We start from the raw sequence: 55,813 nt of genomic DNA, 5'->3' as shown, positions 1-55,813 counted from the left end.
ATGCCGGTCAGGCGCACCACCAGCGGCACGTCGACCAGGCGCACCAGTTCGTCCTTGAGCACGACGGCGTCGGCCTGCTTCACGTTCTCCTGCCCCAGCCAGCGCAGGCACCAGTAGCGCTCCATGTTCTGCTGGAAGTCGTTATACGCCGAATAGGCCGCGTCGAAGCTCGAGACGATCGCGAACAGGGTCGCATCGCGGTGTTTAAAGGGAGCCACCAGCGGCGCCGTCACGCCGTGCTCGGCGGCGGCCAGGATCTGCCACTGGTTGACCAGGTCGGTGTAGCGGCGCAGCGGCGAGGTGCTCCAGGCATACTGGTCCACGCCCAGGCCCTGGTGCGGCGCCGCGTGCGTGACCATGCGCACCTGCATCTTGGCGGCCCAGCCGCCGGCGCCCGGCGTCTGCGAACGGTAGATGCCGGGCACGCCCGAGTCGTGCAGCAGCTTGCCCCAGGTGCTGTTGGCGAAGATCATCAGCTCGGCCACGATCTTGTCCAGCGGTGCGCCGCGCTTGCGGCGCACGATCGAGACCACGTCGTCCTCGACGTAGAAATTGAAGTCGACCCGGTTCGCCTGTTCCGGCTTGAGGCCGAAGGCTTCGCGCTTCTTCATGCGGCCCGCTTCCAGCTGCAGCGCCCACTTCCACAGCAGGCCCAGTTCGTCCTTGTGCGGATAGTCGCCCGCGCCGCTCTCGAGCGTCTCTTCATTGACCACGTGATCGAGGTCGTTGTGGCGCAGGTTGTTCTTGATCGGCACGCGCTCGGCGCGGGTCGTGGTCGACTTGAGGCTCCAGTCGCTCGGATCGAGCACGGCGTACAGCGACAAGGCCGGGCAATCGTTGCCTTCCGCGAGGGTGAAGGCGTTGACCACCTCGTCCGGCAGCATGGTGATCTTGTCGCCCGGCATATACACGGTCGACATGCGCGCGCGCGCGATCTTGTCGATCGCGTCGTCCGGGCGGATGCCCAGGCCCGGCGCGGCGATGTGGATGCCGACCTGCACGCTCCCGTCATCCAGGCGCACGACCGAGAAGGCGTCGTCGATCTCGGTGGTGGTGACGTCGTCGATCGAGAAGGCGGCAACATTGGCCAGCGGCAGGTCGCCCGGCGCCTTCGGGATCTCCACCGGCGCGAAACCTGCGCCGCGCGGGAAGTGCTCGAACAGGAAGCGGCCCATGTGCAGCTCTTTCGGCGAAGCCAGGCCGCCGACGTCCAGCATCAGGCGCGGCGCGCTGGTCTGCAGTTCGCCGGCCGCCGTCTCGAAAGCCTTGTATTCGATGGTGTTCTTGTCGGGCTTGAACAGCAGCTGGTGCACGATCTGCTGCATCGAAGCGGGTAGCTTGCCCGCCTTCAGCTCTTCCACATAGCCGGCCTGGACGATGGCCTGCTGCTTTTTCTTTTCGATGCCGGCCAGCGCGGCCTTGAGCGACTGTTCCGGCGCCGCCTTGTAGCGGCCACGGCCCTTCTTGTAGAAATAGATGGGGGAGCCATGCAGGGCCAGCACCAGGCCGGCGGCTTCGTGCGGCAGCGGCGCGTGGCCGAAGTATTCGGCGCCCAGCTCGGCGAAGCCGAATTCTTCCTGTCCCGCGACTTCCCACAGGAAGTCGAGATCGACATCAAGAACGATCGCCTTGGCCGCATCCAGCAAGGCTTGGGGCTCGGGCTTGTCGAACTGCAGCAGCACGTCGCGCGTCTTGACCTTGGTGCGCTTACCGCTCGGCATCTCCACCTGGTAGGCCTCGCCCGCTTGCGACAGGATGGCGCCGACCTTGAAGTCGCCCGATTCCTCGAAAAATACGTTCATATTAAGTAATGTTCTTCATGGTTGCAGCCGCTCCCAGGTCCAATACCGCGGGCAAGAATACCTCGGTGACCAGGAGCAGGCCTTGACGGCGGCGATAGACGCAGCGCCGCGCGTAATAAATAGTCGTGTCGGCGCCGCCTTGCCTGCCGAGCGCCGCGTGCGCGCGGCGCACCAGCGGATGGTCGGCAGACAGGCGCGCGAATTCCAGTTGTCCACGCCGTACCAGCGGATCGTAGAACAAGGTCGTGCCCAGCGAGCGCTCGCCCAGCGCCGAGAACAGCGGCCAATCGGCGGCATCGCAATCCATCGGCACCACCGTGTGGGCGAACACCACCGGCGCGCCGTCGCACTCCAGCAGCACTTCGCGTTCCCAGGCCCGCCGTGGATGCGCCAGGCCGATCGCCTGCGCCTCGTCCGCCAGGCAGGTGGCGCTGCGCTGGTGCAGGCGGCGCACCCGGAACGCGGCGCTGCTGGCCACCAGGCGCGCCGTCAGCGAACCTGGCGTGACCAGCCAGTCGTGCATGCCTTCCGGCGCGCGCACCGCGCGCGCATGCGGCTGCCATGCAGCCAGGCGTAACGATTTGCCCCTCACTGCGCCGCGTCCACCGGCGCAAAACCGCAAAACGCCAGCACCTCGTCCACATACTGCGGGAACTCCGGGATCGCATGGTCGCTGCCCTCGATCACGTGCTGGCGCGCTCCCGCATAGTGGGCCACCATGTCGCGGTAGTCCAGCACTTCGTCGCCGGTCGCGGCCAGCAGGAAGTACCGCTCCGGACGGGTGATATTCGCCACGCGCAGCGCCTGCAGCTCGCCGATGTACTCCTGGCGGAATTCGAACGGCTCGTCGGAATGCCAGGCGGTGGTCACGCCGACATGCTTTTCCAGGTTGCGCGTCGGGTCGACCGCAGGATTGATGACGACCGCGCGCACGCCCAGGCGCTCGGCCAGCCAGCATGCATAAAAGCCGCCCAGCGAAGAGCCGACGATGGCGAGGTCGTGAGGCGCGTGGCGCTCGGCCAGCTCCAGTGCAAGATCCATCGCCGCCTTCGGCGAGGCCGGCAGCTGCGGGCAGATCAGGCGCTCCTTCATGCCGGCCTGCGCGAGCTTGTCCTGCACCACGCGCGCCTTGAACGAACGCGGCGAGGAGCGAAAACCGTGCAGATACAGCAGATAGGGATTGGCCGTCATGGCGCCAGCGCGTCCAGCAGTTTCTGGTGCACGCCGCCAAAGCCGCCATTGCTCATCACGAGGATGTGGTCGCCCGGCTGCGCTTGCTGCACGATGGCCTGCACCATATAGTCGATCTGGTCGAAGCTGTGCGCAATCTTGCCCAGCGGAGTCAAGGCGTCGGCCAGCGACCAGCCCAGCGCCTGCTGGCTGCCGAAGCCGAACACCAGGTCGGCATCCTTCAGGCTGCCCGGCAGCGCATCCTTCATGGCGCCCAGCTTCATCGTGTTCGAACGCGGCTCGAGCACGGCCAGGATGCGGCCGCCCGTTCCCAGCTTCTGGCGCAGGCCGCCGACCGTCGTGGCGATCGCCGTCGGATGGTGGGCGAAATCGTCGTACACCGTAATATCGTTGACGACGCCGCGCACTTCCATGCGCCGCTTGACGTTCTGGAAACGCGCCAGCGACGCGATCGCCTGGGCGGTCGGCACGCCGACGTGGCGCGCGGCGGCGATCGCGGCCAGCGCGTTCGAGCGGTTGTGCTTGCCCGTCAGGTCCCAACCCACGGTGCCCTGAAATTCTCCCTTGAACAGGACGTCGAAACTGGCGCCGCCCGGATGCTCGACCATGGCCCAGTCGACGCCGTCGGCCGAACCGAAGCTTTCCTTGTCGCTCCAGCAACCGCGTTTCAGCACGCGGCCGAGCGACGCTTCATCGCCATTCACGACCAGCCGGCCCACGCCCGGCACGGTGCGCACCAGGTGGTGGAACTGGGTTTCGATGGCGCCGATGTCGGGGAAGATGTCGGCGTGGTCGTATTCCAGGTTGTTCAGCACCGCGGTCTTGGCATGGTAGTGCACGAACTTGCTGCGCTTGTCGAAGAAGGCGGTGTCGTATTCGTCGGCCTCGATCACGAAGAAGTCGCTTGGCTGGTCGCCGTGCAGGCGCGCCGACACGCCGAAGTTCATCGGCACGCCGCCGATCAGGAAGCCCGGCGCGTAACCCGCGTCTTCCAGGATCCAGGCCAGCATCGACGTGGTCGTGGTCTTGCCGTGCGTGCCGGCCACGGCCAGCACCCATTTTTCGCGCAGAATATGTTCGCCGATCCACTGCGGGCCCGAGACGTAGGGCAGGCCGCGGTTCAGGATCTCTTCGATCAGCGGATTGCCGCGCGTCATGACATTCCCGATCACATACAGGTCGGGGTTCAGCGCCACCTGCTCCGGGCCATAGCCCTGGATCAGTTCGATCCCCTGGGCTTCCAGCTGGGTGCTCATCGGAGGATAGACGTTGGCGTCGCAACCGGTCACGCGGTGACCCGCCTCCTTGGCCAGGACGGCCAGGCCGCCCATGAAGGTGCCGCAGATGCCGAGGATATGAATGTGCATGGAAAGTTCTAGCCAGGAATGAATGGACGAATACGCGATTCTACCCGAGCCGCTGTCATTTTCCGTTCAAGAGTATGATCCCAGGCATGATGCCGAATCTGAATACCGATCTCCTCCAGTTGCGTAACGAGATCGCCCTGCTGGCTGCGCGCCTGGTCGCGCAGGACGGCGCCGATCTCGATACCGCCCGCCGCAAGGCCGCCCGCCAGGTGCTGGGCGTCACCCCTTTGAAACCGAATATGCTGCCCGACGACGGCCAAATCGAGGACGAGGTGCGCAAGTACCTGGCCCTGTTCGGTGGCGCTGCCCACACCGAGCGCCTGGCCCACCTGCGCGCGACCGCGCTGCAGGTGATGGAAGCGCTGGCCGACTTCAATCCCTATCTCACCGGCGCCGTCCTCAACGGCACCGCAGGCGCGCACGACGACATCCACCTGCAGCTGTTCGCCGACAGCGCCAAGGAGGTGGAAATCTACTTGCTCAACCGTAATGTTAATATCGACATTTCGGAAACCCCGCATTTCAAGGGGGGCCGCCATGCCCCGGTCGAAACCGTGTCCTTCCCATGGATGAAGGAAACGGTGCATGCCGAACTGTATGAATACCAGGACCTGCGCGGCGCGCTCAAGCCGCGCGCCGACGGTCGGGCGCAGCGCATCGACATGGCCGGCCTGCGCGCACTGATCGCCGCTGGCGAGCAAAACGGAAACTGAGTGGAAGCTGACGAATGAACAAGAAACATCTGGCCGCCTACGCGGCAGTCGCCGCGCTGTTCGGCGTGATGGGCGCCCTGGTGGCGGTCTACAAGAAACCGGCCCCGGCAACGCCGACCACCGTCGCCCGCGACGGCCAGGTCACCAACCCCGCCGTCAACCTGTATGCACAGTCGCTCAACGACCTCGAGGGCAAGCCGCAGCCGCTGGCCCAGTGGAAGGGCAAGCCCTTGCTGGTCAATTTCTGGGCCACCTGGTGCGGTCCCTGCGTGCGCGAGATGCCCGAACTGGCGCACCTGGCGAGCGAGGACGGCGGCAAGCGCTTCAACGTGATCGGCATCGGCATCGATTCGCCCACCAATATGAGTGAATTCGCCGCCAAGATGAACGTCACCTATCCGCTGTACGTCGGCGGCATGGGCGGCACCGAACTGTCGCGCGGATTCGGCAATACGAATGGCGGCTTGCCGTATACCGTGCTGATCGGCGCCGATGGGCAAGTGATCAAGACTTATCTGGGCGAACTGAAGTTCGATGAATTGCGCGCCGACCTCGCCAAACTCGACTCCTGATCCGGAAAATTACGAACGATCGTACGATTGATAATGCCGCCAACTTCTCCTATCGACTGGCAATTTTACTGCTTGCCAATAGCTGAGCTAGGCGGCACAATGCCTGACTTTCGGGCAACCAGACTCTCACCATGGCGAAAAAGCTACTGCTGCTGAACGGCCCCAACCTCAATCTATTGGGGACGCGGGAACCGGCGGTGTACGGCACGACTACCCTGGCCGACATCGAACAAGCTGCAGTCGCACAGGCCAGCCAGGCCGGCGCGGCTCTGGAATATTTCCAGAGTAACCATGAGGGAGCGTTGATCGACCGCATCCATGCCGCGCGTAGCGAAGGCGTGGATTTCATCGTCATCAACCCTGGCGGCCTGACCCATACCAGCGTAGCCCTGCGCGATGCGTTCGCCTCGGTGGCCATTCCCTTCGTGGAGGTGCATATTTCGAATATCCACCAACGCGAGTCCTTCCGGCACCACTCTTATTTGTCTGGAATCGCGCGCGGCGTGATCTGCGGACTGGGGGCGGACGGATATCGGTTTGCCATCGACTTCGCACTTAAATAGCGTTAATCTACGTCAACTTCATGTAACAGCGGCCGCGCGACCCATTTCCGACGCTGCGGCCTGCTCTCTAAAACGAATAATTCCAAGGGGTTTCACATGGATCTACGAAAACTCAAGACTTTGATCGACCTGGTCGCTGAATCGGACATCGCCGAACTGGAAGTGACCGAAGGCGAAAGCAAGGTTCGCATCGTCAAGTCGTCCGCAATCCCGCAGAACCAGATGGTCATGCTGCCGCACCAAGGCGTGCAGCAATACTCGGCGCCTGCCGCTGCCCCTGCTGCCGCGCCTGCGCCGGCAGCCGCGCCGGCCGTCGCCGCCGAACCGACCGGCCACGTGGTCAAGTCGCCGATGGTCGGCACCTTCTACCGCTCGTCCGCGCCTGGCGCCGCCGCCTTCGTCGAAGTCGGCCAGAGCATCAAGGAAGGCGATACCCTGTGCATCATCGAAGCGATGAAGCTCCTGAACGAAATCGATGCCGACGTCTCCGGCACCGTCACCAAGATTCTCGTTGAAAACGGCCAGCCGGTCGAATTCGGCCAGCCACTGTTCGTGATCGGCTGATCTGCTTCTCCAAGCCGGCCCGCGCCCACGACGCGCGCCGCCGGCTCACCCATGACGTGTCCGGCGCCGCCTGTTCTCTCAGCCGCGCCGGTTTTCACTGAATACCGGACCTACCATGTTTGAAAAAATCCTCATCGCCAACCGTGGTGAAATCGCGCTGCGTATCCAGCGCGCCTGCCGCGAGCTGGGCATCAAGACGGTCGTCGTCCACTCCGAGGCCGACAAGGACGCCAAGTACGTGAAACTGGCGGACGAATCGGTCTGCATCGGACCGGCGCAATCGACCCTCAGCTACCTGAACATGCCCGCGATCATCAGCGCGGCCGAAGTGACCGACGCCGAAGCGATCCACCCGGGCTATGGCTTCCTGTCCGAGAACGCCGACTTCGCCGAGCGCGTCGAAAAGTCCGGCTTCGTCTTCATCGGCCCGCGTTCCGACTCGATCCGCCTGATGGGCGACAAGGTCTCGGCCAAGCAGGCGATGATCCGCGCCGGTGTGCCGTGCGTGCCGGGTTCGGACGGCGCCCTGCCGGACGATCCGAAGGAAATCGTGCAGACCGCGCGCCGCATCGGCTACCCGGTCATCATCAAGGCCGCCGGCGGCGGCGGTGGCCGCGGCATGCGCGTGGTGCATACCGAAGCCGCGCTGCTCAATGCCGTGCAGATGACCAAGACCGAAGCCGGCACCGCCTTCGGCAATCCGGAAGTCTATATGGAGAAGTACCTGGAGAATCCGCGCCACGTGGAGATCCAGATCCTGGCCGACGAACACAAGAACGCCGTCTGGCTGGGCGAACGCGACTGCTCGATGCAGCGCCGCCACCAGAAGGTGATCGAGGAAGCGCCAGCGCCGGGCATCCCGCGTAAACTCATCGAGAAGATCGGCGACCGCTGCGCCGAAGCCTGCCGCAAGATCGGCTACCGCGGCGCCGGCACCTTCGAATTCCTGTACGAGAACGGCGAGTTCTACTTCATCGAGATGAACACCCGCGTCCAGGTCGAGCACCCGGTCACCGAGATGATCACCGGGATCGACATCGTGCAGGAGCAGATCCGCATCGCCTGCGGCGAGAAGCTGCGTTTCCGCCAGCGCGACATCATGCTGTCGGGTCACTCGATCGAGTGCCGCATCAATGCCGAGGATCCGTTCAAGTTTACCCCGTCGCCAGGCCGCATCACCGGCTGGCATCCGCCGGGCGGCCCTGGCATCCGTGTCGATTCGCACTCGTATGCGGGATACTATGTTCCACCTCACTACGACTCGATGATCGGCAAGGTAATTTCGTACGGTGCGACCCGTGAGCAAGCGATCCGCCGCATGCAAATCGCGCTCTCCGAAATGGTGGTCGAAGGTATCCTCACCAATATTCCGCTGCATCGCGAACTGATGGCCGACGCCCGCTTCATCGAAGGCGGCACCAATATCCACTACCTGGAGCAGAAACTGGCCGCCAAGCCCGACCTGCCGAAGGAAACGGCGCTCGGCGCCAAATCGGAAGCCAAGGTACAAGAATGAGCTGGACTGAAGTCGTCATCGAGATCGCCCGCGACCACGCGGAAGCGCTGTCCGACGCCCTGATGGAAGCCGGCGCGCTGTCGGTGTCCGTCGAGGACGCCGACGAAGGCACCGAAGACGAAAAACCCCTGTTCGGCGAGCCGGGCATGGAGCCGACCCAGGCCGCCTGGGACCACAGCCGCGTCGTCGCCCTGCTGGAGGCCGACGCCGACCAGCTGGCGATCGTCACCGAGGCCGCGCAGGCGGTCAGGCTGGCCGTCGTGCCGGCCTTCACCACCCGCAAGGTCGAAGACGCCGACTGGGTGCGCCTGACGCAATCGCAGTTCGAGCCTATCCACATCGGCAAGAACATCTGGGTCGTGCCGAGCTGGCACGAGGCGCCCGATCCATCCGGCCTGATCCTCGAACTCGATCCGGGCCTGGCCTTCGGCACCGGCAGCCATCCAACCACCCGCCTGTGCATGGAGTGGCTCGAGGCCCATCCGGCGCCGGGCAAGTCGGTGCTGGACTACGGCTGCGGCTCGGGCATCCTGGCGATGGTGGCCAAGAAGCTGGGCGCGCAAGACGTCGCCGGCGTCGACATCGATCCGCAGGCGATCGAGTCGGCGCGCGCCAACGCCGAGCGCAACGGCGTCGAGATCGACTACTACCTGCCCGACACCTTCGCCGCGTCCGGCAACGAGCGTCATGCGGGCGGCAAGTTCGACATCGTGGTGGCCAACATCCTGTCGAGCCCACTGAAGCTGATGGCGCCGATGCTGGCCGGCCGCGTGGCCGACGGCGGCAACCTGATCCTGTCGGGCGTGCTGGCGCGCCAGGCCGAAGAAGTCGCCGCCGCCTACGCACCTTTCATCAAGCTGGGCGTCTGGGCCGAGCAGGACGGCTGGGTCGCCCTTCACGGGACGCTCGGCCAGGACAGCGCGCCGCCGCCCCGCACTGGCGGCTAGGCAGGCATGGCGCTCGCCACCCAATGCCCCCACTGCGGCACGCTGTTCCGCGTCGCCGCGGACCAGCTCAAGCTGCGTGGGGGCATCGTGCGCTGCGGCGCCTGCCAGCAGGTCTTTGACGGCAATACGGGGCTGGTCGACCTGAACGCCCCGCCGTCTTCCCCTCCTTCTCCGCCAGTCGCCGAACCGGCCATCGCGCCAGACGTTCCCGCGACCGACGACACCGAACAACCGATCTACACGCTCGAATTCGACCGTGCGCTGTCGCCGTTCGGGATCCTGCCGCATGCCACGAACGAGGATCAAGCCACGGTCGAACCAGACACGGATGCCGCCGTGGCCGAGCTACCGGTCGATGAAGAGATCGTGGCCGCCCCGCCGCCGGACGAGGGTCTCGACCGGCACGAACCCGCCCCCGAATCCGCACCCGAACCCGCCGCGCGCCAGCCGGCGCCCGACGCCCCGCCGCTGCTGCTGCGCGAATCGGCCGGCGGCTCGCCGCCGATCGTCTCGCCTGCGCCGGCGCTGCCGCCGTTGCCGCCCAAGTCCCCGCGCGCACGCGCCGCTGACGCCCGTTCGCGTCGTTCCAAGCTGACCCCGACCCGGATCGAAGAAACGCCCAAGCTGCGCGTGCCCGAGATCGACGAACCCGAGTTCGTGCGCCGCGGCCGCCAGCGCGAGCAGTCGAGCAAGGCGGTGCGCATCGCGATGGTCGCCGGCAGCATCCTGCTGCTGCTGGCGCTCGCCGTGCAAGCCATGGTGAGCTTCCGCGACGTATTGGCGGCGCGCTACCCGGCGCTGCGTCCGGCCCTGGTCTCGACCTGCGCGCTGTTCGGCTGCCAGGTCGGCCTGCCGGCGCGGCCCGACGCGCTGGTGATCGAGACCGGAGAATTGATCACCCTGGGCGGCAACGCCTATACCTTGAACACCGTGCTGCGCAACGGCGGCGACCTGGCGCTGGCCTGGCCCAGCATCGAGCTGACCCTGAACGATGCCGACGACAAGCCGCTGGTGCGGCGCGTGTTCGGTCCGCGCGACTACGCGCCCCGGATGGCCAACGCTTCCGCCGACAACTTCGCCGGCTTCGGCGCGCGCGCCGAGCAGCCGGTCAAGATCCATTTCAGGCTGGAAGGACTCGAACCTTCCGGCTACCACATTGCCGTTTTCTACCCCTGAAGGCTGAACCATGACCAAAACCGCCCTGATCTGCGGCTCGCTCGCATTCGACAAGATCATGCAATACCACGGCCGCTTCGGCGACACCCTGCTGGCCGACCAGCTGCACCGCGTGAACGTGTCGTTCCTGGTGCCGACCCTGCGCACCGAGTACGGCGGCTGCTCGGCCAATATCGCCTACAACCTCAAGCTGCTGGGCGGCGAACCGCTGATCATGGGCACCCTGGGCCAGGACGGCGGCGACTACCTCAAGCGCATGGAAGCGCAAGGACAGCAGACGCGCGGCATCCGCACCATCGCCGACGCGTACACCGCGCAATGCTTCGTCACCGCCGACGAGGACAACAACCAGATCAACGCCTTCCACCCGGGCGCCATGCAGTTCTCGCACGAGAACAACGTGGCCGACCAGGGCCCGCTGGCGGTGGCGATCATTTCGCCGGACGGCCGCGACGGCATGATCAAGCATGCGCGCGACTGCGCCGAGCTGAAGGTGCCGTTCATGTTCGATCCGGGCCAGCAGCTGCCGATGTTCTCGGGCGACGAGCTGATCACCTTCATCGGCCAGGCCAGCTACCTGGCGTGCAACGACTACGAATTCGAGATGGTGATGGACCGCACCGGCTTGAGCCAGGCCGATATCGCGGCGCGCCTGGATGCGCTGATCATCACGCGCGGCGCCGAAGGTTCCGACATCCATGCCGGCGGCGAGCACCATCGCATCCCGGCGGTGCAGGCGGCGAACGTGGTCGACCCCACCGGCTGCGGCGACGCCTACCGCGCCGGCCTGCTGTTCGGGATCACCAATGGCCTGGACTGGGCCACCAGCGGCCGCATCGCCAGCCTGCTGGGCGCGATCAAGATCGCCTCCCAGGGCGGCCAGAACCACAGCTTCACGCCGCAAGAGTTCGACCAGCAGTTCGAGGCCGCCTTCGGCTTCACCTTCCGCTGATGACGCCTGGCGTCACCGGATAAAAAATGGCCTTGCAATGCAAGGCCATTTTGTTTCCAGCTCGTCTGGAGGGCAGCGGCGGCGCTCAGAAGCCGAACACCTGCCTCAGCACGAACAGCAGGATCTGGATCAGCACCAGCGCCACCAGCACCGACAGGTCGATGCCGCCGATCGGCGGGACCACGCGCCGGATCGGGCGCAGCAGCGGCTGGTTCAGGGCGTGCACGAACGGCGCCAGCGGCGCGTTCGGGTTCACCCAGCTGAAGATCGCCTCGATGATCAGGAGCGCCATGAAGCCGTACAGGATCCAGTTCAGGAAGCGGTGCAGCGCATACAGCAGCACCATCTCGCCGCTGCCGCCCTGCAGCAGCAGGAGCGTGCTGGCCACCAGCACCACCAGGAAGGCGCCGATCAGGCTCGCCCAGTCGTAGCCCCGGGTGCCCGGCACCACGCGCCGCAGCGGCATCACCAGCCAGTCGGTGATGGTGTGCACGAACTGGCGGATCTGGTCGGGCAAGCGCACGCGGATGGCGTTCGTCCAGAAGCGCAGCAGCAGCACTCCACCCAGCAAGCCTGCGATGATATCGACGATAAACTGAAGAATGGACAGCACGGACTCTCCTCAAAAAAAAACCGCTGTGCGAACAATCACACAGCGGCATTGTGCCTGAAGCAGCCCCGACTTGCCATGCGCACATGGCGCGTGGCAGGTTGGGCGAGGTCCGGTATTAAGGACGGCTGCTGGTCGGGAACGGCCATGCGGTCGGCGCCAGCACGGTCTTGGCAGGAGCGGCGCTTGGCGCTGCCGGAGCGGCGCTTGGTGCGGCTGCCGGTTGCGCGGCGGTGGTCGCTGCCGGCTTGGCGGCCGGTTTCTTGGCGGCCGGTTTTTTCGCTTCCGGCTTGGCTTCGGCCTTGGCGTCGGTCTTCACTTCCGGCTTGGTATCGGCCTTGGTGTCGACTTTGGCTTCCGGCTTGGCGTCGGCCTTGGCCACTGCTGCTGGCTTGGCTTCTGGCTTGGCGGCAACGGTCTTGGTGGCTGCAGCTTTCACTGGAGCAGCTTTTTTGGCGGCTGGAGCAGCCTTGGTTGCAGCCGGCGCAGCTTTATTAGCGGCCGGCGAGGCTTTTTTTGCTGCGGGCGACGCTTTCTTCACTGCTGGTTTTGCGTCGGTTTTGGTGGCGGTCGCTTTTTTCGCTGCCGGTTTGGCGGCGGTTTTGGTCGCGGTCGCTTTCTTCGCTACCGGTTTTGCGGCGGTTTTGGTGGCGGTCGCTTTCTTTGCTGCCGGTTTGGCGGCGGTTTTGCTTGCGGTCGCTTTCTTTGCTGCCGGTTTGGCGGCGGTTTTGGTCGCGGTCGCTTTTTTCGCTGCCGGTTTGGCGGCTGCCTTGGTGGCGGTCGCTTTCTTCGCTACCGGTTTAGCGGCGGCCTTGCTTGCAGTCGCTTTTTTGGCTGCAGGTTTAGCGGCGGCTTTGGTCGCGGTTTTAGCGGTCGACTTGGCGGCTGGTTTAGCGGCGGCCTTTTTCGCTGCCGGCTTGGCTGCTGGTTTAGCAGCGGCTTTCTTTGCTGCCGGCTTGGTGGCCGACTTAGTTGCCGACTTAGTTGCCGACTTAGCTGCCGGTTTAGCGGCGGCCTTCTTTGCTGCCGGCTTGGTTGCCGACTTGGCTGCCGGTTTAGCGACGGCTTTCTTCGCTGCCGGCTTAGTTGCCGACTTGGCTGCCGGTTTAGCAGCGGCTTTCTTCGCTGCTGGCTTGGTTGCCGACTTGGCTGCCGGTTTTGCAGCGGCTTTCTTCACTGCAGGCTTTGCTGCCGGCTTGGCTGCCGATTTGGTCGCGGTTTTGGCCGTTGCCTTGGTAGCAGCGGTTTTGGTCGCGGCGGTCTTGGTTGCAGTAGCTTTCTTTGCAACAGGTTTAGCAGCGGTTTTTGCCGCCGGCTTGCTCACGGCCTTGGCTGCCGGCTTGGCGGCTGCCTTGGTGGTGGTGGTGGTCTTGGTCGCGGCTTTCTTTGCGACTGGTTTCTCTGCTGCAGCCTTTGCGTTCGACTTCGTCGTGGACGAAGGCGCGCTCTTTGCTGCTGCCTTTGCTGCTGGTTTCTTAGCGGTTGCCATTCTTGTTCTCCTTCATCTGCGATGAGAAATACGCTCAAGGTTTAAAACCCGCCGGATCAAACCCGGCGAATTATTCATCGGACCAAAGCAAGCGTCGATTTAGGCCAATGAATCCGGCACCGGCTGAACTGCTGCAACTCCTCACAGTTGCAGCGCTTCAGCCAACGTCGACAGGTCACCGTTCCAGCGTTTCACATCGCTACCCTTGCGGGTGCGAAAAGAAAAAGCCGCCTTGCCTGAGCAATTGGTCAGACAAGCCGGCTTGTTCTTTTCGCTTCGCTTCCGTGCATACTGTTTGGTTCAGCGTCCTATTATTCGATCGATTTTGCCCGATGCCCGCGACAATATCACATCTTCTCGATTTGACAAATTCAATCACGTAAAGTACGCGCATTCTTTGTGAGCGCGCAACCGTGAATGCTAAAAAAAGTCGCGCGATTTGGACGTTGAATTGCGCACCCGCGCGCCAATCACCGACATGCCTGACATGCGCTGCAGCCTTTACCTATCGCATTTCAACTGATCGATAAGCGGGAATCACGCCGGCATCTTGCCTGCGCCAGCGGGGCATATTCCCGTTTCCAGCGCCGCATGACCGCAAAGCGCCGCCAGCGCACCAATGCATCTGAATCAACGTCATCCGAGTAAGTCTGGCTTTACGCCAGCGCGCATACTCCGCACCCAATCGCGCCAGTCGAAATGACCTGGCATGCCACACCATTCGCTGCACGAGCGTCCCTCAGCCATCGCGGCGCCCGGCGGCAGGACGCGCATGGTGGCGATCGTTCAACGCAGCGCGCCGCCTCCGCGGTCGACGCGCCAGCGACTGCGCGTTCGCCGTCAACCGCCGGATTTCAGGCGTTCGATGAACCAGCGCCCCGCCGGTCCCGGCGGCTGGTCCTTCATGAAGATCGCGTGCATCGAAAAGCCCGACCCGAGCACCGGATGCGTTTCGAGTTCGATGCGCACCAGCGCGCCGCTCGCCAGGTCTTGCTCGACCATATGCAGCGGCATGTTGCCCCAGCCCAGGCCGGCGCGCAGGAAGGCGTGCTTGGCGCCGAGATCGGCCAGGCGCCACACGCGCGGCGACAGCACGCCGAAGTCGCGGCCACGGGTCAGGCTCGAGCGGTCGGTCAGCACCAGCTGCACGTGGCGCCCCGCCTCCGCCCGCATCACCGTGCCTTCGGTGCGCGCCAGCGGATGGTCGGGCGCGACCACCGTCGCCGCCTGCACGCCGAGCAAATATTCCGAAGCGCAGGCGGCCGGCACTTCCGGGAACGAACCGATCACCGCGATACGGCACTGCCCATCGAGCAGCGGCTGCACCACGGCGCCGAGCGCCTCGACGTACAGGCGCAGCGGCGTCGATGGAAACTCGCGGTGGAAGGCCTGCACCGCCTCGGTGAGCTTCACGATCGGATACATTACGTCGACCGCCACCGACAGCTCCGGCTCCAGGCCACCGGCCAGCGCGCGCGCCCGCGCCTTGAACGCATCCATGCCGTCGGCCGCGTGGCGCGCCTCGGCCAGCAAAGCGCGTCCGGCCTCGGTCAGTTGCGGATAACGTCCCGAGCGGTCGAACAGCGCGAAGCCCACCTGCGACTCGAGATTGGCCAGCGTGTGGCTCACCACCGACTGCGCGCGCCGCAGCTTGCGGCCGGCGGCGGAAAAGCTGCCCTCGTCGGCTGCGGCGATAAAAGTGCGCAGCTGGTCCATGGACATCCCGTCGAGCATCCATCTACTCCATCGATAGTTGATATCGAATTATATAGGCTTCTTGGATCGATCAAGCACGCCTAAGATGTTGTTCATGGACGCCGCACACGAGCTGGCGTCAACCACGACAACCATTCGAAAGGAACGACCATGTATGCCAACGCCACCCAGACCAGCCAGTCCATCATCCCCGCCATCGGCCGCATCCTGATGGCCACGATCTTCGTCTTCAGCGGCGTCGGCAAGGCGCTGGCGCCGGAGGCGACCCTGGGCTACATCGAGTCGGTCGGGCTGCCTTTCGCCTCGCTCGCCCTGGTCGGCGCGATCGCCATCGAGATCGGCGGCGGCGCCCTGCTCGTCCTCGGCTACCAGACCCGCCTCGTCGCGGCCGGCCTGGCGGCGTTCTCGCTGGTGACGGCCTTCGTGTTCCATAACGCGATCGGCGACCAGAACCAGCTGATCCACCTGTTGAAAAACATCGCGATGGCCGGCGGCCTGTTGCAGGTGGTGGCCTTCGGCGCCGGCACATGGAGCCTGGACGCGGCCACCGGCCGCAAGGCCCTGCCGCTGGCGGCGTAAGGGTTCACAGGCCGAACGGCCCGTACCAGTAAGTGATGTCGATGACCGCGCCACGCTTTGAGACATAAGCCTGGCGCGTTTCGCAGTTGACGAACAGCGCGCGGAAGGTGCCGTCCAGTTGTCGGGACGGGATGTCGGCCGGATGGCTGCCGGTGGGACGCAGCGCCTCCGTTGAGTGGCCCGGCGTCGGATCGGTGTGCGTGATGAGCATGCCGGCCAGCTTGAACCCGCCTTCGGCGTCGCGCGCCAGGGCGCGTTCGATCAGGCCGGCGCAGGCTGCGTCGCGGGGCATGCGCTCCGGATGGATGGCCGGGGCCAGCGGCAGCCGGACGGGTTCCGCTTGACTGGCGGCGCAGGCGCCGTGGGTGACGGCAAGGAATACTGCCAGCACACTACCGGGGTGTCGCATGCGCTGCTCCGGATCGTAGGTATTCAGGAATCGACGCGGCGGCCGCCGCGTCGGTTCCATCATAGCGCAAGCCCTGGCGCCGATCTAGCGTTTGGGAACGATGCGCCACACCGTGCCGCCGGCGTCGTCCACCACCAGCAAGGCGCCGTCGGCCGCGACTTCGACCGCGGCCGGGCGGCCCCAGACGTCGCGGTCGCTGATCACCATGCCGCTCATGAAGTCCTGGTACTGCCCGGTCGGCACGCCATCCTTCATGAACACGCGCGCCACCTTGTAGCCGGTGCGCACGCCGCGGTTCCAGGAGCCGTGCAGCGCGACGAAGACCTCACCCTCGTACTCCTTCGGGAAAGCGTGCTTGGCGCCCTTCGGCGCGTGATACACCACCATGCCCAGCGGCGCCGAGTGGGCCTGCAGCAGCACGTCCGGGGTGATCGTCTTGCCCTTCAGGTCGGGGCGGATGCCTTTCAGGCGCGGGTCTTCGTTGTCGCCGATGTAGTACCACGGCCAGCCGTAGAAACCGCCCTGCTTCACACGCGTCAGATAGTCCGGCGGCAGGTTGTCGCCCAGCGCGTCGCGCTCGTTCACATTGCACATCACGTCGCCGGTGGCCGGATACACCAGCAGGCCGACGCAGTTGCGCAGCCCAGTCGCATAGGTGCGGCGGTTCTTGCCGTCCGGGTCGAAGGCCATCACGGTGGCGCGGTCGGTCTCGACGCCCCAGGCGCTGCCTACGCCGTGCTTTTTCTCCCACTCGGCGAGCGGCAGCGGCGGCTTTGGACCGATGTCGCTGGCGACGTTGGTGGCCGAGCCGATCGACAGCAGCATCGTCTTGTCGTCCTTCGAGAACACCAGGGTGCGGGTGGTGTGGCCGCCGCTGGTCTCGGACAGCTCGGGGATCACCACCTCGGCTTGCCCGCGCGCCTTCAGGTCGCCGTTGCGGTAGGGGATGCGCACCACCGAATTGACGCCCGCCACGTACAGGTATTGCGGGTTGGCGCCGGAAGGCCAGAACGCCATGCCGTAAGGACGCGACAGGCCGCTGGCGAACACTGCGGCGGTATCGGCCTTGTCGCCGTTCTTCGAGCGCAGCACTTTGACTTCACCGGCGCCGGTCGCGGCCAGGAACACGTCGCCGTTCGGTGCGCGCAGAGCGACGCGCGGCTTGTCGGCATCCTGGGCGAACACGCTCACCTCGAAGCCCGGCATCACGATCGGCAGCGTGCCGTTCGGACGCGCCTGCACGCGCGGGCTGTTGCCGGCGCTCTCGGTGGCGAACGGCTTGGCCAGGTCGCCCGGCTTGATGTGGAAGACCTTGCCTGGCTGGGTGTCGTCCCAGGAACCGGCGCGGTCCGCCGGCCTGGCGGCTGCGGCCGGCGCGGCGGCGGTAGCAGGGCCTTGCAGGCTGGCCAGGTAGTCGATCAGCGCGGTGCGCATCTTCTGGTCCGGCACGCCGACCGGCATCGTGGTGCCGGGCACGCGCTTGGCCGGGTCGAGCAGGAACACGTCGAGTTCTTCACGGGTCCAGACCAGGCCCGCGGCGCCGGCCTTGGCCAGCGCGCCCGAATAGCCGAAGCCTGGGATGCCGGCAGCCTTGCGGCCGACGACGCCGAACATGCCGGGACCGGCCAGCGGCGACAGCTTCGCATCGACCGTGTGGCAGCTGGCGCAGTTGTTCTGGAAGATGGTGCGGCCGGCGGTGACTTGCGGCGCGGAGGCGGCGTGAGCGACGGATACCGTCGCCAGGCTGGCGAGCATGAGGGCATGCAGCGTCAGGGTGTTGGCTTGCAAGGTTGTCTCCTGGTCAGGCGTGAAAAATCGCCATCATAGGGCAAGTTATCCCTGCGCACGCATTTATCCTTCGTCGGCCAGCCTGGCGCCGTAATCGCGCAGCAGCGCCGCGCGGCGCGGCCTGAAACTGATGCCGGTGGCCGCGACCGCGGCGATGCGGTCGGCGCGGAACATCCGGAAGTCGTCGCGCAGGCAGCAGCGCGCCAGCACCACCAGCATCCGGTCGAGGTAGACGATGGCGAGCGGCCAGATCGTGCGGCTGGTCGCGGCGCCATCGCGGTCGACGTAATCGATCGTGAGCGCCTCTTCGCGCCAGCAGCAGGCGCGGATCAGCGCCATGTCGGGCAGTCGCGCGAAACGCTCGCTGAAATGGTGGACCCGCGACACCGCAGGCAGCAGGTGCTGCTGCCCCAGCGACGGCAGGGTCGCGGCCACCTTGCCCAGCACCGACTCGGCCGCCGCGGCCAATGCGGGGTCGCCCATATTGCGCACTTCGGCCAGCCCGAGGGTGAGCGCCTCGATCTCGATGCGGCTGAAAGTCTGCGGACGCAGGGTGCCGTCTTCGACCAGGGTGTAGCCGAACCCGCGCTCGCCGCCGATCTCGGCGCCGCTCACGCGCAGGCTCTCGATGTCGCGGTAGACCGAGCGCACCGAAACCCCAGTCTCCTGCGCTAGCTGGGCCGCCGTGACCGGCGCCGGCAAGCGGCGCAGGGCATCGAGCAAGCGGAAAAGACGATTGGGGCGGGACATGGCTACTGACAGGAATTGGCAGGACGATTTCCTATAGTAGCACCTGTCTTTTCTACCACCCAAAGGAGTTCACCATGTCGGTCCAGGCAGTCATCCACCTCAATTTCCAGGGCCAGGCGCGCGCCGCCCTCGCCTTCTACCAGTCCGTGTTCGGCGACGAGATCATGCAGGTGACCTACGGCGAGTCGGGCAAGGTCAACGATGCCGCGGACGCCGACCGCATCATCTACGGCCAGGTCAAGGCGCCGAGTGGCTTTCATATCATGGCCTACGACGTCGAAGCCGCCAAGCCATGGGACCAGGGCCGCAATGCCTTCTTCGCCGCGCTGGTCGGCGAATCGCAGGACGAGATCAGGACGCTGTGGAATGGACTGGCGCACGGCGCCGATATCGAACAGCCGCTGGCGGCAGCCGATTGGTCGCCGCTGTACGGCATGCTGAAGGACCGCTTCGGCGTGACCTGGATCGTGAACGTCGTCGTGCCTGTGGACGGCGCCTGAGGCGGTCCGGAAAAACAAAACCCCGCAGCTGCGGGGTTTTGTCATTCATGCGATGCCGATGGCAATCAATCCCAGCTCAGGGTGCCGCCGGTCTGGTACTCGGTCACACGCGTCTCGAAGAAGTTACGTTCCTTCTTCAGGTCGATCATCTCGCTCATCCACGGGAACGGATTCTCTTCGTTCGGGAACAGCGGCTCCAGGCCGATCTGCACCGCGCGGCGGTTGGCGATGAAGCGCAGGTAGCCCTTGAACATCGGGGCGTTCAGGCCCAGCACGCCGCGTGGCATGGTGTCTTCGGCATAGCGGTATTCCAGGTCGACGGCCTGCAGGAACAGGGCCTTGATCTCGTCGCGGAATTCCGGGGTCCACAGCTGCGGGTTTTCCATCTTGATCGTGTTGATCAGGTCGATGCCGAAGTTCACGTGCATCGACTCGTCGCGCAGGATGTACTGGTACTGCTCGGCGGCGCCGGTCATCTTGTTCTGGCGGCCGAGCGCCAGGATCTGGGTGAAGCCGACGTAAAAGAACAGGCCTTCCATCAGGCAGGCGAAGACGATGATCGACTTCAGCAGCTTCTGGTCGTTCTCGACCGTGCCGGTCTTGAAGTCGGGGTTGGTCAGGACGTCGATGAACGGGATCAGGAACTGGTCCTTGTCGTGGATCGATTCGATCTCGTTGTAGGCGTTGAAGATCTCGCCTTCGTCCAGGCCCAGCGATTCGACGATGTACTGGTAGGCATGGGTGTGGATCGCCTCTTCGAACGCCTGGCGCAGCAGGTACTGGCGGCACTCGGGGGCGGTGATGTGGCGGTAAGTGCCCAGCACGATATTGTTCGCGGCCAGCGAGTCGGCGGTCACGAAGAAGCCCAGGTTGCGCTTGACCAGGCGGCGCTCGTCTTCCGACAGGCCGTTCGGGTTCTTCCACAGCTCGATGTCGCGCTGCATGTTCACTTCCTGCGGCATCCAGTGGTTCGCGCAGCCGGCCAGGTACTTGTCCCATGCCCACTTGTACTTGAACGGCACCAGCTGATTGACGTCGGTTTCGCCGTTGATGATGCGCTTGTCGTCGGCGTTGACGCGCTTGGCCACTTCAGCGGCGGGAGCGCCTTCTGGATTGGCGGCTTGTGGGGCGCGCTGGGCGCTGGTTGGTTCGTCGTCCCAAGAGAGCATGGTGATTTCCTTCTGTCGTGGCCTGGCGCGAACAAGCGCGGTGAGGCCACATGATGTGTTGATAGCGGAGATGATGGTGCGGGCGACCGTCCGGTCGGCCCGCACCCGGTTACAGCATTACTGGCAGGCTTCGCACTCGTCGAAACCGGCGTCGCCCGGACGCAGGTAGCAGGCGGCGCCTTCGGCTTCCGGTGCGGCTGGCGCCGCTGCCGCGGCGGCGGCCACCGAGGCGGCTGCCGGCGCTGCGTGACCTGCCTGCAGGCCGCCCGAAACCGGCACGGCGTTCAGGGCGCCGGTGCGGGTGGTCGACTTCTCCAGGTGGGTCGCGGCGATGGTGCGCAGGTAGTAGGTGGTCTTCAGGCCACGCAGCCACGCCAGCTTATAGGTCTCGTCCAGCTTCTTGCCCGAGGCGCCGGCCATGTAGATGTTCAGCGACTGGGCCTGGTCGATCCACTTCTGGCGGCGCGAGGCGGCTTCCACCAGCCACTTCGGCTCGACTTCGAAGGCCGTCGCGTAGATGTCGCGCAGGTCTTGCGGCACGCGGTCGATCTTGGACAGCGAACCGTCGAAGTACTTCAGGTCGGCGATCATGACTTCGTCCCACAGGTCGCGCGCTTTCAGGTCGCGCACCAGGTACGAGTTGATCTCGGTGAATTCGCCCGACAGGTTCGACTTCACGTACAGGTTCTGGAAGGTCGGTTCGATGCAGGCCGACACGCCGATGATGTTCGAGATGGTCGCGGTCGGGGCGATCGCCACGCAGTTCGAGTTACGCATGCCGAACTGCTTGATGCGCTCGCGCACCGGGGTCCAGTCCATCGATTCGCTGGTGTCCTGCTCCAGGTAGCCGCCGCGTTCTTCCGCCAACAGCTTGATCGAGTCCTGCGGCAGGATGCCGCGGTCCCACAGCGAGCCGGTGTAGGTCTCGTAGCGGCCGCGTTCTTCGGCCAGCTCGGTCGACGCCAGGTAGGCGTAGTAGCAGACCGCTTCCATCGAAACGTCGGCGAACTTCACCGCTTGCTCCGACGCGAACGGGATGCGCATCATGTGCAGGCAGTCCTGGTGACCCATGACGCCCATGCCCACCGGACGGTGGCGCAGGTTCGAGTTGCGCGCCTTTTCCACCGCGTAGTAATTGATGTCGATGACGTTGTCCAGCATGCGCATCGCGGTGCGGATGGTCTTTTGCAGCTTGACGTGGTCCAGGCCATCGCCCTTCATGTGCTGCGGCAGGTTCACCGAGCCCAGGTTGCAGACAGCGATTTCATCGGCGCTGGTGTTCAGGGTGATCTCGGTGCACAGGTTCGACGAGTGCACCACGCCCACGTGCTGCTGCGGCGAACGGATATTGCATGGGTCCTTGAAGGTGATCCATGGGTGGCCGGTTTCGAACAGCATCGACAGCATCTTGCGCCACAGGTCCATGGCTTCGATCTTCTTGAAGACCGCCATTTCGCCGTTGGCCGCTTTGGTTTCATAGGCCAGGTAGGCTTTCTCGAAGGCCTTGCCGGTCAGGTCGTGCAGGTCTGGCGTCTCGGACGGCGAGAACAGGGTCCAGCTGCCCTTTTCCATCACGCGCTTCATGAACAGGTCGGGAATCCAGTTCGCGGTGTTCATGTCGTGCGTGCGGCGGCGGTCGTCGCCGGTGTTCTTGCGCAGGTCCAGGAATTCTTCGATGTCCAGGTGCCAGGTTTCCAGGTAGGCGCACACCGCGCCCTTGCGCTTGCCGCCCTGGTTCACCGCCACGGCGGTGTCGTTGACCACTTTCAGGAACGGGACCACGCCCTGCGAACGGCCGTTGGTGCCCTTGATGCGCGAGCCCAGCGCGCGCACCGGAGTCCAGTCGTTGCCCAGGCCGCCGGCGAACTTCGACAGCAGCGCGTTCTCCTTGATGGCGTCGTAGATGCCTTCCAGGTCGTCGCCGACGGTAGTCAGGTAGCACGACGACAGCTGCGAGCGGCGGGTGCCCGAGTTGAACAGGGTCGGGGTCGAGCTCATGAAGTCGAACGACGACAGCAGGTTGTAGAACTCGATGGCGCGCGCTTCGCGGTCGTCTTCGCGCAGTGCCAGGCCCATCGCGACACGCATGTAGAAGGCCTGCGGCATCTCGATGCGCACGTCGCGCACGTGCAGGAAGTAGCGGTCGTACAGGGTCTGCAGGCCGATGTAGCCGAACTGCAGGTCGCGGTCGGCGACGATGGCCTTCGCCAGGCGCTCGAGGTCGTACTTGCCCAGCTCTTCGTCCAGCAGCTCGGCCTGGATGCCCTTCGCCACGTATTGCGGGAAGTAGGTCAGGTATTCGGCGGCGGCGCCGGCTTGCGGCACTTCGTGGCCGAACACTTCTTTACGGATGGTGTGCAGCAGGATGCGCGCGGTCACCTGGCTGTAGGCCGGGTCTTTTTCCATCAGCGCGCGGGCAGCCAGGATGGCGGACTTGTACAGCTCTTCGACCGGCACGCCGTCGTACAGGTTCTTCAGGGTCTCGGCGACGATCGCGTCGGCGTCGACGTGCTTTTCCAGGCCCGAGCAGGCGGCGTTCACGAGGGCGTGGACGTCGTTGATGTCCAGCAGGCGGCGTTCGCCGCCGTCGACCACGTGGATCTGCGGCGCGGCGACCGGCGCGCCACCTAGAGCTTCCTTGGCCGCGCGGCGCTCGTCCATGCGCTTGGCGCGGTACAGCACGTATTCACGCGCGACGTCGTGTTCGCCCGAACGCATCAGCGACAGCTCGACCTGGTCCTGCACGTCTTCGATGTGGAAGGTGCCGCCGTTCGGCTGGCGGCGCACCAGCGCGGCCACCACGTTGCCGGTCAGCTGTTCCACCAGTTCGCGGATGCGCGCCGAGACCGCGCCCTGGCCGCCGGCCACGGCCAGGAAGGCCTTGGTCATCGCGACCGAGATCTTGTTCGGCTCGAAAGCGACGACGGCGCCGTTGCGGCGGATGACGCGGTAATCGCCGCGCGCGACGATCTCGGCCGGGGTTGGGCTGGTCGACGCCGATCCTGGGGTGACGTGTTGGTTGATCGAGATGTTCTGTGCTGTTTGCATTGAGCCTCCAGGATGAGCGGCGGACCGCCTTTGTACATGAGAACCGGGTGGCGGATGGCGCCGCGGTCCGTCAACAAAATTAAAAGCAAAACAAATCCCCGCCAGCCGGTGGCCGATGCTGGCAAACCAGAGAAGCAGGGTTAAGAATATGTAAATAAAGCTTGTCAGCAGATGCTTAATAGACAAGTCGCTGAACAAACGTGTGGGCAATTTGTGGGCAACTTGTGGACAACGTGCGGACAACTCTCAGCTGGCCAAAATGCTAGTGCCGTTCGGTCTGCTACCACTACATCTAGTGCCAAGCTTTGATATGAGACTAATTGTAGTACCTCGCTTGCGATCGAGGCAAGCTAATAAATGGTCATTTTTTTTGTTTTTTGGCGTGCGCAGTCTTGACATTTCAGCGTCGTACAAAAGAAGGGGAGCACACGGTGAGCAAGCACTAACATCAGAAAAATCTGCGCCAAATGGGCAAATTACGCAGGAATCAAAACGAGGCGCGCATGCTCCACCACAGCGCATTATGCACCAAAATAATTACCACAAAGTAACATAGACAGGTGACTGGACGCGATCGGTAGCGTCGGCAAATCCTGCCGACGCGGTGATCGTCAGCGCCCGTTGCACGCGTCGGCGGCAGAGCCGCCAACCCCTAGGAATGTCGTCAATCGTCCGGCGCGCTGATGTCCAGTTTCTGCATTTGATAACGCAGCTGGCGCACGCTGATCCCCAGCAGGCTTGCCGCCTGGGTGCGGTTGAACTGGGTTTGCTGCAGCGCGCGGCCGATGATGTCGCGTTCGACCTGCTCGAGATACTCCGGCAGGTTGCTCGGCAGTTCGGCCGGGCCAAGCGCGACCGGGGCAGGCATAGGCCTGGGTTCAGGCGGCGGCGCCGGATCGGTGGCGGGGGTCGCCAACACCGGCGCCGGTGTGGCGACGGGTGTGGCCGTCTCGCCCCGCCCCCCTTCCACCGGCCGCGCCGCCTTGAGCGACAAGTCCCCGACCTGGATCACGCCATCGTTGGCGAACGCCAGCGCCCGCTCCAGCACGTTCTCCAGCTCGCGCACATTGCCGGGGAAGGAATACGCCTTCAATGCCTCCAGCACGCCCGGCCCGAGCGACGCCTGCCCCGGTCCGGCCAGCCGGTCCAGGATGCCGTTCGCCAGCAGGGGCAGGTCGTCCAGCCGCTCGCGCAGCGGCGGCAGCGCCAGCTCGATCACGTTCAGGCGATAAAACAGGTCTTGCCTGAACTTGCCCGTCTCGACGCAGCGCGCCAGGTCCTGGTGGGTGGCGCTGATGATGCGCACGTCGACCGGTTCCTCGCTGGTGGCGCCGATCTTGCGCACGCGCCGCTCCTGGATCGCGCGCAGCAGCTTGACCTGCATCGCCAGCGGCAAGTCGGCCACTTCGTCGAGCATCAGGGTGCCGCCGTTGGCGGCCTGGAAGAAGCCGTCGCGTTCCTCGGCCGCGCCGGTGAAGGCGCCCTTGCGGTAGCCGAAGAACTCGGCCTCCATCAGGGTTTCGGGGATCGCGCCGCAGTTCACCGCCACGAAGGGTTTACCTGCACGCGAGCTCTGGGCGTGGATCTCGCGCGCCGCCAGCTCCTTGCCGCTGCCGGATTCGCCGGTGATCGAGATCGGCGCCATCGAGCGCGCCAGGCGCGCGATCTGCGCCCGCAGCGACTGCATCGCGGCGGAATGGCCGATCATGCGCGACGCAATCGCTCCACCGTCAGGCGCCGCGGCGCCCCCTTCCGACAGTTTCAGGGCCGAGCGCACCATCACGCGCAGCGCGTCGAGCGCCACCGGCTTGGCGATGTAGTCGAAGGCGCCGGCCTTGAGCGCCACCACCGCGTTCTCGGCGCTGCCGTAGGCGGTGATCACGGCGACCGGCGTGCCCTTGCCCGAGGCGGCGATCTCGCGCACCAGTTCCAGCCCCTGGCCGTCCGGCAGGCGCATATCGGTGAGCACCAGCGCGTAGTCGTGTTCCTCGAACAAGGCACGTGCCTGGCGCAACGTGGCGGCGCTGTCGACGTCCAGGCCCATCTTGAGCAGGGTGATCTCGAGCAGCTCGCGCAGGTCGGCTTCGTCGTCGAGCACCAGGATGCGGGGCGCGCTCATGGCTTACTCGAGCGCGAAAGTGATGACAAAGCGGCCGCTGGCCTTGCGCGGTCCCAGCGCGGACGGGTCGAACCGGTATTCATAATCGAGTTTCGCATCGTTGTTCAGGCACAGTTCGCGCGCCAGGTAGAGTCCCAGGCCGGTCCCCTTGCTCGACGTAGTATAGAAGGGCTCGAACAGGTGGTCGCGCACTTCCGGCGTGATGCCGGGGCCGTCGTCCTGCACGTGCAGCTCGCGCCGGCCGGCGGCGTCGCGCGCCGGAAAGATGCGGATGCTGGCCGGCTGGCGGCTGGCGTAGCGCACCGCGTTGTTCAGCAGGTTGAGCAAGACCTCGTGCAGGTGCAGCGGATCGAAGCGCACCGCGCTGCCGCCCGGATCGCCTATATAGACTATATCACCGGCCAGGCCGTGGATTTCGCAGAATTCGGCCTTCAACTCTTCCAGGAACGGGCCGAGCGCCACCGGTTCGCCGTTCGGCTGGGCCTTGCGCGACAGCTGCAGGATGTCTTCCACCATGCGGTTCACGCGCGTCACGTTGTCGCGCACGATCTTCAGCAGGCGCACCTCGGCCGGGCCGTGCAGGTCTTCGGCCAGCAGCTCGGTGGCGTGGCCGATCGCCGACAGCGGGTTGCGCACCTCGTGCGCGATGCTGGCGGTCAGGCGGCCCATCGAGGCCAGCTTGAGTTGCTGCGCCTGGTTTTCGATCGCGCTCACGTCCTGCATGAAGATCACGCTGCGGCCGGCCGCGTCGACACCGTCGGCCACGCGCGCGAAGCGCAATTTGAGGTGCACCGGCTGGTCGCGCCGGCCGCGAATTTCAGCTTCACCATCGCCGGCGCCGTCGCCTTCGCGGTAGGGTTTCAGGGTGACGAAGGCCTTGTCGTTGTCGGGGCCGGCCAGCCAGGCGTCGAAGGCCAGCGCCACCGGCTCGAAGGCCGGCACGGCATGCAGCAAAAAACCGGCGTCGACCTGCAGGCCCAGCATGCGGCGCGCCGCCGGGTTGCCGGTGAAGACCGCGCCGTCCTCCCCCACCACCAGGATGCCGTCGCCGACGTCGGCGATCACGATCTCGTTGATCGCCTGCTGGATGCGCAGGTCGGCGCCGTGCCGGGCCGCCAGCTCCTCTTGCTTGAGCAGGCGCGCCGCCAGGCGGTTGACCATCAATACGCCGGCGAAGAAGGCGGCGCCGAACAGGCCGGCCTGCATCAGCGGCGGGTCGCGCCCCTCGACCACCAGCTGCCAGACGTTCAGCCCGAGCAGGAACAGCGTCGCGACCGCCGCCGAGAACAGCGCCAGCACCAGCGGCGCCAGGATCGCGGCGCCGGCCAGCGGGAACAGATAGAGGATGCCCAGGCCGCTGCGCATGCCGCCGGCGGCGATATACAGCAGCGAGATCACGGCCAGGTCGACGCCGATCTGCACCCCGAGCTGGATCAGGAAACGCCGTTGCCAGCGCGCCGCCAGCGCGAACAGCGCGGCGGCCAGCACATAGAAGACGCAGGTTTCGGTGTTGACCGGGTCCGGGCGCAGCTGTCCGCTTTCCAGGTCGACGCCCAGGTACAGCAGCAGCACCAGGGCGATGACGATGCGGGTGACGGTGAAGGTCTGGAGCGAACGCCACAGGGTGACGCGCGCGCCCGCCGACAGCCTGCCGGACGCGGGCTTCAACTACTTGGGCGGCAGGCGCACGTGGCCTGGCGAGCAGTAGTCCTGGCCGTCGGCGTGCACCGACTCGGACGCCGGGAAATACACGCCGCAATGGGCGCACTGGGCCATGGCCTCGATCTGGCCGGTCGGCGCGGCCGGGCCGCGCTGCATATGCGGAGGAACCCCGTTGCGCTTGGCGAGCGCGCGCAGCTTGCTGCGCACGGCGAAGACCACGAGGACGATAAGGGCAATCCAGAACAAGATACGCATCAGTAGACTCCCCGGTGCAGGACGACTTCGAGCACGAAGCGACTACCGACGTAGGCCAGCGCCAGGGTGGCGAAGCCTGCCAGCGTGAAGCGCAGCGCGGTCTTGCCGCGCCAGCCCTGCCACTTGCGCCCGGCCAGCAGCGCCGCGAACAGCGCCCACGAGAGCAGCGCGAACACGCTCTTGTGGTCGAGCAGCAGCGGCCGGCCGAACACCTGTTCGGAGAACACGAAGCCCGACAGGACCGTCAGGCTGAGCAGGACGAAGCCGATCCAGATCACACGGAACAACAGTTTTTCCATGGTGAGCAACGCCGGGAGCTGGTCGAGCGCGGAGCCAAACCAGCCGCCGCCGGCGGTGCGGGTATGCAGCCGCGTTTCTTGCAGCGCCATCAGCACGGCGTGGAACGCGGCGATGGTCAGGGTGCTGTAGGCCAGCACCGCGACCGCGATATGCCAGCCGAAGGCGGCGGTTTTGCCGGCCAGCGGCGTCAGGGTGCCCGGGAACAGCAGCGGCAACAGGGTGGCCGCCGCCGCGAACGGCATCACCAGGCGGCGCAGACCGTCGAGGGCGAAATTGCGGTTCTCGAACCAGTAGGCGGCCACCGAGACCCACAAGGCGCTGGAAATCATGATGGCGAAGCCGACCCGCAGCCGTCCCGGCACCATCACGTCCATGCCGAGCGCGACGCCATGCAGGGCCCAGGCCCCGGCGGTCACGCCAGAGATGACGGCGCCCAGCCGCGACGGCAGCAGGGCGCATACCGCGTACAGGAAGGCAGCGGCAAGGAAGAGGGAGTTCTGCATAATAAGAGTCTACACCATCGGCGAACGCCGGTGGGAAGCCCCTCCCGCCCCGCCGATGGCGACGCCATGCATATATATATGTGGCGGGCGTTCAATCCACCGCCGCCATCCGCAACTCGTCGTTGTGATGCCGCGCCTGCTCTTCCATCACCATCAGCCCCAGCTCGCGCTTGAGCTGGTTGAATTCCGGCGCCGCCGGATCGCGCGGGCGCGCGATCTCGACCAGGAGGTCGCGCTTGATCGTCCCCGGCCGGTAGGTCATCACGACGATGCGGTCGGCCAGGTAGATCGCCTCCTCGATGCTGTGGGTGACGAACAGGATCGTCTTTTTCAGCTCGGCCCACAGGCGCAGCAGCTCGTCCTGCAGGTTGCGCCGGGTGAGCGCGTCGAGCGCGCCGAAGGGTTCGTCCATCAGCAGGATCGGCGAATCGAGCGCCAGCACGCGCGCGATCGCCACCCGCTGGCGCATGCCGCCGGACAGGTCCTTCGGGTAGCGGGTACGAAAGTCGGCCAGCGACAGCAGCCCCAGCAGGTCGCTCACCCGGCGCTCGATCTCCGGCCCGCGCATGCGCTTGATCTCGAGGCCGAAGCGGATGTTCTGCTCGACCGTCATCCAGGGAAACAGCGCGTATTCCTGGAACACCATGCCGCGCTGCGGCCCCGGCCCGGTGACCGGGCGGCCGTCGACCAGGATCGCGCCCGAGGACGGCGGCGCGAAGCCGGCCACCGCATTGAGCAGGGTCGACTTGCCGCAGCCGGAAGGGCCGAGCAGGCAGGTGAACTGCCCGCGAGGGATCTCCAGGTCGATGCCCTGCAGGGCCACCACTTCATGGTCTTCGGCGCCGAACACCTTATTGACGCCTTCGATGCGGATATGGATGTCGTTCATGTCAGTGCTCCAGGCCGCGGTGCCAGCGCAGCAGATGGTTGTTCAGCCGATTCACGCCGATGTCGATCAACAGGCCCAGCACGCCGATGCTGATCATCCCGGCGATGACCTTGTCGGACCAGAAGTACTCGCGCGCCTCCGAGATGCGGAAACCCAGGCCGCTGTTCACGGCGATCATCTCGGCCACGATCACGACGATGAAGGCAGTGCCGATCCCGATCCGCACGCCGGACAGGATGTAGGGCACCGCCGCCGGCAGGATCACGCGCAGGAACATCGTCAGCTTGCCGGCGCCGAGGTTGTGCGCCGCGCGCAGATAGATGCCGTCGACCTGGCGCACGCCGGCGATCGTGTTCATCAACACCGGGAAGAACGCCCCGATCGCGATCAGGAACACCGCCGGCGGATTGCCGAGCCCGAACCACAGCATCGCCAGCGGGATGTAGGCGATCGGCGGAATCGGCCGCAGCACCTGCACCAGGGGATTCATCCAGGCGTGCACGCGCTGGCTGGCTCCCATCGCCAGCCCGAGCGGCAGCGCCAGCCCGGCGCCGATGGCGAAGCCCACCACCACCCGGTACAGGCTGGCGACGACGTCGACCGGCAGTTCGCCCGACAGCGCCCATTTCAGCCAGCCGCCGTCGGTGTACTGCGCGAACGGCTCGAGCGGGAGCAGGTAGTCGACCCATTTGCGCCACACGTCCAGCGGCGCCGGCAGCACCTGGCGGTCGACCAGGCCGCTGGCCGCCACCCATTGCCAGAGCGCGATCGCCAGCACCGGCACCACCAGGCCGGTGGCGTCGTTCCATCGGAGCCGCGCATTGCGCGAACCCCGGCGCGGCGTCTTGCGTCGTTCGATGCGTTCCATGTCGTCTCCCTTTACTGGATGTTCAGGCTTTTCTTGGCCGAGGCCAGCAGGTCGGTGCGGACCCAGTCGCTGGCCAGCGGCGGACGCGCCATGCGCCCCACCCCGGTCTGCGCCATGACGTCGGTCGTGACCTGGATGTGCTGGGGCGTGATGTCGTAGGAGTACGGCGAATTGGCCATCGCCGCGCGGAAGTCGGCCACCGTGATCTGGCCCTTGAACATCGACTGGCGCACATAGTGTTCGGCGACGTCGGGCCGGTCGATGAAGGTGCGCGTGGCCTGGACGAAGCAGCGCATGAACTTCTCGGCCAGCGGCCGGCGCTCGCGGTAGAACTTCTCGGTCATGACCATGGTGCGCACCGGCTCGCCGATCGGCGTCCCGTAGGGCTTCATGACCTCCTTCCCGAAACCCATATTGATCGCCTGCGACGATTGCGGCTCGGATTGCATCATCGCGTCGATGTGCCGGCCCAGCAGCGCCTGGTTCAGCTCCGGATAGGACAGGTACACCAGCTGGACGTCCTTGCGGCCGCTGGTGTCGGCGCTCAGCTTGTTGCGCGCCAGTTCGGCCATCAGGAGCACTTCCTGGATGCCGCCGCGGGTGACGCCCACGCGTTTGCCCTTGAGCTGGAGGATGGACGCGATCTTCAGTTCGGGCCGCGCCACCAGCCGCGCCCCGCCGCGCGCGAAGCCGGCCACCACCACCACCGGAGCGCCGCCGGCGCGGCCCTGGATCGCGGCCTCGGACGCGGTCGCGCCCACGTCCAGCTCGCCGGCGATGATGGCCTGCATGATGTCCAGCCCCTTGGCGAACATCTTTTCCTCGACCCGGATGCCGCAGCTTGGGGCGATTTCCTTGATATAGGACACGGCGCCGAAATGCGCCAACTTGAGATTCCCCAGCCGCACCACGTCCTGGGCCGTGGCGCTACCGCCGGCGGCCACCAGGGTGAGCGCAACCAATGTCTTACCAAACATCTCCCTCATATCAGTTCTCCTTGGACCGATTGTTAACACTAATGCTTGCCGGAAAGGCCAGTAGGCAATACACCATGGCGACCGCGGCTTGTGTTTGCGCTATCCCAAAAGGCGACGGCATTCGGTAAAAATGGTCGGTACAGGGCAGGTTCGGCCAGGTTCGGCCAGGTTCGGCCAGGCGCGCTATGCCGGGAGGCCGCGCTGCAAGGTAAAATGATGCGTTGGCGACCCGCGCCAGATCCGACTGCGCTTTTCTTGCGCTTCTTTCTATTAGGTAGACATGCTAGATAACCTCACCCAACGCCTTGCCAAGGTCGTCAAGACCATGCGCGGCGAGGCCCGCCTGACCGAGGCGAACACCGCGGAAATGCTGCGCGAAGTGCGCATGGCCCTGCTCGAGGCCGACGTGGCGCTGCCGGCGGTGCGCGAATTCATCGCCAAGGTCAAGGAAAAAGCCCTGGGCGAAGAAGTCGTCGGCTCGCTGTCGCCCGGCCAGGCCCTGGTCGGCGTGGTGCAGAAAGAGCTGGCCGCCCTGATGGGCGCCGACCTCGGCCCTGAAGCCACCCAGATTTCCTTCGCCCAGCAGCCGCCGGCGATCATCCTGATGGCCGGCCTGCAGGGTGTGGGTAAAACCACCACCACTGGTAAGCTGGCCAAGTACCTCAAGGAACAAAAGAAGAAGAAAGTCCTGACCGTCTCGGCCGACGTCTATCGTCCCGCCGCGATCGCCCAGCTGGAATCGGTGACCAGGCAGGTGGGCGCCGACTTCTTCCCGTCCACCGCCAACGACAAGCCGGTCGACATCGCCCGCAACGCGCTGGACTGGGCCAGGAAGCATTACCACGACGTCCTGATCATCGACACCGCCGGCCGCCTGGGCATCGACGAGGCGATGATGCAGGAGATCGCCGCCGTGCACGGCGCCGTCAATCCGGTCGAGACCCTGTTCGTGGTCGACGCCATGCTGGGCCAGGATGCGATCAACACCGCCAAGGCCTTCAACGACGCCCTGCCCCTGACCGGCATCGTGCTGACCAAGCTCGATGGCGATTCGCGCGGCGGCGCGGCGCTGTCGGTGCGTCACGTGACCGGCAAGCCGATCAAGTTCGCCGGCGTGTCCGAAAAGCTCGATGGCCTGGAAGCCTTCGATCCCACCCGCATGGCCAACCGCGTGCTGGGCATGGGCGACATCCTGGCGCTGGTCGAAGAAGCGCGCAAGGGCGTCGACGCCGAAGCCGCGGCCGAAATGGCCAACAAGATCAAGGCCGGCGGCCGTTTCGACATGAACGACTTCAAGGCGCAGCTCACGCAAATGAAGAAAATGGGCGGCATGGCCGGCCTGATGGACAAGCTCCCGGCCCAGTTCCAGCAGGCCGCGAGCGGCGCCAATATGGACCAGGCCGAGAAATCGGTGCGCCGCATGGTCGGCATCATCGATTCGATGACCCCGGCGGAGCGCGCCAAGCCCGAGCTGATCAAGGCCAACCGCAAGCGCCGCATCGCGGCCGGCGCGGGCGTGCAGGTGCAGGAAGTCAACCGCATGCTGAACCAGTACGACCAGATGCAGACCATGATGAAAAAGCTCAAGGGCGGCGGCCTGATGAAGATGATGCGCGGGATGAAGGGGATGATGCCCGGCTTGCGCTAATCCGCATGCCAATCGGCGAGAACCGTGCAAAGTATCGCTTTGCGCGGTTTTTTTTACGCCGCTTGTCAGCGTTTTTTCGTTCTCATGCGTTGTTGTGTGCGATAACGCCCATTCGGCGGGTTTTACGAGTGAAAAAGTTTTGAAAAAGACTTGCACGAACTGTAAAACGCTACCAATATAGGCGTGCGATAAATTACGCACTTTTCCACGTGTTCGTTTTAGGAGGCTCGAAGATGGCAACAGCCAAAAAAACCACTGCAGCGCCAGCAAAAAAAGCCGCTGCCAAGCCTGCTGCAGCGGCCAAGCCGGCAGCAAAAAAGGCAGCACCAGCAGCGAAGTCGGCCGATAAGCCGGCAGCCGCGCGCAAGCCGAATGCTGCTTTCATGAAAGCCATGACCCCGTCCGCCACGCTGGCCGCCGTCGTCGGCGACAAGCCGCTGCCGCGCACCGAAGTGACCAAGAAGGTCTGGGATTACATCAAGTCGAAAGACCTGCAAGACGCAGCGAATCGTCGCATGATCAATGCCGACGACAAGCTGAAAGCCGTTTTCGGCGGCAAGGCACAAGTCTCGATGTTCGAAATGACCAAACTCATTTCGGATCACCTGAAATAAGCCACCGGCTATTTCAAAAGCTTCAAGCTTAAAAAAGCCCCGGTTTCAAACCCGGGGCTTTTTGTTATTCGGCTGTAAATAATAGTGGCAACCGGTTAATAACCTTTCGGATCGGCGCTGCGCCGATCCGAATCCATTACAAGCCCGCTGCGGCTTTCATCAGGTGAAACACCTGGGTATTCTCGATCGTGCCCTTGAACGGCGCCGATCCGGCCCCGGTCGCATACAGTTTGACGTCGCCGCCGCCATGGGTTTCCGACGACTTGTGCACGCCGGTTTCCTGATGGTAATCGTCGCTTTGCGCCACCACGCTGTCGACGTCGGCGCGCACGTCCGGGCGGTTCGGGCCGTTGCCGAACACCAGGGTCGTGAAAGTCTTGCCGTCCGCATCCTTCTTCGGCTCGCCCGACGCATAGTCGCGCACGATGTCGATGATCGGATTGCCGCGCTTCGGATAGCCGTTGATCTGCATCGTGTGGTCATGGTCGGCGGTCAGCACGATCAGCGTGTTCTGCAGGCCTGGATCGATGGCGCGCATGCGCTCGATCGCCAGCTGCAGGGCATCGTCGAAGGCGACCGTCTCTTCCAGCGCATGCTTGGCGCGGGTGTCGTGCAGGGCGTGGTCGATCTTGCCGCCTTCGACCATCAGGAAGAAACCGTTCGGATTCTTCGACAGCAGGTCGATCGCCTTGCCGGTCATCTCGGCCAGGGTCGGCTGCTCCGGGCGGCGCTGGTACGAGTAGTCGAGATGGCTGGTGGCGCTAAAGATGCCTACGAACTTGCGGCCCGGCTGCGCCGACATCATGCCGGCGCGGGTGCCTGCCACGTAGTAGCCGGCGCCGGCGAATTCGGCCATCAGGTCGCGCCCGTCGGGCCGGCCCTTGGGATTGGCGGCGGCGTCACGCGGCGTGAAGTGGTTGCGCCCTCCTCCCATCAGCACATCCACGCCGTCGCCCAGCGCCTTGTTGTAGCCGGCGCCGCCAGGCACGATCTGCTGCGCGATGGCATAGACAGAGTCGCGGCTGCAGCTGTGCGCGAAGGTCGATGCGGGCGTGGCGTGGGTCAGTTCGGTGGTGGTGACGGCGCCGGTCGCCTTGCCCCGGGCCTTGGCCAGTTCCAGGATCGTCACGGCCGGCGTGCCGTTGTTGGCGCCGCACTGGTCGACGCCGTCCTTGCTCGGATCGATCGGACGCGCGCCAGCCTGCGAGATGACGTCGTTGTTCATCTTCACGCCGGTCATGTAGGCGCCCATCGACGGCGCGCTGTCGGTGGTCTGGTAGTCGGCCGAATACGTCTTGATGCGCGCGGTGCGCTCCATCAGGCGCTCGAAGTGCAGCAGGCTGTCCTCGCCGCCGCGATAAATGCGGGCGGCGGTGATCGTCGTCGGGCCCATGCCGTCGCCGAGGAAGAAGATGATGTTCTTGGCCTTTTGCTGGGCGGCGGCCGGGGTGGAAAAGGCAGCCGAAAATGGGACAAATGCGCATGCGGCCAGCAGCAGCGGAGTAAAACGTGTGAAAGTCATGGTGGCTCCTGGTCGCGGCTTACAGGCCGGCGGCGGTCTTGATCAGGTTGAACACGCGGGTGTTGTCGATGGTCCCGCGGAACAGTTCGGCGTTGGCGCCGGTCGCGCCCAGGTAGACGTCGCTGCCGCCATGGGTCTCGGCGCCCGTGCGGGTGCGCACCACCGCTTCCTGGTGGTAGTCGTCGCGCGTCACGACCTCGTCGCTCAGGTGCGCCGTGCGGTCGCCCGCGTGGCGCTGCTCGCCGGTGCCGAAGCCGATGATGGTATATGGCTGGCCCTTGCCGTCCAGGGCCGGCTTGCCGTCGGCGTTGCGCACCAGGCCGATCACGCCGGGGTTGGTCGGCGTGGTCTTGCCGGTGCGGGCCGCGTAGCCGTTCAGGATCAGGGTGTGGTCATGGTCGGCGGTGGCGACGATCAGGGTATGCTTCAGGCCCGGATCGAGCGCTTCCATGCGGTCGATCGCCGCCTGCAGCGCCGCGTTATACGTCACCGTCTCTTGCAGGGCGCGCTTGCCCAGGGTCGCGTGCAGCGCGTGGTCGATCAGGCCGCCCTCGATCATCAGGAAAAAGCCATTCTTGTTCGAAGCCAGCAGGTCGATCGCCTTGGTCGCCATCGCCGGCAGGGCCGGCTGGCGCGCCGGGTCGCGGGTGGCGTCGAAGTTCATGTGGTTCGGCGCGAACAGGCCGACCGCCGGCTGGCCCGGCTGCAAGGCATCGAATTGCGCGGTGTCGCTCACCACGCGAAAACCTTTGGAGCCCAGTTCGGCCAGCAGGTCGCGGTTATCAGCGCGCTTGCCGCCCTTGGCGAACGGCGTGAAGTGCTGGGCGCCGCCGCCGAACAGCACGTCCAGGCCGCGCGCGCCGAGCGCCGGGTTGTAGCCGGCGCCGCCCGGCACCAGGCTGGCGGCGATGTCGGTTTCCAGCTTGCGGTGGCAGGCGTGGGCATAGGTCGAGGCCGGGGTGGCGTCGGTGACGCTGGTATTGGTGACCACGCCGACCGCCATGCCGCGGCGCTTGGCCAGTTCCAGCAGCGTGACTGCGGCGGTGCCGTTCTCGCAGCGGCTGACCAGGGCGTTGCCGTTGGCATCCTTGCCCGGCGCGATCGCACGGGTGCCGAAGGACATCGAGACGACATTGTTATTCTGTTTCACGCCGGTCATGTAGGCCGCCATCGAGGCGGCGCTGTCGGTGACCTGGGCATCGTTCGAGAAGGTCTTCACGAAGGCCGACTCGGGCAGCCTGTCGATCGCCAGCTCGCCGTCTTCGCCGGCGGCGAAGATGCGCGCCGCGGTCAGGGTGTTGATGCCCATGCCGTCGCCGAGGAAGAAGATGACGTTCTTCGCGCGCTGGTCGACGGCGTTGACGCCCTGCGCGGTGGCGGCGGTGGATGGATTCGACGCGGGCGGCGTTGTCGCGCAGCCGGCGAGTGCCGCCAGCAGCGCGGCGGAGGCAAGAGTGGTCGGTCGCATGCAGTCCTCTGCTTGGGAAAGCGGAAAGTCTACACTGCTAACGTGACACGTTGGTGAACTGAAATGTTGGGGTTTTGTACAGCATGCCCGGTCTAGATACCGTGCTTGAATTCCCACTTCTTCCACGCCGCCAGCACCGCGTTCGGGTATTGCGGCTTGCCCCGGCTGCCGTTGTAGCGGCCCAGCGCCAGGTACAGGTTGCCGGCTTCCATGTCGATATACATGCGCAGGATGGCGCAGCCATAGCGCAGATTGGTCTGCATGTGGAACAGGCGGCGGCGGTCGCCGTCGCCGATCACCTTGGTCCAGAACGGCATCACCTGCATATAGCCGCGCGCGCCGGCAATCGAGATCGCGTACTTGCGATAGGCCGATTCGACCTGGATCAGGCCCAGCACCAGCCCCGGATCGAGGCCGGCGCGGGTCGATTCATACCAGACCGTTTCGAGGAATTCGGTGCGGGTCTGGACGTCGGGCAGGCGCTTGGCGAGCCGGCCCGACATCTCCTGGAACCAGGCTTGGTAGCGCACCCGCGCCGCCTCGGTGCGGAAAGTCGGCCGCGGCGGGCGCGCGTCGGCGATGGCATTGGCCAGGGCCAGGCGCACCGAATCCGACAGCGCTTCTTCCTTCTGGTTGCCGGCGAACGCCTCTCCTCCACCCAGGCCGAAGGCGCATGCGAGCACGGCGCCTCCGATCCAGGAGGCGAGGCGCAGACGCATCACTTGCCCAGCTTGCCCTTGATGAAGGCGACCATCTCCGCCACAGCGACGGCACTCGCCGCTTCGTCGCGGCGGCCCTGGTATTCCAGGTTGCCTTCCTTCAGGCCACGCTCGCCGATCACGACGCGGTGCGGCACGCCGATCAGCTCCCAGTCGGCGAACATCGCGCCCGGACGCAGGCCGCGGTCGTCGACGATGACGTCGATGCCGGCTGCCTGCATGTCGGCGTACAGCTTCTCGGTGGCTTCCTTGACCATCTCGCTGCGGTCCAGGCCCATCGGGCACAGCACCAGCTCGAACGGCGCGATGGCGTCAGGCCACACGATGCCCTTGTCGTCGAAGTTCTGCTCGATCGCCGCGCCCAGGATGCGGGTCACGCCGATGCCGTAGCAGCCCATCTGCAGCGGCGCGGGACGGCCACCTTCGTCGAGGAAGGTCGCGCCCATCGCTTCCGAATAGGCGGTGCCGAGCTGGAACACGTGGCCCACTTCGATGCCGCGCTCGATCGCCAGCACGCCCTTGCCGTCCGGCGAAGCGTCGCCCTCGACCACGTTGCGCAGGTCGGCCACGACCGGCTCCGGCAGGTCACGGCCCCAGTTGGCGCCCGTGTAGTGGAAGTCGGCCTCGTTGGCGCCGCACACGAAGTCGGCCATGTTGGCGACCGTGCGGTCGGCCACGACGTTGACCGGCAGCTTGGTGTTGATCGGACCCAGGTAGCCCGGCACGGTGCCGAACACCTCGAGAATCTCGGCCTCGGTGGAGAAGCGGAAGTCCTTCAGGCCGGCGACCTTGGAGACCTTGATCTCGTTGAGCTCATGGTCGCCGCGCAGCAGCAGCACCCAGAAGCTCTTCTTGCCTTCTTCGCTCTCGACGGTCAGGGCGATGGTCTTGACGGTCTGCGACAGCGGCAGATTCAAGAGCTCGGCCACGCTCTCGCACTTGGTCTTGCCCGGGGTCGGGGTCTTGGCCAGCGCCTGGGTCGCCGCGCCGCGGGTGCCGCTGGCCACCGCTTCGGCCGCTTCCATATTGGCCGCGTAGTCCGAGTCGGGGCAGTACACCAGCGCGTCTTCGCCGGTGCTGGCGATGACGTGGAATTCATGCGAACCGGTGCCGCCGATGGCGCCGTTGTCGGCCGCCACCGCGCGGAACTTCAGGCCGAAGCGGTTGAAGATCTTCGTGTAGGCGTCGAACATGGTCTGGTAGGACTTCTGCATGCCTTCCAGGTCGCGATCGAAGGAGTAGGCGTCCTTCATCGTGAATTCGCGGCCGCGCATCAGGCCGAAGCGCGGACGGCGCTCGTCGCGGAACTTGGTCTGGATGTGGTAGAAGTTGATCGGCAGCTGGCGGTACGATTTCAGTTCGCTGCGCACGACGTCGGTGACCACTTCCTCGGAGGTCGGCTGGATCGCGAAATCGCGGCCGTGACGGTCCTTAACGCGCATCAGCTCGTCGCCCATCTTGTCCCAGCGGCCCGTCTCTTGCCACAGTTCGGCCGGCTGCACCAGCGGCATCAGCAGTTCGATCGCGCCCGCGCGGTTCATTTCTTCACGGACGATCGCCTCGACCTTGCGGATGACGCGCAACCCGACCGGCATATAGGTATAGATGCCGGAACCCAGGCGCTTGATCATCCCGGCGCGCATCATCAGCTTGTGGCTGACGATCTCGGCATCGGAAGGCGCTTCTTTAAGAGTTGAAATAAAAAATCGTGAGGCGCGCATATCAGTGAATTCTTTTTAAAAAGAGAGGGTTATAATCGACCTAATTTTAAAGGATTAGCCGGCTGATGCGTCCAATCTTTCTACAAACAGGGTCCGCAAACAGCAGCATCCACCGCGCAAGCGGTGCGCAAGACCCACGGGCGTACAGAATTTGTAGGTAAAAACATAAGGGACGATCCGCCGGCAGAAAGTATCGAGGTGCACTTATGCTCGACCGTGAAGGGTTTCGGCCCAACGTCGGCATCATCCTGCTGAACGCTAACAACGAGGTCTGGTGGGGCAAGCGGGTGCGCGAGCACTCATGGCAATTTCCGCAAGGGGGTATCAAGTACGGGGAAACGCCAGAACAGGCAATGTACCGCGAGCTTGAGGAAGAAATCGGCCTGCGCCAGGAGCACGTCAAGATCATGGGGCGAACCCGCGACTGGCTGCGCTACGAGGTGCCCGACCACTTCATCAAGCGCGAGATCCGCGGCCATTACCGCGGCCAGAAGCAGATCTGGTTCCTGTTGCGCATGATTGCGCGCGACAACGAAGTCAACCTGCGCCTGACCGACCACCCGGAATTCGATGCCTGGCGCTGGCATGATTACTGGGTGCCGCTGGATGTCGTGATCGAGTTCAAGCGCGACGTCTACCAGCGCGCCCTGCAGGAACTGTCGCGCTTCGTCACCTGGCCGGCCAGGGGCCAGCAAGGCGAGCGGCGCCACAGCGCGCGCTACCTGCGCCAGCCGCATGGCAGGTCGCAAGGGGCCAAGCCGGCCCAGGACATGGTCGCGGTGGCGGGCGGCGCCAGTCCGGCGGGTCCAGAATCGCTGGTGCTCTCGCCGAACAAGTAATTTTTGTCTTTACGGAAACGGTGGCCCGCGCCGCCGTTTCCGCCAGACTTCCCTCCCGCGCACTATTTCATGCGCAGAGCATTGCTTCGAAAGCAACTAGTGCCAGTAGAATGGGGCATGACTTCTATTGCCTCGATGCTCAGCGTTTTTCTCGCTCCCCTTCTCTTTTTCCTCCCCCTGCTTGCCGCGGCGCAAACGTCGTGCCAGTTCCTGCAGGTAGCGCAGGTGCCGCTGCACTACGCCGGCTCGGGCCTGGGACTGACGATGACCGGCGAGATCAATGGCAAGCGCGCCACCCTGCTGCCCGACACCGGCGCCGGGGTCACTTACCTGACCCGCACCGGGGTCGAACGCCATGGCCTGACCCAGCGGCCCACCGGCCGCTACGTCCAGGGCGTGGCCGGCAAGTCGCGGCTGTACGAAGCCAGGGTGGCGCAGTTCACCGTCGGGCCGGTGCGCGCCCGCGACCTGTACCTGTCGGTCGTCGGCGAAACCTCGTTTACGCCGCGGTTCGACGCCATCGTCGGCGCGGCCTTCCTGCTGCAGAGCGACCTCGAATTCTCGCTGGCGACCAAGGAACTGCGCTTCTTCCGTCCGCAACGCTGCGGCAGCACCTGGCTGGCCTACTGGGACAAGAACGCGAGCGTGATCCCGTTTCGCCAGCACGACGAACTGACGGCGAACCCGCAGTTCTTCGTCCACATCAACGGCGCGCGCCTGACCGCCATGATCGACAGCGGCGCATCGATCACGACCATCACCAGGCGCGCGGCGCATCGGGCCGGCATCGACCTCGATGGCCCGCGCGCGCAGCGCGTGGCCAATGCCCACGGCGTCGGCAAACAGTCGGTGGGCGCCTGGATCGCCAGAGCGGACACTTTCAAGATCGGCGACGCCACCGTTCACGATCCCGAGTTCGACGTGATCGACAGCCAGCTGAGCGTCGACGTGCTGCTGGGCGTCGACTTCCTGCGCACGCACCGCGTGCTGTTCGCCATGAGCCAGGGCAAGCTGTACGTGTCCTACCTCGGCGGCCAGCCGTTCGATTCGCGGCGCGAGGTCAGGCCCTGGATGCGCCAGGAAGCCGAAGCCGGCAATGCCGACGCCTGGTACACGATGGCGGGCATGGCGGTTTCCGAGCGCGCCATGAACAAGGATCCGGCGGCCGCGAAAGCTTATCTGGAGCGGGCGGCGGCGCTGGGCCAGCGCGAGGCGAGCCTGTCGCTGGGCGTACGGATGCTGGTGCAGGGCAAGCCGGAGCAGGCGGCCACGCTCCTGCGTGCCAGCCTGGGCGAAGGGCACACCGGCCGCAATGGCGCCCTGTGGCTCTACCTGGCCCAACTGCGCGCCGGCGATCCGCAAGCCCGCGCCGAACTGGAAGCGCGTTTCAAGGAACGCAGCGACTGGCCACGTCCGGTGGTGGATTACTTCCTGGACAAGATCGACGGCGGCAAGCTGCTGGCTGCGTCCGATACGCCGGCGCGCGCCTGCCTTGCCGCCAACCTGGTCCTGCTGCACGAGGAAACACTGGGCAAGCCGGCCAGCGTCGCCCTGCCCGAGGATTGCAAGGCGATACGCGAACAGTACCAGAGCGCAGGCGCGGGCACGGACATGGCGCTGTGACGGCGGGCCGGCATCGCGCTACAATGCCGGCTCCCTTCCCTTCCTGCCGCATTCCGCCATGTTCACTCCGTCCTCGCACGACGTGCGCCGCTTTTTCTGCGAAGCCTATCGCAAGCACCGCAACGGCGAAATCCTGACCCCGATGGACGCGATCGCGGCCGACTGGATCGTCCAGCATCCCGAATACCACGAGCAGTTCGAGGACGTCGAGGCGGCGATCGCGGCCGACTATTCGGTCGAGGGCGGCAAGGCGAATCCCTTCCTGCACCTGTCGATGCACCTGTCGATCGCCGAGCAGATCTCGATCGACCAGCCGCGCGGCATCCGCGCCGCCCACGACGCCCTGGTGGCGCGGCGCGGCGAGCACGACGCCCACCACGAGATCATGGAGTGCCTGGGCGAGATGATCTGGGCGTCGCAACGCAACGGCGTGCCGCCGGACACCGAGGCCTATATCGAATGCGTGCGCCGGCGCGCATTCGCCTGACCCGGCGCCATATTCAAGCCAGCTTGTCGTCCGCGACCCGGTAGCGCGGGTCTTCCAGCAGGTTGACTTCGACCATCCCCTGCGCCTTGTCCAGCAGCTCGCGGCAGTCGGGGCTCAGGTGGCGCAGGTGCAGGCGCTTGCCCAGCAGGCGATAGCGCTCGGCCAGCGCGTCGATCGCCTGGATCGCCGAGTGGTCGACCACCCGCGCACGCAGGAAGTCGATGATCACGTCCTGCGGATCGTCCTTTGGCGCGAACAGCGACTGGAACGGCGTCACCGAGGCGAAGAACAGCGTGCCTTCCAGCGCATAGATTTTCCAGCCCTGCTCGTCGTGCGAGACGGCGGCCCGCACCTGCTTGGCGTGCTGCCAGGCGAACACCAGCGCCGACACGATCACGCCGGCGATCACCGCCAGCGCCAGGTCGAACACCAGCGTGATGCCGGCCACCAGCACGATCACGAACAGGTCGGCGCGCGGCACTTTTCCCACCAGGCGGAACGTGCCCCACTCGAAGGTCTTTTCGCACACCACGAACATCACGCCGACCAGGGCCGCCAGCGGGATCGCCTCGATCCAGCCGGACCCGAACAGGATGAAGGCGAGCAGGAACAGCGCGGCCGCGATGCCCGACAGGCGCCCGGTGGCGCCGCTGTTCACGTTGATCATGCTCTGGCCGATCAGCGCGCAGCCGCCCATGCCGCCGAACAGGCCGGCCACGACGTTGGCGGCGCCCAGCGCCAGCGATTCGCGGTTCGGCTGGCCGCGGGTGTCGGTGATCTCGTCGATCAGGGTGAGCGTCAGCAGCGACTCGATCAGGCCGACGCCGGCCATCACCAACGCATAAGGAAAGACGATGCGCAGCGTCTCCAGGTTCCACGGCACGTCGGGCAGCGCGAAGCCCGGCAGGCCGCCGGCGATCGAACCGAGGTCGCCCACGGTCTTGGTCTCGATGCCGAGCAGCGCGCAGCCGACGCTTGCCACCAGGATGCCGACCAGCGTCGACGGCACCGCTTTGGTCAGGCGCGGGGTCAGGTAGATCACCGCCATCGTGACGACGATGATGCCGGCCATGACCGCCAGCTCGGGACCGGCCATCCACTGCGCCGCGCCGTCCGGACCCGGCTCCTTGAAGTGGTTGAACTGGGCCAGGAAGATCACCAGCGCCAGGCCGTTGACGAAGCCGAGCATCACCGGATGCGGCACCATGCGGATGAATTTACCCAGGCGCGCGGCGGCGAACAGCAGTTGCAGCACGCCCATCAGCACCACGGCGGCCAGCAGGTATTGCGCGCCATGCTGGACCACCAGCGCCACCATCACCACCGCCAGCGAGCCGGCGGCGGCCGAGATCATGCCGGGCCGGCCGCCAAAAGCGGAGGTGATAAAGGCGACGATCACCGCCGCGTACAGGCCGGTGAGCGGGGACAGGTGGGCGACCAGGGCGAAGGCGATCGCCTCGGGCACCAGCGCCAGCGCGACGGTCAGGCCGGCCAGCAGGTTGATCTTCAGGTAAGCAGGGGTAAGGGACGGCACGGCGGCTCCAGCGGCAAAATGACAATCCCCTCGCTGCACTGCAGCAGAGGGGATGGCATGTTACCAGTTGGCGCCCGCGGGCGTGTGGCGGCCCTGCTACTTCTTGACCACCAGCTGCGACGGCAGGCTGGCGAGATAGGCGCCGAGGTCGTCCATGTCCTGGTTCGACAGCGGCTGCGCGATGCCGGCCATGATCGGATTGACGCGGCCATTGGCGCCGGCCCCGCGCTTGTAGGCGCGCAGCGCATGCGTGAGATAGTCGGCATGCTGGCCGGCCAGCTTCGGATAGGTCGGGTCGATCGGCTTGTTGTAGTCGGCGCCGTGGCAGGAGGCGCAGTTGTATTTCTGGGCCAGGGCTTCGCCGCGCTTGACGTCGTTGGCGGAGGCGCCGAAAGACACAGCGCCGAGGACCAGCAGGAGCATCGTGTTCTTCATGGCGGTCCTCATCGCTTGGCGGTCGTCTGGGTCGACGTTTGCTGGGAATAATAGGCAGCCACGTCGGCGATGTCCTGGTCGCTCATCGAGCGCGCGATGCCGGTCATGGAAGGATGCTTGCGGTCGCCCTTGCGATAGGCCTTGAGTGCGGATTCGATGTACCTGGCCGACTGGCCGCCGATCATCGGCACGCGGTACACCTCGGGGAATGCCGTCTTGTAGCCGCCGGGGATGGCGTGGCAGCCAATGCACATCTCGATCTTGGCGGTGGCCGCCTGGGGATTACCAACCACTTCCGCAGCAAGGGCGCTGCCGGCGGCGCCGGCAAGGAGCGCCAGCGCCAGTGGTACCAGAGTTTTTTTCATGGGCGTCTCGTTAGTTATATTTCGAAAACCGCAACCGCACAAAAACTTAGCAAAGGCTTACCAACGGGCCGATTCTATCTGAAGACTTGACACCAGTCTACAAACCGGCGTCCGCCGCAGGACAGGCTGCCGGCGCGAAGTTTGGCATATACTCGGCCCATCTTCTTCGATTTCCCTGTCACCCGCCATGCATGCTTCTTCCCGCTTCGAAGGCAGCGACAACTACGTCGCTACTCCCGACCTGAAACTGGCCGTCAACGCCGCGCTCACGCTGGGCCGCCCGCTCCTGATCAAGGGCGAGCCGGGCACCGGCAAGACCATGCTGGCCGAAGAGGTAGCAAGCGCGCTGAACATGCCGCTGCTGCAGTGGCACGTGAAGTCGACCACCAAGGCCCAGCAGGGCCTGTACGAATACGACGCCGTCTCGCGCCTGCGCGATTCGCAGCTGGGCGACGAGCGCGTGCGCGACATCCAGAACTACATCGTCAAGGGCGTGCTGTGGCAGGCATTCACGTCGCCCGAGCCGGTCGTGCTGCTGATCGACGAAGTCGACAAGGCCGACATCGAGTTCCCGAACGACCTGCTGCGCGAACTCGACCGCATGGAGTTCTACGTCTACGAGACGCGCGAGATGGTGGTGGCCAAACACCGCCCGCTGGTGATCATCACCTCCAACAACGAAAAGGAACTGCCCGACGCCTTCCTGCGCCGCTGCTTCTTCCATTACATCCAGTTCCCGGACCGCGAGACGATGGCCGACATCGTGGGCGTGCACTTCCCGACGCTCAGGCAAGACCTGCTGGCCGCCGCGCTGCAAAGCTTCTATGCGCTGCGCGACGTCCCCGGCATCAAGAAGAAGCCGTCGACCTCGGAATTCCTCGACTGGCTCAAGCTGCTGCTGGCGGAGGACGTGCCGGCCGAAGCGCTGCGCGCGCAAGACTCGGCGCCGCCGCTGCACGGCGCCCTGCTCAAGAACGAGCAGGACATCGCCCTGTTCGACCGCCTGATGGCGATGGCGAAGAACCGGCGATGATCGCCGTCTCGCCCATCGCCCCCAAGGTCAAGCGATGCTGATCGACTTCTTCCGCGCCCTGCGCGAGGCCAAGGTCCCGGTCTCGATCCGCGAATTCCTGACCCTGCTCGAAGCCCTGCAGCGCCAGGTGATCCTGCCCTCGCTCGACGAGTTCTATTACCTCGCGCGCCTGACGCTGGTGAAGGACGAAGCGCACTTCGACAAGTTCGATCGCGTGTTCGGCGCCTGGTTCAGGGGCGTGGATGCGGTGTTCGACGAGAAGGCAGAGATTCCGCTGGAGTGGCTGATCAAGCGCTTCGAGCGCGAACTGACGCCGGAACAGAAGGCGCAGCTGGAAAAATTCGGCTACGACAAATTGCAGCAGCGCCTGCAAGAACTGCTGAAAGAGCAGAAGGAACGCCATGCCGGCGGCAGCAAGTGGATCGGCACCGGCGGCACCTCGCCCTTCGGGCACGGCGGCACCAATCCGGAGGGCATCCGCATTGGCGGCACGGGCCGCAACCGCAGCGCGGTCAAGGTATGGGAGCAGCGCACCTTCCGCGACTACGACGACGAGCGCGAACTGGGCACGCGCAACCTGAAAGTCGCGCTGCGCCGCCTGCGCCGCTTCGCGCGCCAGGGCGCGGCGGACGAACTGGCGCTGGACGACACCATCCGCGCCACCGCCAGCAATGCCGGCTGGCTCGACATCCGCATGCGGCCCGAGCGCAAGAACCGGATCAAGGTGGTGATGCTGCTCGACGTGGGCGGCTCGATGGACGACCACATCGAGCGCACCGAAGAACTGTTCTCGGCCGCCAGCAGCGAGTTCAAGAACATGGAGTTCTACTACTTCCACAACTGCGTCTACGATTACCTGTGGAAGAACAACCGCCGTCGCCACAGCGAGCGTTTCGACACCTGGGACGTGCTGCGCAAGTATCCGCCCGACACCCGCCTGATCTTCGTCGGCGACGCCACCATGAGCCCGTACGAGGTGATGGCGCCGGGCGGCTCGGTCGAGTACAACAACGAAGAGCCGGGCGCGGCCTGGCTGGCGCGCTTCGTGTCGACGTTTCCCAAGTTCGCCTGGCTCAATCCGGAGCCGGAACACCTGTGGCAGTATCGGCAGTCGATCGCGCTGATCCGCCAGATCATGAACAACCGCATGTTCCCGATCACGCTGGACGGCCTGGAACGGGCAATGCGCCTGCTCAGTAAGTAATTCCCCTAGACAAATAATGTCTTTACGCACTGTGTTAGTGCGGACACGGACGGCCTTGCTGGAATCGCTATGATCGAGCCACTCGCCCGCCGCTCGCCGTGTCTCGACACAAAGCGCGTGGACGGGCGAGCCAGGACAATCGTGCGTGCCTCGTCCGCTTGTAGAATCCGCGAACGCCGGCGGCAAGCGCGCACCACATAAAAGACTAGAGGGGAACACGAATGCCAGACCTGCTGTCCTTGTTGACGAGTCTCGCGTGGCCGCTGGCGATCGCGCTCGCCTGGCTGGCCGGCGAATTTGGGCAGCGCTGGACCGGCCTGCCGCGCATCAGCTTCTATGGCCTGGTCGGCTTCGCCCTCGGCAGCACCCAGATCGGCGCCCTGCCCGCCCCTGACATGGGGCCGGTCTCGCTGCTGGCCAACGTCGCCTTCGGCCTGATCCTGTTCGAACTGGGCAACCGCATCAACCTGCGCTGGCTGGTCAACAATCCCTGGATCGGCGTGGCCGGCCTGGTCGAGGCGGCGCTGACCTTCATCCTCGTCTATGTCGTCGCCAGCGCCTTCGGCGTCGGTCGCCTGACCGCCCTGCTGATGGCGGCGCTGTCGATGGCGACCTCGCCCGCCACCGTGGTGCGGGTGGTCAACGAACAGAAAAGCTCGGGCCAGATGACGGAGCGGGTGCTGCACCTGTCGGCCCTGAACTGCGTGCTGTCGGTGTTCGCCTTCAACGCCATCATCGGCATCTGGCTGTTCCGCACCTATGACGCCGTCGGCGAAGCGCTGTGGCAAAGCCTGGTGATGCTGGCCGGCTCGATCCTGATCGGCGCCATCTTCGGCGTGGTCACCCCAAGCCTGCTGCGCGCGATCGGCAACGTTCAGCAGGACGCCACCGTCGCCTTCGCCCTCGCGATCATCCTGCTGGTGGCCGTGTGCGACAGCGCCGGCCTGACGCCGGTGGTGGCGCCGCTGGCCTTCGGCCTGACGGTGCGCTACCGGCGCGTCGCCTTTACCCAGACCCAGCGCAACTTCGGCGCGCTGGGCGAGGTGCTGACCGTGCTGCTGTTCGTGTATGCCGCCTCGACCCTCGACTGGCGCCTGGTGGCCGCCGGCGCGCTGCTCGCCATCAGCGTGGTGGTGGCGCGCATGTTCGCCAAGGTGGCCGGGGTGACGGCGTTCGCCCACCTGTCGGGCGTCACCTGGCGCAAGGGGGCGCTCACCGGCCTCGGGCTGGCGCCGCTGGCCGTGTTCGTGATCCTGCTGCTCGAGCACGCGCGCTATGCCGGCCTGAAAGTGGTCGAAGAACTGTATGCGATGGCCGCCGTGACGATGCTGCTCGAAGTCTTCGGCCCGATCATCATCCAGCGCGCGCTGATCTGGGCGCGCGAAGCACCGGAGTCGACCCATGTCGCTTGAAGCCTTCAACCCTTCGCAGCCGCTCACCTTCGGGGTCGAGCTGGAACTGCAACTGGTCAGCCTGTCGGATTTCAACCTGACTGCGGCCAGCCCCGACCTGATGCACTTATTGAAGCGCAAGCCGTTCCCGGGCAACGTCACGCCCGAGATCACCGAGAGCATGATCGAGATTAACTCGAGCGTGCACACGGCCTACGCGCCGCTGCTGGCGGAACTGACCGAGATCCGCGACACCCTGGTGGCGGCCAGCGACGTGCTCAATATCGGCATCGCCGGCGGCGGCACGCATCCGTTCCAGCACTGGTCCGACCAGCGCATTTCTGCCAAGCCGCGCTACGAATACCTGTCGCAGCTGTACGGCTACCTGGCCAAGCAGTTCACGGTGTTCGGCCAGCACGTGCACATCGGCTGCGCCAACGGCGACGACGCGCTGTATCTGCTGCATGCATTGAACCGCTACCTGCCGCACTTCATCGCGCTGTCGGCATCGTCGCCCTATGTGCAGGGCCACGACAGCCTGTTCGAATCGGCGCGCCTGAATTCCGTGTTCGCCTTCCCGATGAGCGGCCGCGCGCCGTTCACGCTCAGCTGGCAGGAGTTCACCGACGTCTACTTCGCCAAGATGGAACGCACCAACATCATCAAGAGCATGAAGGACTTTTATTGGGACCTGCGGCCCAAGCCGGAGTACGGCACCATCGAGCTGCGCGTATGCGACACGCCGCTCACGGTGGAGCGGGCGGCGGCGCTGGCCGGCTACCTGCAGGCGCTGTGCCGGCATCTGCTGGAGAGGAAGGAAGAAGCTCCTGTAGAGGATGACTATTTAGTTTATAACTACAACCGCTTCCAGGCCTGCCGCTTCGGCCTGGACGGCAGCATCACGCATCCGAAGACCTACGACAACGTGCCGATGCGCGAAGACATCCTGGCGACGCTCGAAACCATGCTGCCGCATGCCGAGGCGCTGGGCAGCGTGGATGCCTTGAAACACCTGGCGGCGGCGGTGCACGACGGCAGCGACGCGACCATCCTGCGCCGCCACGTGGAGCGCGAAGGCAGCGTCGAGGGCATGGTCAATGCGGCGATCCAGCATTTCCGCGGCGGCCGCGCGAGCTAGCGCGCGGCATCAACCGGCGAGCGGCGCAGCCTTGCTGGTCCAGCCGCCTTTCATGAAGCGCGCCAGCAAGGGCTGGCGCACCGGCGCCGGCGGCGGCAGCTTGGCGTCGACCACCACCGCCCACTGGTCGGCCAGCTGTTCGCAGGTGGCGCGCAGCACCGGATCGATGTTCGGCAGGCGCGCCAGCGCGCACAGGTGGCGCTCGATCACCGACGCCAGCTTGACGCACGGCTGCTCGCCATCGCCGCGGGTCGTGTAGTTGGACATCAGGTGCAAGAGCGACGCGACCAGCAACGCGTCCTGGCTGCGCGGTTCCGACGGCGTCGTGCGGGGGGTGGAAATGGTCATGCAAGCGTCTCCCAAAAAAGCGGTTGCGGTCGGCAACGATCGGACGTGAAGAGTCGAGATTCGCACAAGATGCGAATGATTCTCATTTCATTATTCACGCCTCGCGCGGCGAAAGCAAGCGTTTTCGGCAATCGAATCGCAGTCCGGATGAGGTCTGGTGACAGTTAATTCTGTAGAGCAATTAAAGCGGGAAATTACAGCCGGGTTTCACGCGCCGCGCGCAGGAATTCGTCGAGCACCGGGGTGCAGTCGAGCAGGTCGACGCCGCCGGCGCGGTGGAACTCGGGGTGCCACTGCAGGCCCATGACGAAGTTGGCGCGCTGATAGCGGATCGCCTCGATTACGCCGTCCGGCTCGGACATGGCCTCGATGCGGATGTCGCGCCCGAGATCCTTGACCGCCTGGTGGTGAATCGAGTTCACCATCGCCCGCTCGACCTTGGGGAACATGCGGCCCAGCGACGAGCCCTTGGGGAAGACGATGGCGTGGCGGTGCGCGTCGTAGATGTCATGCACGTGAGCCAGGGCTTCGGGCATGTCGGTGGCGACGTCCTGGTGCAGGGTGCCGCCGAAGGCGACGTTGATCAGCTGGCAACCACGGCACACGCCCAGCACCGGTTTGCCGGCGTCGACGAATTCGTGCAGCAGTTCGAGTTCGTAGACGTCGCGCGCGCGGTCGCCGCTCCATTCGGGACGGGTGGGGGTTTCGGAATAGGTTTGCGGCGCCACGTCGGCCCCGCCCTGCAGCACCAGGCCGTCGAGGTGGCGCGCATAGTGGCGCAGGGTGATGTTACTGGGGTGCAGCAGGCCGTTGGTATTCACGGTGGGGATCATGAACACCAGCACATCGCGCGACATCACCCATTGGGCGATCGATTCCTCGAGATACTGCAGGTTCTTGCTGAGCAGCCCCTTGGCGCCGGCGGCCGGATGAAAGATGCGGGCCGAGACGCCGATGTGCAGCGTGCGCTGCATGAAATCGCGGTTGAAGCGTTCGCGCAGCGAGCGAAAACGCGAGGTGATGACCCGGCCGGCCAGGGCGACGGCATTGTCGCCATCGCGCAGGTAGCGCGCGGGCCCGCGCGACTGGCCGCCGCTGGCGCGCCGTTCGGGCACGCGCACGCGGGTCTCGCGGCGCTCGTCCACGTCCGCGGCGGAATCATCGTTGCGCTTGATTTGATCGTCTTCAGCCATGGCTATTAATATAACTTCGCCACCGCTGCGCACAATATAAACTTGTTACAAAACGTCGCGTTCCGCCTACACCGGAAGGTCGAGCAGCTTCTGGAAGGTCAGCATCCAGTGGCGGCCGGCGACCGGCGTCGTGAGCAGGCCGCGCGCCCCGGCGCGGCGCGCACGCACGCTGTCGTAGTGAAAGGATTGCTCGACCAGGAACACCACCGGCGTGCGCTGCGCCCCGTCCTGCGACTTGATCGAGCTGCACACCTCATACGGTTCGATGCCGGCCGCCGCCGTATTGATCAGCACCAGCGCTACCGGCGTTTCGTCGCACAGGCGCACCGCCGCGCACACGCTGTCGGTCCATTCCACCGGCACCCGGCGCGGGCCGAGCACGCGCGCCACCTGGTTACGCAGCTTGCATTCCTTGTCGACGATCAGAACGGCCCCATCTACGGGACCACGGCGCAGGCGCGTGTAGAATGCCGGCGTTTCGCAATCCGGCGCCAGGCGCGGACGGCGGCGGCGCTCGGCCAGCACGCGCCGGACCGTGCGGGTGCTCTGCTGCACCAGCGCCTGGACCCGGGTATCGAGCAGTTCGGCCAGGGCTTCATGCAGCTGCACGGGGTCGACCGGCCGCGCCAGGGTGCGCCAGGGTCCGGCGCCGGGGTTGCCGGCGTTGCCGATGACGAGCGCCGGCTGCAGCGATCCCGGCGGCAGGCAGCCGAGCCGGGTCAGCGCGGTCGGGCTGTCGCCGTTGGCGATATACAGGTCCGGCTCTTGCAAACTGTCGTCGTGCAGGCAAGAATACGACGGCCCCACGCCCGGCGCCAGCGCCAGCAGGGCTTCGAGCCGCGCGCTTTCGCCCGGGGTAAACCCGATCAGGCGAACGGTAAACGGATAGCTGGACAAGTGCATCGGTAACGCCCCTCCCTGGCATTGCCGTGGTTATCCGGCTTAATCTAGCACAAACGTGCGAAGCGAAAAGCACGTCACAGCGCAAACTACTGTATATTTAAACAGTAAAAAAGCCTAACCTTTTCCTCCCGACAAGTTAGAATGCCGGAGCATTCGACAAACAATCTTCAAGATGGCCTCCAAGAAACCCGCTCCAGACTATAGCGAATCATCCATCCGCGTCCTCAAGGGACTCGAACCTGTGAAACAGCGCCCGGGCATGTACACCCGGACGGAGAACCCGCTCCACATCATCCAGGAAGTGATCGACAACGCCTCCGACGAAGCGCTGGGCGGTCACTGCAAGAACATCGGCGTGACCCTGAACCCGGACGGTTCGATCACGGTCGAGGACGACGGCCGCGGCATCCCGGTCGGTATCCACCCGGAAGAAGGCGTGTCCACGGTCGAGATCGTGTTCACCCGCCTGCACGCCGGCGGCAAGTTCGACAAGGGTTCGGGCGGCGCCTACGCCTTCTCGGGCGGCCTGCACGGGGTCGGCGTCTCGGTCACCAATGCGCTGTCGAAGCGCCTCGAGATCGAGGTGTGGCGCAAGGACGACCAGGGCAACGGCCAGCACAAGCTGGTGTTCGCCGACGGCGAAGTGATCGAGCCGCTCACGTCCAGCCCTGCCGAGCGTGGCGGCAAGAAGAACGGCACCCGCGTCACCGCCTGGCCGGACGGCAAGTATTTCGATTCCCCGAACATCCCGCTGGGCGACCTGCAGCGCCTGCTGCGCTCGAAGGCGGTGCTGCTGCCGGGCGTGACGGTCACGCTCACCAACGCCAAGACCGGCGACGTCCAGACCTGGCGCTACGACGAAGGCCTGCGCGGCTACCTGAACGAGGCGCTGGCCCAGAGCTCGAACGGCGAGACCCTGATCCCGCTGTTCGAAGGCGCGCAGTTTGCCGCCGCGGGCGACGACAGCTTTGCCGAAGGCGAAGGCGCCGACTGGGTCGTGGCCTGGACCGAAGAAGGCGGCGTGGTGCGCGAGTCCTACGTCAACCTGATCCCGACCGTGAGCGGCGGCACCCACGAAGCCGGCCTGCGCGACGGCCTGTTCGGCGCGGTGAAGAACTTCGTCGAGCTGCACGGCCTGCTGCCGAAGGGCGTCAAGCTGCTGCCCGAAGACGTGTTCGCGCGCGTCTCGTTCGTGCTGTCGGCCAAGGTGCTGGACCCGCAATTCCAGGGCCAGACCAAGGAACGCCTGAATTCGCGCGACGCGCTCAAGCTGGTGTCGACGTTTACGAAGCCGCCGCTCGAGCTGTGGCTGAACCAGCACGTCGAATACGGCAAGAAGCTGGCCGAACTGGTCATCAAGCAGGCCCAGTCGCGCCTGCGTTCGCTGCAAAAAGTCGAGAAGAAGAAATCGTCCGGCGTGGCGGTGTTGCCGGGCAAGCTGACCGATTGCGAGTCGACCGACATCACGCGCAACGAACTGTTCCTGGTCGAGGGCGACTCGGCCGGCGGCTCGGCCAAGATGGGCCGCGACAAGGAATTCCAGGCCATCCTGCCGCTGCGCGGCAAGGTGCTCAACTCGTGGGAAACCGACCGCGACCGCCTGTTCGCCAACAACGAGATCCACGATATCTCGGTGGCGATCGGCGTCGATCCGCATGGACCGAACGATTCGCCCGACCTCTCCAGCCTGCGCTACGGGAAGATCTGCATCCTGTCCGATGCGGACGTCGACGGTTCGCACATCCAGGTGCTGCTGCTGACGCTGTTCTTCAAGCACTTCCCGGCCCTGTTCCGCAACGGGAACATCTGCATCGCGCGTCCGCCCCTGTACCGCGTCGACGTGCCGGCGCGCGGCAAGAAGCCGATCCAGAAACTGTACGCGCTGGACGACGGCGAACTGCTGGCGATCGAGGACAAGCTGAAAAAAGAAGGCCTGAAGGAAGGCGTGTGGAGCATCTCGCGCTTCAAGGGCCTGGGCGAGATGAACGCCGAGCAGCTGTGGGAAACCACCATGAACCCGGACACGCGCCGCCTGCTGCCGGTATCGTTCGGCCAGTACGACGTGGCCGAGTCGGCATCGCGCTTCAATATGCTGATGGGCAAAGGCGAAGCCGCCGCGCGTCGCGCGTGGATCGAGGAACACGGGAACGAGACCGAGGCGGATATCTAATCCGCGGCAACTCGCGAGCAACCGAACAGACATCATGACGAATCAAGCAAGCCTTTTTGAGCAACAACACGAGCCCTCGGACGTCGAGACGCTCACCCTGTCCACCTTCGCCGAGCGCGCCTACCTCGACTACGCCGTCTCGGTGGTCAAGGGCCGCGCGCTGCCGGACGTGTCGGACGGCCAGAAGCCGGTCCAGCGCCGCATCCTGTACGCGATGAACGAACTGGGCCTGGGCCCGACCGCCAAGCCGCGCAAGTCGGCCGCCGTGGTCGGCGACGTGCTCGGTAAACTGCACCCGCACGGCGACCAGTCGGTGTACGACGCGCTGGTGCGCATGGCGCAGGACTTTTCGCTGCGCTACCCGCTGATCGACGGCCAGGGCAACTTCGGCTCGCGCGACGGCGACGGCGCCGCGGCGATGCGATATACCGAAGCCCGCCTGACCCCGATCTCGCGCCTGCTGATGGACGAGATCGACATGGGCACGGTCGACTCGCAACCCAACTACGACGGTTCGACCACCGAACCACGTACGCTGCCGGCGCGCCTGCCGATGGTGCTGCTCAACGGCGCCTCGGGCATCGCGGTCGGCCTGGCCACCGAGATCCCGTCGCACAATCTGCGCGAGGTCGCGGCGGCGGCGGTGGCGATGATCCGCAACCCCAAGATCACCCACGCCGAGCTGATGACCCACATCCCCGGTCCGGACTTCCCGGGCGGCGGCCAGATCATCACCCCCGCCTCGCAGATCGCCGACATGTACGCGGTCGGCCGCGGCTCGATGAAGGTGCGCGCGCGCTGGAAGATCGAAGAGCTGGCGCGCGGCCAGTGGCAGGCGGTGGTCCATGAACTGCCGCCGGGCTGCTCGTCGCAGCGCGTGCTGGAAGAAATCGAAGAGCTGACCAATCCGAAGGTCAAGGCCGGCAAGAAGGCACTGCTGCCGGAACAGCTGGCGCTGAAGAACACGATTCTGGGCGCGCTCGACGCGGTGCGCGACGAATCGGGCCGTGACGCCCCGGTGCGCCTGGTGTTCGAGCCGAAGTCGAAGAACGTCGACCAGGGCGAGTTCATGCTGATGCTGCTCGCGCACACCTCGCTCGAAAGCTCGGCGCCGATCAACCTGGTGATGATCGGCGGCGACGGCCGTCCGCGCCAGAAGGGTCTCACGGCGATCCTGCAGGAATGGATCGACTATCGCTTCGTGACGGTCCGCCGCCGCACTGAGTTCAAGCTGGGCAAGGTCAACGACCGCATCCACATCCTGGAAGGCCGCGAGACGGTCCTGCTGAACATCGACAAGGTGATCGCCATCATCCGCAATTCGGATGAGCCGAAGGCGGCGCTGATCGAGGAGTTCCGCCTGAGCGAACGCCAGGCCGAGGACATCCTCGAGATCCGCCTGCGCCAGCTGGCGCGCCTGGAAGCGATCAAGATCCAGCAGGAGCTGGCCGAACTGCGCAACGAGAAGGAGAAGCTCGAGGACATCCTCGAGAATCCATCGTCGATGAAGCGCCTGATCATCCGCGAGATCGAAGCCGACGCCAAGCTGTACGGCGACGACCGCCGCACCATCATCGAGGAAGCGCAACGCGCGGTGGCCGAGCAGAAGGTCATCGACGAGCCGGTGACCGTGATCGTGTCGGAAAAAGGCTGGGTGCGCGCGCGCACCGGCATCGGCCACGATCCGGCGCAGTTCACCTTCAAGGCCGGCGACTCGCTGTATAAAGCCTTCGAGTGCCGCACGATCGATCATCTGCTGGGCATCGGCGACAACGGCAAGGTGTATTCGGTGCCGGTGAATGCGCTGCCTGGTTCGCGTGGCGACGGCGTGCCGATCACGACGCTGGTCGATCTGTCGGGCGGCGTGCGGATCCTGCACTACTTCGCGGGCAATCCAGAGACGCGCCTGTTGATCTCGACCTCGGATGCGTTTGGTTTCATTACCAAGGCTGGCGATATGGTCAGCCGCCTGAAGGGGGGCAAGTCGTTCATTACCCTGAACGACGGCGCGGCGCCGTTGCCGCCGCGGGTCGTCACCGACAACGCCGGCGCGGTTGCCTGCCTGTCGGAGAAGGGCCGCGTGCTGGTGTTCGGCATCGACGAGATGAAGGTGCTGACCAATGGCGGTCGGGGTGTGATCCTGATGGAGCTGGAGCCGAAAGAGAAGATGCTGGCGGCGCAGCCGATCACGCAGAAGGGTGTGAACGTGATTGGCACCTGGTCGGGTGACAAGGCGCGGACGGTCGAACTGTTCGCGTCGGGGCTGGAGCCGCACTTTGGCAAGCGGGCGCGCAAGGGCAAGGCGTTGTCGGCGAGGTTGAAGGCGCAGGATTTGGCGATGCGGGCGGCTGAAGGGGCCTGACTGAAATGAGCCTGTCAGAATTTCTGTGTGGAACCGGGGTCATGAAATAATCCCGAAAGGACTGTTCCATGACCGAAGTGATGACCACTAAGAAGCTCAAGA

51 protein-coding genes (1 of these 51 cut by a window edge) are annotated in these 55,813 nt (G+C 65.3%); 22 read left to right on the top strand and 29 right to left on the bottom strand.

The features are described from left to right. The 4 genes in view from ABIB42_RS20935 to mpl are tightly spaced (at most 1 nt apart) and all read right to left on the bottom strand, a layout consistent with a single transcriptional unit that may run on beyond the window. Positions 1–1,802, bottom strand: partial view of a ribonuclease catalytic domain-containing protein gene (locus ABIB42_RS20935; protein WP_429248940.1) — the 5' portion only. Its footprint begins 241 nt before the window's first position; the window shows 1,802 of its 2,043 coding nt (coding positions 1–1,802); the start codon lies at positions 1,800–1,802; its stop codon lies off the left edge, out of view. Between the two features lies 1 nt (position 1,803). Continuing rightward, a complete protein-coding gene (locus tag ABIB42_RS20930) occupies positions 1,804–2,394 on the bottom strand; it encodes a chorismate--pyruvate lyase family protein (protein WP_429248939.1) in 591 nt (196 codons plus the stop codon). Then, positions 2,391–2,993, bottom strand: a complete 603-nt coding sequence (locus tag ABIB42_RS20925; RefSeq protein ID WP_429248938.1) for a YqiA/YcfP family alpha/beta fold hydrolase — start codon at positions 2,991–2,993, stop codon at positions 2,391–2,393. Before ABIB42_RS20925 ends, ABIB42_RS20930 begins: the two co-directional genes overlap by 4 nt. Next, complete coding sequence (gene mpl, locus ABIB42_RS20920; protein ID WP_184236899.1) at positions 2,990–4,360, bottom strand: UDP-N-acetylmuramate:L-alanyl-gamma-D-glutamyl-meso-diaminopimelate ligase; 1,371 nt, start codon at positions 4,358–4,360, stop codon at positions 2,990–2,992. Before mpl ends, ABIB42_RS20925 begins: the two co-directional genes overlap by 4 nt. Before the next feature lie 86 nt (positions 4,361–4,446). Here mpl and ABIB42_RS20915 point away from each other — a divergent pair, with 86 nt between their 5' ends. The 8 genes from ABIB42_RS20915 to ABIB42_RS20880 all read left to right on the top strand — a co-directional run bounded on the left by ABIB42_RS20915 (position 4,447) and on the right by ABIB42_RS20880 (position 11,363). After that, entirely contained in the window at positions 4,447–5,073 is a 627-nt protein-coding gene (locus ABIB42_RS20915; RefSeq protein ID WP_005665287.1) for a hypothetical protein, read from the top strand. 14 nt (positions 5,074–5,087) lie between these two features. Continuing rightward, positions 5,088–5,645 carry a TlpA family protein disulfide reductase gene (locus ABIB42_RS20910; protein WP_184236896.1) on the top strand — a complete coding sequence of 186 codons (558 nt, stop codon included), beginning with the start codon at positions 5,088–5,090 and terminating at the stop codon, positions 5,643–5,645. A 131-nt stretch (positions 5,646–5,776) separates the two neighbouring features. Continuing rightward, on the top strand, positions 5,777–6,208 hold the full coding sequence (gene aroQ, locus ABIB42_RS20905; RefSeq protein WP_005665284.1) for a type II 3-dehydroquinate dehydratase: 432 nt from the start codon (positions 5,777–5,779) through the stop codon (positions 6,206–6,208). A gap of 96 nt (positions 6,209–6,304) precedes the next feature. Beyond that, positions 6,305–6,772, top strand: a complete 468-nt coding sequence (gene accB / locus ABIB42_RS20900) for an acetyl-CoA carboxylase biotin carboxyl carrier protein (RefSeq protein ID WP_208281321.1) — start codon at positions 6,305–6,307, stop codon at positions 6,770–6,772. Between the two features lie 115 nt (positions 6,773–6,887). Next, complete coding sequence (gene accC / locus ABIB42_RS20895; protein ID WP_429248937.1) at positions 6,888–8,288, top strand: acetyl-CoA carboxylase biotin carboxylase subunit; 1,401 nt, start codon at positions 6,888–6,890, stop codon at positions 8,286–8,288. Next, entirely contained in the window at positions 8,285–9,235 is a 951-nt protein-coding gene (gene prmA / locus ABIB42_RS20890; RefSeq protein WP_429248936.1) for a 50S ribosomal protein L11 methyltransferase, read from the top strand. Before accC ends, prmA begins: the two co-directional genes overlap by 4 nt. Before the next feature lie 6 nt (positions 9,236–9,241). After that, positions 9,242–10,411: a DUF3426 domain-containing protein gene (locus ABIB42_RS20885; protein ID WP_429248935.1), complete on the top strand. Its 1,170-nt coding sequence runs from the start codon at positions 9,242–9,244 to the stop codon at positions 10,409–10,411. A gap of 10 nt (positions 10,412–10,421) precedes the next feature. Further along, complete coding sequence (locus ABIB42_RS20880; protein ID WP_429248934.1) at positions 10,422–11,363, top strand: carbohydrate kinase family protein; 942 nt, start codon at positions 10,422–10,424, stop codon at positions 11,361–11,363. An 85-nt stretch (positions 11,364–11,448) separates the two neighbouring features. Here the strand turns inward: ABIB42_RS20880 and ABIB42_RS20875 are convergent, their stop codons facing one another. Both ABIB42_RS20875 and ABIB42_RS20870 read right to left on the bottom strand, forming a co-directional pair. Further along, the gene (locus ABIB42_RS20875; RefSeq protein WP_071361377.1) at positions 11,449–11,976 is read right to left on the bottom strand and encodes a YggT family protein; all 528 of its coding nucleotides are present in this window, start codon (positions 11,974–11,976) and stop codon (positions 11,449–11,451) included. A 115-nt stretch (positions 11,977–12,091) separates the two neighbouring features. After that, positions 12,092–12,412, bottom strand: coding sequence for a hypothetical protein (locus ABIB42_RS20870; protein ID WP_177185517.1), 321 nt, complete (start codon positions 12,410–12,412; stop codon positions 12,092–12,094). A gap of 31 nt (positions 12,413–12,443) precedes the next feature. Here ABIB42_RS20870 and ABIB42_RS20865 point away from each other — a divergent pair, with 31 nt between their 5' ends. Next, a complete protein-coding gene (locus tag ABIB42_RS20865) occupies positions 12,444–13,487 on the top strand; it encodes a hypothetical protein (protein ID WP_429248933.1) in 1,044 nt (347 codons plus the stop codon). Between the two features lie 815 nt (positions 13,488–14,302). Here ABIB42_RS20865 and ABIB42_RS20860 read toward each other — a convergent pair. Next, entirely contained in the window at positions 14,303–15,196 is an 894-nt protein-coding gene (locus tag ABIB42_RS20860) for a LysR family transcriptional regulator (protein ID WP_184236885.1), read from the bottom strand. A 132-nt stretch (positions 15,197–15,328) separates the two neighbouring features. Between ABIB42_RS20860 and ABIB42_RS20855 the strand changes: the two genes are divergently transcribed. Next, complete coding sequence (locus ABIB42_RS20855) at positions 15,329–15,757, top strand: DoxX family protein (RefSeq protein WP_273027875.1); 429 nt, start codon at positions 15,329–15,331, stop codon at positions 15,755–15,757. 4 nt (positions 15,758–15,761) lie between these two features. On the opposite strand, the gene ABIB42_RS20850 is transcribed toward ABIB42_RS20855, so the two are convergent. From ABIB42_RS20850 to ABIB42_RS20840, 3 genes are all read right to left on the bottom strand, one after another. After that, entirely contained in the window at positions 15,762–16,166 is a 405-nt protein-coding gene (locus tag ABIB42_RS20850) for a hypothetical protein (protein WP_273027874.1), read from the bottom strand. An 84-nt stretch (positions 16,167–16,250) separates the two neighbouring features. Further along, positions 16,251–17,954, bottom strand: a complete 1,704-nt coding sequence (locus tag ABIB42_RS20845) for a PQQ-dependent sugar dehydrogenase (RefSeq protein WP_005665264.1) — start codon at positions 17,952–17,954, stop codon at positions 16,251–16,253. A 63-nt stretch (positions 17,955–18,017) separates the two neighbouring features. After that, positions 18,018–18,704: a helix-turn-helix transcriptional regulator gene (locus tag ABIB42_RS20840; RefSeq protein WP_273161923.1), complete on the bottom strand. Its 687-nt coding sequence runs from the start codon at positions 18,702–18,704 to the stop codon at positions 18,018–18,020. Between the two features lie 74 nt (positions 18,705–18,778). Between ABIB42_RS20840 and ABIB42_RS20835 the strand changes: the two genes are divergently transcribed. Beyond that, entirely contained in the window at positions 18,779–19,204 is a 426-nt protein-coding gene (locus tag ABIB42_RS20835) for a VOC family protein (protein ID WP_429248932.1), read from the top strand. Between the two features lie 65 nt (positions 19,205–19,269). Here the strand turns inward: ABIB42_RS20835 and ABIB42_RS20830 are convergent, their stop codons facing one another. The 9 genes from ABIB42_RS20830 to ABIB42_RS20790 form a co-directional block, all read right to left on the bottom strand. Beyond that, positions 19,270–20,373: a ribonucleotide-diphosphate reductase subunit beta gene (locus ABIB42_RS20830; RefSeq protein WP_005665258.1), complete on the bottom strand. Its 1,104-nt coding sequence runs from the start codon at positions 20,371–20,373 to the stop codon at positions 19,270–19,272. A gap of 117 nt (positions 20,374–20,490) precedes the next feature. Continuing rightward, positions 20,491–23,421 (bottom strand): ribonucleoside-diphosphate reductase subunit alpha, encoded by a 2,931-nt coding sequence (locus ABIB42_RS20825; protein ID WP_005665256.1) that lies wholly within the window; start codon positions 23,419–23,421, stop codon positions 20,491–20,493. 664 nt (positions 23,422–24,085) lie between these two features. Beyond that, positions 24,086–25,540, bottom strand: coding sequence for a sigma-54-dependent transcriptional regulator (locus ABIB42_RS20820; protein WP_273161925.1), 1,455 nt, complete (start codon positions 25,538–25,540; stop codon positions 24,086–24,088). Between the two features lie 3 nt (positions 25,541–25,543). Then, positions 25,544–27,208: a two-component system sensor histidine kinase NtrB gene (locus ABIB42_RS20815; RefSeq protein WP_184236861.1), complete on the bottom strand. Its 1,665-nt coding sequence runs from the start codon at positions 27,206–27,208 to the stop codon at positions 25,544–25,546. Next, positions 27,209–27,457 (bottom strand): PP0621 family protein, encoded by a 249-nt coding sequence (locus ABIB42_RS20810; RefSeq protein ID WP_005665246.1) that lies wholly within the window; start codon positions 27,455–27,457, stop codon positions 27,209–27,211. Further along, positions 27,457–28,260, bottom strand: a complete 804-nt coding sequence (locus tag ABIB42_RS20805; protein WP_005665245.1) for a cytochrome C assembly family protein — start codon at positions 28,258–28,260, stop codon at positions 27,457–27,459. The genes ABIB42_RS20810 and ABIB42_RS20805 overlap by 1 nt, the downstream gene beginning before the upstream one ends. A gap of 91 nt (positions 28,261–28,351) precedes the next feature. Then, positions 28,352–29,149 (bottom strand): ABC transporter ATP-binding protein, encoded by a 798-nt coding sequence (locus ABIB42_RS20800; protein WP_184236858.1) that lies wholly within the window; start codon positions 29,147–29,149, stop codon positions 28,352–28,354. Between the two features lies 1 nt (position 29,150). After that, positions 29,151–30,017: an ABC transporter permease gene (locus ABIB42_RS20795; protein WP_005665243.1), complete on the bottom strand. Its 867-nt coding sequence runs from the start codon at positions 30,015–30,017 to the stop codon at positions 29,151–29,153. Positions 30,018–30,028: 11 nt separating this feature from the next. After that, positions 30,029–31,003 carry an ABC transporter substrate-binding protein gene (locus tag ABIB42_RS20790; RefSeq protein ID WP_273028344.1) on the bottom strand — a complete coding sequence of 325 codons (975 nt, stop codon included), beginning with the start codon at positions 31,001–31,003 and terminating at the stop codon, positions 30,029–30,031. Positions 31,004–31,274: 271 nt separating this feature from the next. Between ABIB42_RS20790 and ffh the strand changes: the two genes are divergently transcribed. Continuing rightward, positions 31,275–32,642 carry a signal recognition particle protein gene (gene ffh, locus ABIB42_RS20785; protein WP_273161927.1) on the top strand — a complete coding sequence of 456 codons (1,368 nt, stop codon included), beginning with the start codon at positions 31,275–31,277 and terminating at the stop codon, positions 32,640–32,642. Between the two features lie 233 nt (positions 32,643–32,875). Beyond that, the gene (locus ABIB42_RS20780) at positions 32,876–33,256 is read left to right on the top strand and encodes an SWIB/MDM2 domain-containing protein (RefSeq protein ID WP_005665240.1); all 381 of its coding nucleotides are present in this window, start codon (positions 32,876–32,878) and stop codon (positions 33,254–33,256) included. Between the two features lie 136 nt (positions 33,257–33,392). On the opposite strand, the gene ABIB42_RS20775 is transcribed toward ABIB42_RS20780, so the two are convergent. From ABIB42_RS20775 to ABIB42_RS20760, 4 genes are all read right to left on the bottom strand, one after another. Then, positions 33,393–34,778: an alkaline phosphatase gene (locus ABIB42_RS20775; protein WP_429248931.1), complete on the bottom strand. Its 1,386-nt coding sequence runs from the start codon at positions 34,776–34,778 to the stop codon at positions 33,393–33,395. Between the two features lie 19 nt (positions 34,779–34,797). Beyond that, positions 34,798–36,246 (bottom strand): alkaline phosphatase, encoded by a 1,449-nt coding sequence (locus tag ABIB42_RS20770; protein ID WP_429248930.1) that lies wholly within the window; start codon positions 36,244–36,246, stop codon positions 34,798–34,800. Between the two features lie 92 nt (positions 36,247–36,338). Continuing rightward, positions 36,339–36,965, bottom strand: coding sequence for a lytic transglycosylase domain-containing protein (locus ABIB42_RS20765; RefSeq protein ID WP_005665235.1), 627 nt, complete (start codon positions 36,963–36,965; stop codon positions 36,339–36,341). Further along, on the bottom strand, positions 36,965–38,686 hold the full coding sequence (locus ABIB42_RS20760; RefSeq protein ID WP_429248929.1) for a proline--tRNA ligase: 1,722 nt from the start codon (positions 38,684–38,686) through the stop codon (positions 36,965–36,967). The genes ABIB42_RS20765 and ABIB42_RS20760 overlap by 1 nt, the downstream gene beginning before the upstream one ends. A gap of 206 nt (positions 38,687–38,892) precedes the next feature. On the opposite strand from ABIB42_RS20760, the gene ABIB42_RS20755 reads away from it, so the two are divergent. The 3 genes from ABIB42_RS20755 (at position 38,893) to ABIB42_RS20745 (ending at position 41,635) form a co-directional block, all read left to right on the top strand. Next, positions 38,893–39,525: an RNA pyrophosphohydrolase gene (locus ABIB42_RS20755; RefSeq protein ID WP_005665232.1), complete on the top strand. Its 633-nt coding sequence runs from the start codon at positions 38,893–38,895 to the stop codon at positions 39,523–39,525. Between the two features lie 117 nt (positions 39,526–39,642). Beyond that, the gene (locus ABIB42_RS20750; RefSeq protein WP_429248928.1) at positions 39,643–41,148 is read left to right on the top strand and encodes an aspartyl protease family protein; all 1,506 of its coding nucleotides are present in this window, start codon (positions 39,643–39,645) and stop codon (positions 41,146–41,148) included. Positions 41,149–41,206: 58 nt separating this feature from the next. Further along, on the top strand, positions 41,207–41,635 hold the full coding sequence (locus ABIB42_RS20745; RefSeq protein ID WP_005665227.1) for a DUF1841 family protein: 429 nt from the start codon (positions 41,207–41,209) through the stop codon (positions 41,633–41,635). A 13-nt stretch (positions 41,636–41,648) separates the two neighbouring features. Here the strand turns inward: ABIB42_RS20745 and ABIB42_RS20740 are convergent, their stop codons facing one another. From ABIB42_RS20740 to ABIB42_RS20730, 3 genes are all read right to left on the bottom strand, one after another. Beyond that, positions 41,649–43,169 carry a SulP family inorganic anion transporter gene (locus ABIB42_RS20740; protein WP_429248927.1) on the bottom strand — a complete coding sequence of 507 codons (1,521 nt, stop codon included), beginning with the start codon at positions 43,167–43,169 and terminating at the stop codon, positions 41,649–41,651. A 96-nt stretch (positions 43,170–43,265) separates the two neighbouring features. Further along, positions 43,266–43,604: a c-type cytochrome gene (locus tag ABIB42_RS20735; RefSeq protein ID WP_005665223.1), complete on the bottom strand. Its 339-nt coding sequence runs from the start codon at positions 43,602–43,604 to the stop codon at positions 43,266–43,268. Between the two features lie 8 nt (positions 43,605–43,612). Next, on the bottom strand, positions 43,613–43,969 hold the full coding sequence (locus ABIB42_RS20730; protein ID WP_005665222.1) for a c-type cytochrome: 357 nt from the start codon (positions 43,967–43,969) through the stop codon (positions 43,613–43,615). A 187-nt stretch (positions 43,970–44,156) separates the two neighbouring features. Between ABIB42_RS20730 and ABIB42_RS20725 the strand changes: the two genes are divergently transcribed. The 4 genes from ABIB42_RS20725 to ABIB42_RS20710 all read left to right on the top strand — a co-directional run bounded on the left by ABIB42_RS20725 (position 44,157) and on the right by ABIB42_RS20710 (position 48,735). Beyond that, positions 44,157–45,002 carry an AAA family ATPase gene (locus ABIB42_RS20725; RefSeq protein ID WP_273028341.1) on the top strand — a complete coding sequence of 282 codons (846 nt, stop codon included), beginning with the start codon at positions 44,157–44,159 and terminating at the stop codon, positions 45,000–45,002. A 34-nt stretch (positions 45,003–45,036) separates the two neighbouring features. After that, entirely contained in the window at positions 45,037–46,206 is a 1,170-nt protein-coding gene (locus tag ABIB42_RS20720; protein WP_219861371.1) for a vWA domain-containing protein, read from the top strand. A 221-nt stretch (positions 46,207–46,427) separates the two neighbouring features. Beyond that, positions 46,428–47,618 (top strand): cation:proton antiporter, encoded by a 1,191-nt coding sequence (locus ABIB42_RS20715; RefSeq protein ID WP_429248926.1) that lies wholly within the window; start codon positions 46,428–46,430, stop codon positions 47,616–47,618. Next, positions 47,608–48,735, top strand: a complete 1,128-nt coding sequence (locus tag ABIB42_RS20710; RefSeq protein WP_005665214.1) for a YbdK family carboxylate-amine ligase — start codon at positions 47,608–47,610, stop codon at positions 48,733–48,735. The genes ABIB42_RS20715 and ABIB42_RS20710 overlap by 11 nt, the downstream gene beginning before the upstream one ends. A 9-nt stretch (positions 48,736–48,744) precedes the next feature. On the opposite strand, the gene ABIB42_RS20705 is transcribed toward ABIB42_RS20710, so the two are convergent. From ABIB42_RS20705 to ABIB42_RS20695, 3 genes are all read right to left on the bottom strand, one after another. Then, on the bottom strand, positions 48,745–49,083 hold the full coding sequence (locus ABIB42_RS20705; RefSeq protein ID WP_273036409.1) for a hypothetical protein: 339 nt from the start codon (positions 49,081–49,083) through the stop codon (positions 48,745–48,747). Positions 49,084–49,277: 194 nt separating this feature from the next. Further along, positions 49,278–50,276: a gamma-glutamyl-gamma-aminobutyrate hydrolase family protein gene (locus ABIB42_RS20700; protein ID WP_005665209.1), complete on the bottom strand. Its 999-nt coding sequence runs from the start codon at positions 50,274–50,276 to the stop codon at positions 49,278–49,280. 66 nt (positions 50,277–50,342) lie between these two features. Next, positions 50,343–51,179 (bottom strand): response regulator, encoded by an 837-nt coding sequence (locus tag ABIB42_RS20695; RefSeq protein ID WP_429248925.1) that lies wholly within the window; start codon positions 51,177–51,179, stop codon positions 50,343–50,345. 172 nt (positions 51,180–51,351) lie between these two features. Here ABIB42_RS20695 and ABIB42_RS20690 point away from each other — a divergent pair, with 172 nt between their 5' ends. Next, complete coding sequence (locus tag ABIB42_RS20690; RefSeq protein WP_005665205.1) at positions 51,352–53,349, top strand: DNA topoisomerase IV subunit B; 1,998 nt, start codon at positions 51,352–51,354, stop codon at positions 53,347–53,349. A gap of 34 nt (positions 53,350–53,383) precedes the next feature. Next, positions 53,384–55,711 carry a DNA topoisomerase IV subunit A gene (gene parC, locus ABIB42_RS20685; protein ID WP_005665203.1) on the top strand — a complete coding sequence of 776 codons (2,328 nt, stop codon included), beginning with the start codon at positions 53,384–53,386 and terminating at the stop codon, positions 55,709–55,711. Positions 55,712–55,813: the final 102 nt, after the last annotated feature.

It is taken from the genome of Massilia sp. UYP32, assembly GCF_050434365.1.
GTDB lineage: Bacteria > Pseudomonadota > Gammaproteobacteria > Burkholderiales > Burkholderiaceae_D > Telluria > Telluria timonae.
Note: the sequence above shows the minus strand (reverse complement) of the source record. Positions and strands in the feature narration are given on the sequence as shown.

Excerpts from the sequence above, each read along its gene's own strand:
- ABIB42_RS20925 (WP_429248938.1), bottom strand. The coding sequence starts at position 2,993 with ATGACGGCCAATCCCTATCTGCTGTATCTGCACGGTTTTCGCTCCTCG.
- mpl (WP_184236899.1), bottom strand. The coding sequence starts at position 4,360 with ATGCACATTCATATCCTCGGCATCTGCGGCACCTTCATGGGCGGCCTG.
- ABIB42_RS20915 (WP_005665287.1), top strand. The coding sequence starts at position 4,447 with ATGATGCCGAATCTGAATACCGATCTCCTCCAGTTGCGTAACGAGATC.
- ABIB42_RS20910 (WP_184236896.1), top strand. The coding sequence starts at position 5,088 with ATGAACAAGAAACATCTGGCCGCCTACGCGGCAGTCGCCGCGCTGTTC.
- aroQ (WP_005665284.1), top strand. The coding sequence starts at position 5,777 with ATGGCGAAAAAGCTACTGCTGCTGAACGGCCCCAACCTCAATCTATTG.
- accB (WP_208281321.1), top strand. The coding sequence starts at position 6,305 with ATGGATCTACGAAAACTCAAGACTTTGATCGACCTGGTCGCTGAATCG.
- accC (WP_429248937.1), top strand. The coding sequence starts at position 6,888 with ATGTTTGAAAAAATCCTCATCGCCAACCGTGGTGAAATCGCGCTGCGT.
- prmA (WP_429248936.1), top strand. The coding sequence starts at position 8,285 with ATGAGCTGGACTGAAGTCGTCATCGAGATCGCCCGCGACCACGCGGAA.
- ABIB42_RS20885 (WP_429248935.1), top strand. The coding sequence starts at position 9,242 with ATGGCGCTCGCCACCCAATGCCCCCACTGCGGCACGCTGTTCCGCGTC.
- ABIB42_RS20880 (WP_429248934.1), top strand. The coding sequence starts at position 10,422 with ATGACCAAAACCGCCCTGATCTGCGGCTCGCTCGCATTCGACAAGATC.
- ABIB42_RS20860 (WP_184236885.1), bottom strand. The coding sequence starts at position 15,196 with ATGCTCGACGGGATGTCCATGGACCAGCTGCGCACTTTTATCGCCGCA.
- ABIB42_RS20855 (WP_273027875.1), top strand. The coding sequence starts at position 15,329 with ATGTATGCCAACGCCACCCAGACCAGCCAGTCCATCATCCCCGCCATC.
- ABIB42_RS20850 (WP_273027874.1), bottom strand. The coding sequence starts at position 16,166 with ATGCGACACCCCGGTAGTGTGCTGGCAGTATTCCTTGCCGTCACCCAC.
- ABIB42_RS20840 (WP_273161923.1), bottom strand. The coding sequence starts at position 18,704 with ATGTCCCGCCCCAATCGTCTTTTCCGCTTGCTCGATGCCCTGCGCCGC.
- ABIB42_RS20835 (WP_429248932.1), top strand. The coding sequence starts at position 18,779 with ATGTCGGTCCAGGCAGTCATCCACCTCAATTTCCAGGGCCAGGCGCGC.
- ABIB42_RS20830 (WP_005665258.1), bottom strand. The coding sequence starts at position 20,373 with ATGCTCTCTTGGGACGACGAACCAACCAGCGCCCAGCGCGCCCCACAA.
- ABIB42_RS20825 (WP_005665256.1), bottom strand. The coding sequence starts at position 23,421 with ATGCAAACAGCACAGAACATCTCGATCAACCAACACGTCACCCCAGGA.
- ABIB42_RS20820 (WP_273161925.1), bottom strand. The coding sequence starts at position 25,540 with ATGAGCGCGCCCCGCATCCTGGTGCTCGACGACGAAGCCGACCTGCGC.
- ABIB42_RS20810 (WP_005665246.1), bottom strand. The coding sequence starts at position 27,457 with ATGCGTATCTTGTTCTGGATTGCCCTTATCGTCCTCGTGGTCTTCGCC.
- ABIB42_RS20805 (WP_005665245.1), bottom strand. The coding sequence starts at position 28,260 with ATGCAGAACTCCCTCTTCCTTGCCGCTGCCTTCCTGTACGCGGTATGC.
- ABIB42_RS20800 (WP_184236858.1), bottom strand. The coding sequence starts at position 29,149 with ATGAACGACATCCATATCCGCATCGAAGGCGTCAATAAGGTGTTCGGC.
- ABIB42_RS20795 (WP_005665243.1), bottom strand. The coding sequence starts at position 30,017 with ATGGAACGCATCGAACGACGCAAGACGCCGCGCCGGGGTTCGCGCAAT.
- ABIB42_RS20790 (WP_273028344.1), bottom strand. The coding sequence starts at position 31,003 with ATGAGGGAGATGTTTGGTAAGACATTGGTTGCGCTCACCCTGGTGGCC.
- ffh (WP_273161927.1), top strand. The coding sequence starts at position 31,275 with ATGCTAGATAACCTCACCCAACGCCTTGCCAAGGTCGTCAAGACCATG.
- ABIB42_RS20780 (WP_005665240.1), top strand. The coding sequence starts at position 32,876 with ATGGCAACAGCCAAAAAAACCACTGCAGCGCCAGCAAAAAAAGCCGCT.
- ABIB42_RS20775 (WP_429248931.1), bottom strand. The coding sequence starts at position 34,778 with ATGACTTTCACACGTTTTACTCCGCTGCTGCTGGCCGCATGCGCATTT.
- ABIB42_RS20770 (WP_429248930.1), bottom strand. The coding sequence starts at position 36,246 with ATGCGACCGACCACTCTTGCCTCCGCCGCGCTGCTGGCGGCACTCGCC.
- ABIB42_RS20765 (WP_005665235.1), bottom strand. The coding sequence starts at position 36,965 with ATGCGTCTGCGCCTCGCCTCCTGGATCGGAGGCGCCGTGCTCGCATGC.
- ABIB42_RS20760 (WP_429248929.1), bottom strand. The coding sequence starts at position 38,686 with ATGCGCGCCTCACGATTTTTTATTTCAACTCTTAAAGAAGCGCCTTCC.
- ABIB42_RS20755 (WP_005665232.1), top strand. The coding sequence starts at position 38,893 with ATGCTCGACCGTGAAGGGTTTCGGCCCAACGTCGGCATCATCCTGCTG.
- ABIB42_RS20750 (WP_429248928.1), top strand. The coding sequence starts at position 39,643 with ATGACTTCTATTGCCTCGATGCTCAGCGTTTTTCTCGCTCCCCTTCTC.
- ABIB42_RS20745 (WP_005665227.1), top strand. The coding sequence starts at position 41,207 with ATGTTCACTCCGTCCTCGCACGACGTGCGCCGCTTTTTCTGCGAAGCC.
- ABIB42_RS20735 (WP_005665223.1), bottom strand. The coding sequence starts at position 43,604 with ATGAAGAACACGATGCTCCTGCTGGTCCTCGGCGCTGTGTCTTTCGGC.
- ABIB42_RS20730 (WP_005665222.1), bottom strand. The coding sequence starts at position 43,969 with ATGAAAAAAACTCTGGTACCACTGGCGCTGGCGCTCCTTGCCGGCGCC.
- ABIB42_RS20725 (WP_273028341.1), top strand. The coding sequence starts at position 44,157 with ATGCATGCTTCTTCCCGCTTCGAAGGCAGCGACAACTACGTCGCTACT.
- ABIB42_RS20720 (WP_219861371.1), top strand. The coding sequence starts at position 45,037 with ATGCTGATCGACTTCTTCCGCGCCCTGCGCGAGGCCAAGGTCCCGGTC.
- ABIB42_RS20715 (WP_429248926.1), top strand. The coding sequence starts at position 46,428 with ATGCCAGACCTGCTGTCCTTGTTGACGAGTCTCGCGTGGCCGCTGGCG.
- ABIB42_RS20710 (WP_005665214.1), top strand. The coding sequence starts at position 47,608 with ATGTCGCTTGAAGCCTTCAACCCTTCGCAGCCGCTCACCTTCGGGGTC.
- ABIB42_RS20705 (WP_273036409.1), bottom strand. The coding sequence starts at position 49,083 with ATGACCATTTCCACCCCCCGCACGACGCCGTCGGAACCGCGCAGCCAG.
- ABIB42_RS20700 (WP_005665209.1), bottom strand. The coding sequence starts at position 50,276 with ATGGCTGAAGACGATCAAATCAAGCGCAACGATGATTCCGCCGCGGAC.
- ABIB42_RS20695 (WP_429248925.1), bottom strand. The coding sequence starts at position 51,179 with ATGCACTTGTCCAGCTATCCGTTTACCGTTCGCCTGATCGGGTTTACC.
- ABIB42_RS20690 (WP_005665205.1), top strand. The coding sequence starts at position 51,352 with ATGGCCTCCAAGAAACCCGCTCCAGACTATAGCGAATCATCCATCCGC.
- parC (WP_005665203.1), top strand. The coding sequence starts at position 53,384 with ATGACGAATCAAGCAAGCCTTTTTGAGCAACAACACGAGCCCTCGGAC.